Annotated in this window: 56 protein-coding genes (2 of these 56 only partly in view); 24 read left to right on the forward strand and 32 right to left on the reverse strand. The window is 40.1% G+C overall.

What is annotated here, in order from left to right:
- The 4 genes from glmM to rlmE form a co-directional block, all read right to left on the reverse strand.
- Window positions 1-1,101, reverse strand: the 5' portion of a protein-coding gene (gene glmM, locus QUE86_RS02065) for a phosphoglucosamine mutase (RefSeq protein ID WP_130051091.1). Its footprint begins 255 nt before the window's first position; 1,101 of the gene's 1,356 nt are visible here — the first part of the coding sequence; it begins with the start codon at window positions 1,099-1,101; its stop codon lies beyond the left edge, outside the window.
- A complete protein-coding gene (gene folP / locus QUE86_RS02070; protein ID WP_167658387.1) occupies window positions 1,094-1,942 on the reverse strand; it encodes a dihydropteroate synthase in 849 nt (282 codons plus the stop codon). Before folP ends, glmM begins: the two co-directional genes overlap by 8 nt.
- A gap of 105 nt (window positions 1,943-2,047) precedes the next feature.
- Window positions 2,048-3,985, reverse strand: a complete 1,938-nt coding sequence (gene ftsH / locus QUE86_RS02075; protein ID WP_286258888.1) for an ATP-dependent zinc metalloprotease FtsH — start codon at window positions 3,983-3,985, stop codon at window positions 2,048-2,050.
- Window positions 3,986-4,051: 66 nt separating this feature from the next.
- Window positions 4,052-4,681: a 23S rRNA (uridine(2552)-2'-O)-methyltransferase RlmE gene (gene rlmE, locus QUE86_RS02080; protein WP_130051089.1), complete on the reverse strand. Its 630-nt coding sequence runs from the start codon at window positions 4,679-4,681 to the stop codon at window positions 4,052-4,054.
- An 88-nt stretch (window positions 4,682-4,769) separates the two neighbouring features.
- Here rlmE and yhbY point away from each other — a divergent pair, with 88 nt between their 5' ends.
- Window positions 4,770-5,066 (forward strand): ribosome assembly RNA-binding protein YhbY, encoded by a 297-nt coding sequence (gene yhbY / locus QUE86_RS02085; protein ID WP_130052264.1) that lies wholly within the window; start codon window positions 4,770-4,772, stop codon window positions 5,064-5,066.
- A 106-nt stretch (window positions 5,067-5,172) separates the two neighbouring features.
- On the opposite strand, the gene QUE86_RS02090 is transcribed toward yhbY, so the two are convergent.
- Window positions 5,173-6,321, reverse strand: coding sequence for a serine hydrolase domain-containing protein (locus QUE86_RS02090; protein ID WP_130051088.1), 1,149 nt, complete (start codon window positions 6,319-6,321; stop codon window positions 5,173-5,175).
- 115 nt (window positions 6,322-6,436) lie between these two features.
- On the opposite strand from QUE86_RS02090, the gene QUE86_RS02095 reads away from it, so the two are divergent.
- From QUE86_RS02095 to QUE86_RS02120, 6 genes are all read left to right on the forward strand, one after another.
- Window positions 6,437-7,243, forward strand: coding sequence for a hypothetical protein (locus tag QUE86_RS02095; protein ID WP_286258892.1), 807 nt, complete (start codon window positions 6,437-6,439; stop codon window positions 7,241-7,243).
- A 165-nt stretch (window positions 7,244-7,408) separates the two neighbouring features.
- Entirely contained in the window at window positions 7,409-8,248 is an 840-nt protein-coding gene (locus QUE86_RS02100; protein WP_239976930.1) for a MipA/OmpV family protein, read from the forward strand.
- Entirely contained in the window at window positions 8,238-8,639 is a 402-nt protein-coding gene (locus QUE86_RS02105) for a DUF3019 domain-containing protein (protein ID WP_130051085.1), read from the forward strand. Before QUE86_RS02100 ends, QUE86_RS02105 begins: the two co-directional genes overlap by 11 nt.
- 13 nt (window positions 8,640-8,652) lie before the next feature.
- The gene (locus tag QUE86_RS02110) at window positions 8,653-9,357 is read left to right on the forward strand and encodes a response regulator (RefSeq protein ID WP_130051084.1); all 705 of its coding nucleotides are present in this window, start codon (window positions 8,653-8,655) and stop codon (window positions 9,355-9,357) included.
- 12 nt (window positions 9,358-9,369) lie between these two features.
- Window positions 9,370-10,659 carry a sensor histidine kinase gene (locus QUE86_RS02115; RefSeq protein ID WP_286258900.1) on the forward strand — a complete coding sequence of 430 codons (1,290 nt, stop codon included), beginning with the start codon at window positions 9,370-9,372 and terminating at the stop codon, window positions 10,657-10,659.
- Window positions 10,660-10,832: 173 nt separating this feature from the next.
- Window positions 10,833-12,185, forward strand: coding sequence for a sodium-dependent transporter (locus QUE86_RS02120; RefSeq protein WP_256854585.1), 1,353 nt, complete (start codon window positions 10,833-10,835; stop codon window positions 12,183-12,185).
- Between the two features lie 24 nt (window positions 12,186-12,209).
- Here QUE86_RS02120 and QUE86_RS02125 read toward each other — a convergent pair whose 3' ends face one another.
- Together QUE86_RS02125 and QUE86_RS02130 are read right to left on the reverse strand one after the other, a co-directional pair.
- On the reverse strand, window positions 12,210-12,647 hold the full coding sequence (locus tag QUE86_RS02125) for a GNAT family N-acetyltransferase (RefSeq protein WP_130051081.1): 438 nt from the start codon (window positions 12,645-12,647) through the stop codon (window positions 12,210-12,212).
- 69 nt (window positions 12,648-12,716) lie between these two features.
- Entirely contained in the window at window positions 12,717-13,460 is a 744-nt protein-coding gene (locus QUE86_RS02130; RefSeq protein ID WP_130051080.1) for a sporulation protein, read from the reverse strand.
- A gap of 221 nt (window positions 13,461-13,681) precedes the next feature.
- Between QUE86_RS02130 and QUE86_RS02135 the strand changes: the two genes are divergently transcribed.
- From QUE86_RS02135 to QUE86_RS02145, 3 genes are all read left to right on the forward strand, one after another.
- Window positions 13,682-15,253, forward strand: a complete 1,572-nt coding sequence (locus tag QUE86_RS02135) for a cation:proton antiporter family protein (protein ID WP_130051079.1) — start codon at window positions 13,682-13,684, stop codon at window positions 15,251-15,253.
- Window positions 15,254-15,539: 286 nt separating this feature from the next.
- Window positions 15,540-15,821 carry a hypothetical protein gene (locus tag QUE86_RS02140; protein WP_286258905.1) on the forward strand — a complete coding sequence of 94 codons (282 nt, stop codon included), beginning with the start codon at window positions 15,540-15,542 and terminating at the stop codon, window positions 15,819-15,821.
- A 138-nt stretch (window positions 15,822-15,959) separates the two neighbouring features.
- Window positions 15,960-16,175 carry a DUF3820 family protein gene (locus tag QUE86_RS02145; RefSeq protein WP_062564309.1) on the forward strand — a complete coding sequence of 72 codons (216 nt, stop codon included), beginning with the start codon at window positions 15,960-15,962 and terminating at the stop codon, window positions 16,173-16,175.
- A 131-nt stretch (window positions 16,176-16,306) separates the two neighbouring features.
- Here QUE86_RS02145 and QUE86_RS02150 read toward each other — a convergent pair whose 3' ends face one another.
- The 6 genes from QUE86_RS02150 to ilvY form a co-directional block, all read right to left on the reverse strand.
- A complete protein-coding gene (locus tag QUE86_RS02150; RefSeq protein WP_130051076.1) occupies window positions 16,307-17,548 on the reverse strand; it encodes an ATP-binding protein in 1,242 nt (413 codons plus the stop codon).
- 6 nt (window positions 17,549-17,554) lie between these two features.
- Window positions 17,555-18,247 carry a response regulator gene (locus tag QUE86_RS02155; RefSeq protein WP_054562019.1) on the reverse strand — a complete coding sequence of 231 codons (693 nt, stop codon included), beginning with the start codon at window positions 18,245-18,247 and terminating at the stop codon, window positions 17,555-17,557.
- Between the two features lie 14 nt (window positions 18,248-18,261).
- A complete protein-coding gene (locus tag QUE86_RS02160; protein ID WP_130051075.1) occupies window positions 18,262-18,648 on the reverse strand; it encodes a DUF3019 domain-containing protein in 387 nt (128 codons plus the stop codon).
- A gap of 1 nt (window position 18,649) precedes the next feature.
- Window positions 18,650-19,477, reverse strand: coding sequence for a MipA/OmpV family protein (locus tag QUE86_RS02165; protein WP_484581370.1), 828 nt, complete (start codon window positions 19,475-19,477; stop codon window positions 18,650-18,652).
- A 174-nt stretch (window positions 19,478-19,651) separates the two neighbouring features.
- Complete coding sequence (locus QUE86_RS02170) at window positions 19,652-20,629, reverse strand: GGDEF domain-containing protein (RefSeq protein WP_286258913.1); 978 nt, start codon at window positions 20,627-20,629, stop codon at window positions 19,652-19,654.
- Window positions 20,630-20,903: 274 nt separating this feature from the next.
- A complete protein-coding gene (gene ilvY, locus QUE86_RS02175; RefSeq protein WP_130051073.1) occupies window positions 20,904-21,806 on the reverse strand; it encodes an HTH-type transcriptional activator IlvY in 903 nt (300 codons plus the stop codon).
- A 146-nt stretch (window positions 21,807-21,952) separates the two neighbouring features.
- Between ilvY and ilvC the strand changes: the two genes are divergently transcribed.
- The 4 genes from ilvC (at window position 21,953) to QUE86_RS02195 (ending at window position 27,602) form a co-directional block, all read left to right on the forward strand.
- A complete protein-coding gene (ilvC, locus tag QUE86_RS02180) occupies window positions 21,953-23,425 on the forward strand; it encodes a ketol-acid reductoisomerase (protein ID WP_130051072.1) in 1,473 nt (490 codons plus the stop codon).
- A gap of 144 nt (window positions 23,426-23,569) precedes the next feature.
- Window positions 23,570-25,483, forward strand: coding sequence for a methyl-accepting chemotaxis protein (locus tag QUE86_RS02185; protein WP_130051071.1), 1,914 nt, complete (start codon window positions 23,570-23,572; stop codon window positions 25,481-25,483).
- Between the two features lie 84 nt (window positions 25,484-25,567).
- Window positions 25,568-26,752 carry a tetratricopeptide repeat protein gene (locus tag QUE86_RS02190; RefSeq protein WP_167658354.1) on the forward strand — a complete coding sequence of 395 codons (1,185 nt, stop codon included), beginning with the start codon at window positions 25,568-25,570 and terminating at the stop codon, window positions 26,750-26,752.
- On the forward strand, window positions 26,739-27,602 hold the full coding sequence (locus QUE86_RS02195; protein ID WP_286258920.1) for a M20/M25/M40 family metallo-hydrolase: 864 nt from the start codon (window positions 26,739-26,741) through the stop codon (window positions 27,600-27,602). The genes QUE86_RS02190 and QUE86_RS02195 overlap by 14 nt, the downstream gene beginning before the upstream one ends.
- Here QUE86_RS02195 and QUE86_RS02200 read toward each other — a convergent pair whose 3' ends face one another.
- Window positions 27,603-27,920 (reverse strand): GIY-YIG nuclease family protein, encoded by a 318-nt coding sequence (locus tag QUE86_RS02200; RefSeq protein ID WP_240701308.1) that lies wholly within the window; start codon window positions 27,918-27,920, stop codon window positions 27,603-27,605.
- Between the two features lie 117 nt (window positions 27,921-28,037).
- On the opposite strand from QUE86_RS02200, the gene QUE86_RS02205 reads away from it, so the two are divergent.
- On the forward strand, window positions 28,038-28,400 hold the full coding sequence (locus QUE86_RS02205) for an outer membrane protein assembly factor BamE (RefSeq protein ID WP_063528054.1): 363 nt from the start codon (window positions 28,038-28,040) through the stop codon (window positions 28,398-28,400).
- 42 nt (window positions 28,401-28,442) lie between these two features.
- Here the strand turns inward: QUE86_RS02205 and QUE86_RS02210 are convergent, their stop codons facing one another.
- Window positions 28,443-28,769, reverse strand: coding sequence for an RnfH family protein (locus QUE86_RS02210; protein ID WP_130051068.1), 327 nt, complete (start codon window positions 28,767-28,769; stop codon window positions 28,443-28,445).
- Window positions 28,766-29,206: a type II toxin-antitoxin system RatA family toxin gene (locus QUE86_RS02215; RefSeq protein ID WP_286258931.1), complete on the reverse strand. Its 441-nt coding sequence runs from the start codon at window positions 29,204-29,206 to the stop codon at window positions 28,766-28,768. The genes QUE86_RS02210 and QUE86_RS02215 overlap by 4 nt, the downstream gene beginning before the upstream one ends.
- A 133-nt stretch (window positions 29,207-29,339) precedes the next feature.
- Here QUE86_RS02215 and smpB point away from each other — a divergent pair, with 133 nt between their 5' ends.
- Window positions 29,340-29,819, forward strand: coding sequence for an SsrA-binding protein SmpB (smpB, locus tag QUE86_RS02220; RefSeq protein WP_063700124.1), 480 nt, complete (start codon window positions 29,340-29,342; stop codon window positions 29,817-29,819).
- Between the two features lie 265 nt (window positions 29,820-30,084).
- Complete coding sequence (locus QUE86_RS02225) at window positions 30,085-32,610, forward strand: TonB-dependent receptor (RefSeq protein ID WP_233786807.1); 2,526 nt, start codon at window positions 30,085-30,087, stop codon at window positions 32,608-32,610.
- Window positions 32,611-32,678: 68 nt separating this feature from the next.
- Here the strand turns inward: QUE86_RS02225 and QUE86_RS02230 are convergent, their stop codons facing one another.
- Together QUE86_RS02230 and fadR are read right to left on the reverse strand one after the other, a co-directional pair.
- Window positions 32,679-33,284, reverse strand: coding sequence for a peroxiredoxin C (locus tag QUE86_RS02230; RefSeq protein ID WP_054551729.1), 606 nt, complete (start codon window positions 33,282-33,284; stop codon window positions 32,679-32,681).
- A 430-nt stretch (window positions 33,285-33,714) separates the two neighbouring features.
- Window positions 33,715-34,428 carry a fatty acid metabolism transcriptional regulator FadR gene (gene fadR, locus QUE86_RS02235; RefSeq protein WP_130051065.1) on the reverse strand — a complete coding sequence of 238 codons (714 nt, stop codon included), beginning with the start codon at window positions 34,426-34,428 and terminating at the stop codon, window positions 33,715-33,717.
- A gap of 233 nt (window positions 34,429-34,661) precedes the next feature.
- On the opposite strand from fadR, the gene nhaB reads away from it, so the two are divergent.
- Complete coding sequence (gene nhaB / locus QUE86_RS02240; RefSeq protein WP_130051064.1) at window positions 34,662-36,242, forward strand: sodium/proton antiporter NhaB; 1,581 nt, start codon at window positions 34,662-34,664, stop codon at window positions 36,240-36,242.
- A gap of 55 nt (window positions 36,243-36,297) precedes the next feature.
- Here nhaB and tyrA read toward each other — a convergent pair whose 3' ends face one another.
- From tyrA to ffh, 6 genes are all read right to left on the reverse strand, one after another.
- Complete coding sequence (gene tyrA / locus QUE86_RS02245; RefSeq protein ID WP_178927193.1) at window positions 36,298-37,431, reverse strand: bifunctional chorismate mutase/prephenate dehydrogenase; 1,134 nt, start codon at window positions 37,429-37,431, stop codon at window positions 36,298-36,300.
- Window positions 37,432-37,709: 278 nt separating this feature from the next.
- Window positions 37,710-38,069 (reverse strand): 50S ribosomal protein L19, encoded by a 360-nt coding sequence (gene rplS, locus QUE86_RS02250; protein ID WP_130051062.1) that lies wholly within the window; start codon window positions 38,067-38,069, stop codon window positions 37,710-37,712.
- A 33-nt stretch (window positions 38,070-38,102) separates the two neighbouring features.
- Window positions 38,103-38,870: a tRNA (guanosine(37)-N1)-methyltransferase TrmD gene (trmD, locus tag QUE86_RS02255; RefSeq protein ID WP_130051061.1), complete on the reverse strand. Its 768-nt coding sequence runs from the start codon at window positions 38,868-38,870 to the stop codon at window positions 38,103-38,105.
- Window positions 38,870-39,403 carry a ribosome maturation factor RimM gene (gene rimM, locus QUE86_RS02260; protein ID WP_130051060.1) on the reverse strand — a complete coding sequence of 178 codons (534 nt, stop codon included), beginning with the start codon at window positions 39,401-39,403 and terminating at the stop codon, window positions 38,870-38,872. Before rimM ends, trmD begins: the two co-directional genes overlap by 1 nt.
- Before the next feature lie 17 nt (window positions 39,404-39,420).
- The gene (rpsP, locus tag QUE86_RS02265; protein ID WP_036967110.1) at window positions 39,421-39,669 is read right to left on the reverse strand and encodes a 30S ribosomal protein S16; all 249 of its coding nucleotides are present in this window, start codon (window positions 39,667-39,669) and stop codon (window positions 39,421-39,423) included.
- Window positions 39,670-39,909: 240 nt separating this feature from the next.
- Window positions 39,910-41,286: a signal recognition particle protein gene (ffh, locus tag QUE86_RS02270; RefSeq protein ID WP_130051059.1), complete on the reverse strand. Its 1,377-nt coding sequence runs from the start codon at window positions 41,284-41,286 to the stop codon at window positions 39,910-39,912.
- A gap of 243 nt (window positions 41,287-41,529) precedes the next feature.
- Between ffh and QUE86_RS02275 the strand changes: the two genes are divergently transcribed.
- From QUE86_RS02275 to QUE86_RS02285, 3 genes are all read left to right on the forward strand, one after another.
- Window positions 41,530-42,333, forward strand: coding sequence for a cytochrome C assembly family protein (locus QUE86_RS02275; protein WP_130051058.1), 804 nt, complete (start codon window positions 41,530-41,532; stop codon window positions 42,331-42,333).
- Between the two features lie 61 nt (window positions 42,334-42,394).
- Window positions 42,395-43,663, forward strand: coding sequence for an HlyC/CorC family transporter (locus QUE86_RS02280; protein WP_130051057.1), 1,269 nt, complete (start codon window positions 42,395-42,397; stop codon window positions 43,661-43,663).
- A gap of 163 nt (window positions 43,664-43,826) precedes the next feature.
- A complete protein-coding gene (locus QUE86_RS02285; RefSeq protein ID WP_130051056.1) occupies window positions 43,827-44,666 on the forward strand; it encodes a mechanosensitive ion channel family protein in 840 nt (279 codons plus the stop codon).
- A gap of 14 nt (window positions 44,667-44,680) precedes the next feature.
- Here the strand turns inward: QUE86_RS02285 and QUE86_RS02290 are convergent, their stop codons facing one another.
- From QUE86_RS02290 to QUE86_RS02305, 4 genes are all read right to left on the reverse strand, one after another.
- Window positions 44,681-46,855, reverse strand: coding sequence for an exonuclease domain-containing protein (locus QUE86_RS02290; RefSeq protein WP_286258951.1), 2,175 nt, complete (start codon window positions 46,853-46,855; stop codon window positions 44,681-44,683).
- Window positions 46,856-46,921: 66 nt separating this feature from the next.
- Window positions 46,922-47,110, reverse strand: coding sequence for a DUF3185 family protein (locus tag QUE86_RS02295; protein WP_054553751.1), 189 nt, complete (start codon window positions 47,108-47,110; stop codon window positions 46,922-46,924).
- A 77-nt stretch (window positions 47,111-47,187) separates the two neighbouring features.
- Entirely contained in the window at window positions 47,188-48,597 is a 1,410-nt protein-coding gene (locus QUE86_RS02300; protein WP_130051054.1) for a sensor histidine kinase, read from the reverse strand.
- Complete coding sequence (locus QUE86_RS02305) at window positions 48,597-49,271, reverse strand: response regulator transcription factor (protein WP_130051053.1); 675 nt, start codon at window positions 49,269-49,271, stop codon at window positions 48,597-48,599. The genes QUE86_RS02300 and QUE86_RS02305 overlap by 1 nt, the downstream gene beginning before the upstream one ends.
- Before the next feature lie 175 nt (window positions 49,272-49,446).
- On the opposite strand from QUE86_RS02305, the gene QUE86_RS02310 reads away from it, so the two are divergent.
- From QUE86_RS02310 to QUE86_RS02320, 3 genes are read left to right on the forward strand one after another with little or no spacing between them, the layout of a single operon-like run.
- Window positions 49,447-51,390, forward strand: coding sequence for an LTA synthase family protein (locus QUE86_RS02310; protein WP_130051052.1), 1,944 nt, complete (start codon window positions 49,447-49,449; stop codon window positions 51,388-51,390).
- A 15-nt stretch (window positions 51,391-51,405) separates the two neighbouring features.
- Complete coding sequence (locus tag QUE86_RS02315; protein ID WP_286258957.1) at window positions 51,406-53,031, forward strand: phosphoethanolamine transferase; 1,626 nt, start codon at window positions 51,406-51,408, stop codon at window positions 53,029-53,031.
- Window positions 53,032-53,051: 20 nt separating this feature from the next.
- Window positions 53,052-53,432, forward strand: a complete 381-nt coding sequence (locus QUE86_RS02320; RefSeq protein WP_130051050.1) for a diacylglycerol kinase — start codon at window positions 53,052-53,054, stop codon at window positions 53,430-53,432.
- Here QUE86_RS02320 and QUE86_RS02325 read toward each other — a convergent pair.
- From QUE86_RS02325 to QUE86_RS02340, 4 genes are all read right to left on the reverse strand, one after another.
- A complete protein-coding gene (locus QUE86_RS02325; RefSeq protein WP_130051049.1) occupies window positions 53,429-53,662 on the reverse strand; it encodes a hypothetical protein in 234 nt (77 codons plus the stop codon). The genes QUE86_RS02320 and QUE86_RS02325 overlap by 4 nt on opposite strands.
- Before the next feature lie 79 nt (window positions 53,663-53,741).
- Window positions 53,742-54,485 (reverse strand): hypothetical protein, encoded by a 744-nt coding sequence (locus QUE86_RS02330; RefSeq protein WP_167658360.1) that lies wholly within the window; start codon window positions 54,483-54,485, stop codon window positions 53,742-53,744.
- A 70-nt stretch (window positions 54,486-54,555) separates the two neighbouring features.
- Window positions 54,556-56,013 (reverse strand): glycoside hydrolase family 10-like protein, encoded by a 1,458-nt coding sequence (locus QUE86_RS02335; protein ID WP_286258960.1) that lies wholly within the window; start codon window positions 56,011-56,013, stop codon window positions 54,556-54,558.
- A gap of 129 nt (window positions 56,014-56,142) precedes the next feature.
- Window positions 56,143-57,671, reverse strand: partial view of a TonB-dependent receptor gene (locus QUE86_RS02340; protein ID WP_256854594.1) — the 3' portion only. It continues 1,090 nt past the right edge of the window; 1,529 of the gene's 2,619 nt are visible here — the last part of the coding sequence; the start codon falls outside the window, past its right edge — the gene reads right to left on this strand; its stop codon occupies window positions 56,143-56,145.

Raw genomic sequence — 57,671 nt, forward strand, 5'->3', positions numbered from 1 at the left:
AAAACCAGCCCCTAAGTCTTGCAATGTTTTATTCTGAGCAACCATCGCAGCCAACACTTGTAAGCTTGAAATAATGCCATCACCCGTGCTAATTAAATCAAGGTTTAATACGTGACCTGAGCTTTCACCACCGATTTTCCAACCATTTTCTTGCAATAACTCCATTACATAACGGTCACCTACTTTACTGCGAGCAAAACCAATGCCACGTGCTTTTAAGGCATTTTCAAGACCCATGTTTGACATAACAGTACCAACAACACCACCACCTAACATATCGTCGTTGGCTGCTTGACAAGCAATGATATAAACAATGTCATCACCATCAAAAATTCGCCCATTATGGTCAACCATCATTACACGGTCACCGTCACCATCGTAAGCAATACCTACATCAGCATTGTGCTCAAGAACTTTACGTTTTAGGGTTTCAACGTGAGTTGCACCACATTCAAGGTTAATATTTACACCATTTGGCTCACAAGCATGACAGATAACCTCAGCACCTAACTCACGCATTACTGAAGGAGCAATGTGATAGGTAGCACCATTTGCGCAATCAAGAACGATTTTTAAACCTTCAAGTGATAAGCCTTGCGGGAATTGGCTTTTACAAAACTCAATGTAACGGCCATCTGCCGTTTCTAAACGACGTGCTTTACCAAGTTTATCAGAGGCAACACAGGTCATTGGTTCGTCCATCATAGCTTCAATTTCAAGCTCAACTTCATCTGGTAGTTTTAAACCTCTGCTTGAAAAAAACTTAATACCATTATCGTGGTAAGGGTTATGAGATGCACTAATTACAATCCCCGCTTCGGCGCGGAAAGTTTGTGTAAGATACGCCACCGCGGGAGTCGGCATAGGGCCCAATAATACAACATCGATGCCAGCAGCTATTAAACCAGCTTCAAGTGATGTTTCGAGCATATAGCCAGAAATACGGGTATCTTTACCAATAATAACCTTTTTCGTCCCTATTTTTGATAATACGCGACCTGCTGCCCAGCCTAACTTCAATGCAAATTCAGGAGTGATTGGAAACTCACCAACCATACCGCGAACACCATCCGTGCCAAAATACTTTCTTGTTTTACTCATTTGTAATTCCTTTCGTGCATGCTTGCCAAACGCTAAGCACATCAACTGTTTCTTGTACGTCATGAACGCGGATAATTTTCGCACCATTTTGTGCTGCAATCAGCGCACCAGCTAAGCTTCCCGCTAAGCGTTCATGTGTTTCTCTATTTAATAAATTACCGATCATCGATTTACGAGATAACCCCGCGAGAACCGGTAACTTGAATTGATTAAATACATCAAACTTATTTAAGATTTCGTAATTATGAGCCAGAGTTTTACCAAAACCAAAACCTGGGTCTAAAATAATACGCTGTTGCTGAATACCCGCTTGCTCACATTTGGCTAAACGCTCTGCAAAGAACTCATTAATATCAGTAAACAAATCATCATAGTGTGGGTTACTTTGCATAGTGCGAGGCTGACCTTGCATGTGCATTAAGCAAATTGCCACCTCAGGGTATTGAGCTAAGACCTCAATAGCACCAGGTTCTTGCAATGCTCTAACATCATTAATGATGTCAGCACCAGCAATAATCGCTTGGCGCATGACTTCACTTTTACTGGTATCAATGGAAATGATGCAGTCGCTAGTTTTTCTAAGTGCTTTGACTAAAGGTATAACTCGCTCAAGCTCATCTTCAAGAGATACATCTGGAGCCCCTGGACGTGTTGACTCGCCGCCTATATCTATTATTTTTGCACCTTGGTTTAATAATATTTGAGCTTGCTTGACAGCGCTGTCTAGTTGGCAGTAGCTGCCACCATCAGAAAATGAATCAGGAGTGACATTTAAAATCCCCATCACGACAGGGGAATCGAGGTGTAAAATACGACCTCGGGGTAATTTAAGAGCGGTCATTTTTACCTTCAAATCTTCCATGCATTTGCTCTACTAACAAAGAGCCAATTTAATGCTAAAAAAAAACCCCGGCATCCGGGGTTTTTGCTGTGTATATTTTAACGATTATTCAGCTTTGTCATCAAGGCTTGTTTCATCCTTTTTTACTGAATCATCCTCTTTTGTCTCATTGGCTACAGGCTCTGCTTTTGCTCTAGGCTTTTTATCATCTGAACGACGGTCATGAACATCACGCGGCTCTCGTACAGGCTGACGTGCCATTAAGTCATCAATTTGACCGGCATCAATCGTTTCGTACTTCATTAGTGCATCTTTCATTGCATGTAAGATATCAATGTTATCTTTAAGGATTTGCTCTGCACGTTGATAGTTACGATCTGAGAATAAACGAACTTCTGTGTCGATCACTTTTGCTGTTTCATCAGACATGCTCATAGAACGGCTACCGCCGCCACCCATGTACATTTCGTTTTGATCTTCAGCATAAAGTAACGGACCAAGTTTCTCACTTAGACCCCATTGGGTAACCATTTTACGAGCAATATCTGTTGCACGTTCAATATCGTTACTTGCACCGGTTGTAACTTTGTCTTCACCATAAATTAGCGCTTCGGCGATACGACCACCATAAAGGCTAGAAATCATTGACTCTAATAGCTCTTTTGAGTGGCTCACACGATCTTGCTCTGGCAAGTACATAGTGACACCTAGCGCACGTCCACGAGGAATGATAGACACTTTATAAACCGGATCGTGTTCAGGTACCATGCGACCAACAATCGCGTGACCCGCTTCATGGTAAGCAGTCATTTCTTTTTCTTGCTCACTCATCACCATGGTCTTGCGCTCTGCACCCATCATGATTTTATCTTTTGCGGCATCAAATTCAGCCATGCTTACTACGCGCTTGTTCCCACGAGCTGCATATAATGCTGCTTCGTTAACTAAGTTTGCAAGGTCTGCACCAGAGAAACCTGGCGTACCACGTGCAATAACAGCGGCTTCTACGTTGTCACCTAAAGGCACTTTACGCATATGAACTTTAAGGATTTGTTCACGGCCACGAATGTCAGGAAGACCAACAACAACTTGGCGGTCAAAACGGCCAGGACGTAATAACGCAGGGTCTAATACATCAGGACGGTTCGTTGCAGCAATAACGATAATACCTTCGTTACCTTCAAAGCCGTCCATTTCAACCAGCATTTGGTTAAGTGTTTGCTCACGTTCATCGTGACCACCACCCATGCCAGCACCACGTTTACGGCCTACTGCATCGATTTCATCAATGAAGATGATACAAGGTGCTGCTTTTTTCGCTTGTTCGAACATATCACGTACACGTGATGCACCAACACCAACAAACATTTCTACGAAATCAGAACCTGAAATTGTGAAAAACGGCACTTTAGCTTCACCAGCTACTGCTTTAGCAAGTAACGTTTTACCCGTACCAGGAGGACCAACCATCAACACGCCTTTCGGGATGCTGCCACCAAGCTTTTGGAATTTTGATGGGTCACGTAAGAAGTCAACTAACTCAGTCACATCTTCTTTCGCTTCGTCACAACCCGCTACGTCAGCAAAAGTCGTTTTAACTTGGTCTTCGCTCATCAGGCGCGCTTTGCTCTTACCAAAAGACATCGCACCTTTACCGCCACCGCCTTGCATTTGACGCATGAAGAAAATCCATACACCAATAAGCAGTAACATTGGGAACCAAGAGATTAAAATGCTGGCGAGGAATGACTGCTCTTCAGGCTTAACGCCTTTAACATTAACATTGCTTTTTAAAAGATCATTCAAGATGTCTTTATCATACATAGGCATGATGGTTTGAAAGCGTTCACCGTTTGTTTTGGTACCTGTAATAGTACCCGTTGTGCTTTCAATAGAGACTTCTTGGATAGCGCCACTACGAGCGTCGCTAACAAATTGAGTGTAACTTGTTTGGCGATCAGCCTGATCACCACCATTAAAGCTCTGAAACACTGACATTAGCACTACTGCAATGACCAGCCAGAGTATTAGATTTTTCGCCATATCGCTCAAGGAGTTAACCTCTTGTATCCAATTAATTTAAATTCAACTTAACGCAGCACAACTGTACTACAGTTTGTAGCCTGTCGCCACTATATAAACTTCCCGAGAACGGGCGCGTGATGCATCAGGCTTTCTAATTTTCACCGCTTTAAAGCTATTACGTACTTCCTGCAAGTATTGATCAAATCCTTCGCCTTGGAAGACTTTGACACAAAATGCGCCATTTTTCTTTAAAACTTGGTGGCACATATCTAGTGCCAACTCAACTAAGTACATACTACCAGCTTGGTCAACAGATGTATTGCCGCTCATATTTGGCGCCATATCAGAAAAAACAACATCCACGTTTTTTCCATCAATGCGTGTCAATAGAGCATCAAGCACCGCTTCTTCACGAAAGTCACCTTGTAGAAAGTCAACACCTGCCAGCGAGTCCATAGGTAAAATATCACAAGCAATAACTTGGCCTTTGTCACCTACCTTTTCCGCTAAATATTGCGACCAACTACCTGGTGCAGCACCTAAATCAACCACAGCCATCGATGGTTTAATTAATTTATCTTTGTTCTGAATTTCGTCTAATTTGAAAACCGCACGAGAACGCCAGCCTTTCTTTTGCGCTTCGTGAACATAAGGATCGTCGAAATGTTCCTTCAGCCAACGCTTAGAACTGGCTGAATGTTTTTTATTTGCCATAAATTAATACGTAACTAATTAGTAATATTCTCTAGATGGCGTTAGAATACCCTTAATTCAAGCCATATTCAGCAAAATTTGTAACATGATGAAATTATCGAACAAACAAAAGCAGTTTTTAAAAGGCCAAGCGCACAGTTTAAAACCTGTTGTATTACTTGGTGCAAACGGGTTAACCGAAGGCGTTTTAGTTGAAATTGAAAGCGCTCTAGATATTCATGAGCTAATCAAAGTTAAAGTTCCTACTGACGAACGTGAAACTAAGACATTGATTTTTGATGCTATTGTTCGCGAGACAGGCGCAACAAAACTACAAACAATTGGCCACACAATTGTCTTGTATCGCCAAAGCGAAGAGAAAAAGATTCAATTACCACGCGGTTAATCTAACCCGAGGAAATCTTGAATCAAGGAAAAGCCAGCAAAAATGCTGGCTTTTTTGTAGGCAAAAAAATTTTGCATTAATTTGTAACTAAACTTTTTTACCTAGGTTATTTTTGCTCACGAGTGTATTTCAGTACCCGATTGATAAACTCAGTGGTTAACTCATTAATTAACCCGGTTTCAGCATTGAGAACTAAGCTAAACCCTATGTTCAGATGAGGAAACACAACAATATCGCTGCGATAACCTTGCACCCAGCCACTATGGTAATACAGCAGTTCATCATCATAGTTATATACACGCCAACCCAATCCATAATAAGCATCTTTGACATGACTACGCCAAACTCTACGACGAGTTTCCTTTTTAGTATGTGTATAAGGGCGTGTTTGCTTAATAAGTGCTTCTAGAGGTAACACATCAGGATACTGCCCTAACTGCGCATTCAACCAAATAGCCATATCATTTGCGCTGGCATTGACACCTGCAGCGGCAGGTACCTTGTAATAGTTTTTCTTTAACCGTGAAGTATACCAACGCTTTCTTCCACGAACATGAGGGTGAGCATAATTATCATCTCTTACCATCCCCTCAAAACCAACACTGGCATCCACCATTTTCAAGGGAGCAAATATATACTCTGAAATCCAGTGCGAGTAATCCATCTGTGTTGATTGATAAATTACAGAATCAATCAAGCTAAACATCACATTTTGATAACCGTAGCACTCGCTTGGTTTACAGATAGGTTCAACAGTCAATAACCGCTCAACAATGTCTGGGTAGCTCATACGCGACTCAATAAGGTTATCGTATGCATTAGGTACTAAGCCACTTGAGTGACTAAGGATGTGATAGATTTTTAAGTCATCTTTATAAGCTGTATTAGAAAAAGCAGGAATAAACTTACTTATTGGGTCGTCAATATTAAACTCACCTTGTGCTGCAAGTTTTGCGGTCAACGAGCCGGCAAAAGTTTTTGATACTGACGCTAATCTAAAACGTGTGTGTTTATCAACTTTGCGACCTTTTTCTATTTTTGTTCGCCCAATACCACGAATAAAATCTTCATTACCAATATTTACAATCGCCAATGAACCACCTGGGATCCCTTTGCTTTTTAGTTTTCGGGTTAGGTGTTTATTATAGTCAGCAACGAAACTTTGCCACTGTTTGTCACTCGAAGTAGCTTCACCACTCACCACAAGCAGTAATAAAGAAAAAAGAAAAAGAATTAAAGATGAGCTGTACTTCATTATTTATTTTTTTAAGTCTGTTTGGGAAGTTTCTCATAACATAATATCATGAACTTTTGCCTCGACTAACGTACAATACGCTTAATCTTAACTTTTTATGGGTAGACTATTTTTCATGCGCTTACTTGTGGTTTTGTTTTTTACTTTAATTTCAGTTGGTTGTGCTCTAAAACCTGAACCAGCTCCGTTACTTTCAATGCCTAAGAAACCAAGCTTACAAAGCCAACGCTTTCAAGTTGAGTACCAAACAGAGCATGCTGCGCCTAAAGTAAAGTCAGTACAATTACCTGCACATGTGGTTAGTACACATCAAACTGTTGTCATTGTTGCTGATAAAACCAGTGTAACAGATACGCTTTACGCGCAGCTGGCCGAAGCACTCACAGCAAAGCAATTAAAGGTTGTAGAAGAAGGTGCACAAGCAGACTATACCCTTTCAATTCACCAGCTTGATCTTGAATTGATTGAAGACACAGAATACCAATTGGTAAAACCTGAAAAGCTATTGCCTTTATTTGATGAAGTAGCAAAACAGTTCCCGGTTCAAAAGTGTGCAACTATTTTAGGCCAAGTGAGTATGCGTCTGACTCATAAAAAAACCGGTGATGTTGTTTGGTTCGCAAAATCATCGATTGATAGTGCAAGTTTTCATCGTGAGCCACTTATCTATAGTTTTGAACAGCAACAGTTAATAAAGAATGAACTTGAAGTAGCGAGTTTTGTGCACGAGCAAAACTCAGAACAAGCTCGGATGGAGCGTATTAATAAAGAAGTCACCATTCCTGCTTATCAGACCTTCACACAAGTGAACGCGTTTAAAAAAGAGCAAGGCCCGTGTAACCGTACAGAAATTAGTGCTCTAACACCTATGATGCAGTACTACTTGAGCAGTATTTTAATCGATAAAATTAAAGTTCAGTAAAACTCATTAGCTGTTTGCCTACCCATAGGCAAACAGCGCCCTCCTTGAATTTGCAACACTTTCTTACACTTCCAATTCCTACTAATACATTTTTTTACAGATTACAGGAACTCCTTAACAATATACTATAAGCTATTACCCTTTCTAACAGACAAGGAAGCAACGTTGCGAGCTCATAGTGCCCTATTATTGATATGTTTAACCCTGCTTAGTACCACAAGCCGAGCTAGTAATCGCTATTATGCAGACAATACTTTAGAACCAAGCCAAGGTTTTGCATGGGACTGGGGCATAGGTCTAGGTTACTACATTGAAGATTCTTACCTTGTTGGCATGGATTCATACAATGATGGTATAGAGCCAGATGTTCACCTCGCCGTTTCTTACGACCGTTTTTATCTTGATTACGATCAGAGCCAACTCAGTGGTGGTTTAACACTCGGTTACAGTGTTATCGATAAATTTGAATGGGGCTTAGATATTGTTGGCACGAACATTCAATCTGGATTTGATGAAACAGGCTTAAATATTTATGGTAACGAAGTAATTAAAGAGCTTGAAGGGATCAGAACACGCGACTACGACTTTGATGTAGGTCTTCGCCTATCACGTCGCTTTGAAAACTCGCAAATTTCATTTGAATACCTGCATGATATTTCAGGTGCGCATAATGGTTGGGTAATGAATTCATTTTTTAGTCAAATTATCCCTTGGCGAAATTGGGAATTTCGCTCAGGCGTTGGCTTGAGTGCCTATTCAAATGACTTTACAGATTATTACTTTGGCATTTCAGACGCAGAAGCATTGGATACACGCCCAGCATATAACCCAGATACCTCTTACAGCCTTATTTTTGAATTTCACGCAGAATACCCCATCAATAGGCACTGGGTATTTTTAACTGGCTGGCTATCAACTTGGTTTTCAAATGATATCCACCAAAGCCCTATTATCTCTCAAGAATATCAGCATAAAGCCAAGGTAGGCGTGCGTTATGTTTTCTAAGTATTACTTGTGCTTTATCTTCTTGGTGTCAGGGCCCTTATTCGCCAAGCAGCAGTTAGAAACTGATCAGACAACCGAAAGTGCACTAGTTGCACTACCAGATACCTGTGTAGCGCTGCGTGAAGGCAGAAATTGTTATGCCGAAGTTGATATTACATGGCACCAGCAGCAAGTTGGTAATTACTGCTTACGTAACGCACAAAGCAAGCACATAATGCAATGCTGGTTAATGCAACAAAAGGGCTTATTTAGATACCAATTTGATTCAGCAGAAACCATAGGTTTTGAACTTATAAGTAGTGATAACGGTAAGGTTGTTGCAAGCACTGAAATACAATTACAGTGGGTCTATCAAAATCGTCAGAAGAAACGTCGTTGGCGACTGTTCTAAGCAGGAGTAAAAAATGGAACATTACGGAACTATCTTATTAGTAGAAGATGATATCTCGCTCGCCAACTGGGTTGCGGAATACTTAATTGAGCAAGGCTATCAAACGACTATATGCCAACGCGGTGACCTAGTAGTTGAGCAAGTACGTAAAACAAATCCAGACTTAGTGTTGTTAGATATTATGCTACCAGGTCAAGATGGTATTAGTGTGTGTCGCGATTTAAGGCATTTTTATCAAGCTCCGATTATTATGCTAACTGCACGTGATGATGAAATGGATGAAGTTATAGGCCTCGAAGTGGGTGCCAGCGACTATATGATGAAACCAGTTCGCCCTCGCGCTTTATTAGCACGTATTAAAGCTGCACTTCGTTCTAAAACCGACACGCATGAAGCTGCAAACTCTGAACTTATAAGTGTTGGTAAATTATCAATTAACACTGAATCACGCACTGTTTACTTGGCTAACGACGAGGTACATATTTCAAGCGCTGAATATTTACTGCTAAACTATTTAGCAAGCAATGCAGGTCAGGTGGTATCTCGTGATGCGGTATTTAAGGCAACGAAAGGCCGAGAGTATGATGGCTTGGACAGAAGTGTAGATGTACTCATTTCCTCATTAAGAAAAAAATTTAATGATGACCCACAGCACCCTGAAAAAATTAAAACCATTTGGGGCAAAGGCTATTTACTTGTTGCCACTGCTTGGCAATAACGACTAGCGCCTGTGAAAAAGTTTTATATTTCGCTACTTGGTAGCGCTTTGCTTTCAATCATTGTTTTGGGCTGGCTAATTGATGCTTTTAGCCAACAAACCCAGGCACCTCAGGATGTGTTTTCTAGCGAAACGAAAATGATCAAAGGTTTTGCAAAGCAACTGGCTAAACTTGACGCGAAGCAACGAGAGCACGCTATTGCAGAGTTTAATCAAGACTTTTCTGTACAACTTGAGTATCGACCAACCCAATCCCTTGCGCTGCCTTACTCATTATTAGCTCAAATAACTCAGCCAAGTGGTCTCATTCTAGAAGATCAGCAAGGCTATTATTTGCTTTACAGTGAAGCAGCCCTTGATACTCATCATATAAAAATGCGACTAGACAAAGACTTAACTCATGAACAAGGTAACGATGTATTACTTACCTTGTTATTCTACACTGGGTTATGTGTATTTATGGGCTTCATTATTGCACCACTTGCAAAGCGTTTAAGCGTATTAAACGAGGCGGCACAACGCTTTGCAAAAGGTGATTTAAAAAGTCGCATTCAATTATCACACTTTACTTATATCAAAGATGTTGAACTGACATTTAACCGCATGGCAAACCAAATAGAAAAACTCCTTGATGAGAATAAGTTAATGGCATCGAGCTTATCTCATGATATTCGCACACCTATAGCTTGTTTACGATTTGGTTTAGAAGCGGCACAAGACTGTCCAAGTGAAGAAAAGCGCCTTGAATATCTTGCACGCATGGAAAACGACTTAGATCAAATGGAGTCTATGTTAAAAAGTTATCTGGCATTTGCAACACTTGAGCAAAAATCTAATCAGCTAACGTTTAACCACTCTGATCTGCAAACTTATATTCTAACTTTAATTCATCAAATAGAACCTAAGCTTGAGCAACGCGGTTTACGAATCAGTCACCGAGTTAAAGTTGGTGATATTTGTGCTGATTTACACTGGTTAGCACGCGCCATTGTTAATCTATTAAGTAATGCCTGTGACTTTGCAGAGTCTGAAATTTCAATCAGTGCAACCAGTACTAATGAGTGCATCACTATAAGTATTGAAGATGACGGCCCTGGTGTGAGCGAACAAAATTGGCAAAAAGTATTTAGCCCATTCTTTCAAGAACAAACGCACCGTAATCGCGATGGAGAAAGCTACGGGCTAGGTCTTGCTATCGTGGCTAAAGTCGCTGATTGGCACCACGGCACGGTCGAAGTATCAAAAAGTAAGCAGCTAAGTGGCGCCTGTTTTAGCATAACAATCCAAAATAAAAGCCAATAAACATGTTTCATTTGTGTTAATTGTTTCGTATTGTAATGCGCAATTGCACGAATTCTACGCTGACAACTCGCACACAACGAAGAACAACCAAAATGCGGATGATTAACCCTTTTTATTTAGTGTTAATTCGAGTAGATTGTCAGCGCCGTCACAAATAGAGAAGTAACAATAATATGAGCGCATCACGTGGGGAGTTCAGCTCCCGCTTTGGATTTATTATGGCTGCAGCAGGCTCTGCTGTTGGCTTAGGAAATATTTGGGGTTTCCCAACACAAACTGCAAGTAATGGCGGTGCCGCGTTTTTAGTGGCTTATTTAGTGTTAGCATTTTGTCTTGCTTATCCTGCTTTAATGGCTGAGTTAGTAATTGGTCGTCATGGTCAAGCTAATGCCGTCACTTCACTTCGAAAAGTAACGAATCAAGCATGGCAAAAGAAGTTCGCCTTCGTGGTGGGTTTTGGCGGTATTATTTGTGCGGGTCTCATCTTAAGCTTCTATGCGATCGTGGCAGGCTGGATGTTGAGCGCAACCCTCGAACCCGTTGCACAATTAGCCGGTCAAGAACAAGCTGGCACTTGGCTAAGTGAGCAGTCACTATCAAGAAACCTTATATTTACTGCTGGATTTATTATTCTAACCGTCTCTATTATCTCTAAGGGTGTAGAAAACGGCATCGAAAAATGGTCTAAACGCTTAATGCCTGCCCTTTTAGGTATTTTGTTTATGCTAATCATCTATGTAATGACGCAAGAAGGCGCGATGGAAGGCCTAAAAGCGTATTTAGTGCCAGACTTTTCATCGATTTTAAACCCAGAGTTATTAGTGAATGCGTTAGGACAGGCGTTTTTCTCATTGTCGCTTGGTACCAGCGTAATGATTATCTACGGCTCATACATAAGCAAAAAAGAGAATTTAGTATCGCTAGGTGCGTATGTTACTTTAATCGATGTGTTCATTGCCTTTGTAGCTGGTTTATTGATTATTCCAGCTATGTATGTTGCACAAGCGCAAGGCGTACAAATTTTTTCTGCTGAAGGTGCCCTACTTTCTGAAGATACCTTGGTATTCCAAGTGCTACCAGCATTATTCACTAGCATGGGTGATGTAGGTATTTTTGTTGGCTTTGCTTTTTTTGCTTTAATGAGTATTGCCGCATTAACGTCATCAATTTCGATGCTAGAAGCACCTGTTTCTTATGCTGTTGAGCGCTTTGCTTTGAAACGTGTTCAAGCTACTTGGATCATCGGTGGTATCATTGCACTCGTTAGTTTCACAATCGTATTTAACCTAAGCACGTTATTTGGTTTTGTAATTACTTTAACCACTAAGATTGGGCAGCCTATTCTAGGCTTAATGTGTTGTATTTTTGTCGGTTGGATTTGGCATCGTGCGTCTTTACTAAAAGAAATTCAACAAGGATGCCCAGAAGCTGCAAACAGCTTCTTCTGGAAAGTATGGCCATGGTACATTAAGTTCATTTGTCCACTTGCCATTGCATTGGTATTTGCTAACTCATTATTAAATTAACAAATTACGGAGGTAGCCATTTGGCTACCTCAAACACATATCCTGGTGTGGAATGCCATCTTCTAAATAATCATCCCCCACATTTACAAAGTCAAATTGCTGATAAAACCCGGTTAAATAGCACTGAGCACCAATCATGATCGCTTTATCTGGCCAATGTTTTTTACAAGTATCTATCGCGGTTTGCACTAGTTTAGTTGCCAACCCATCACCACGAAATTGCTCTGCAACCAGCACTCGACCAAATGCGCTAAATTGCTCATTCTTTTTATAGCAACGTGCATAGGCAGCTACCTGCTGAGCTTTAAACAAAAATATATGCTGAGTAAGCTCATTGTTATCAACTTCGTCAATTTCTGGGTAAGGACAGGTTTGCTCTACAACAAATACATCAACCCGCGCCCGTAAAATGGCGAATAACTCATCTTTACTGAGTTCGCTATAACTTTTAATAGAAAACATAACGCTCCTTTATGAAGACAAAAAACCCAGCCGTAGCTGGGTTTTAACTAACTAGCCAATAGTTAGTCTTTAAGCAAATAATCGTTCTAGCTGATCACAAAGCTGTGACAGATTTACATGATCATGTTCAATGGTTAAATCTACATAACCATCCCCTCTGAAGGCGCGATCAAGTTCGATTAATACATGTGTTTTATGCGCTTCAGGCACAAACGACAACTCAACCTCTTGTAAACCAAAGAGGCTACGGCTATTTGGGCGATATTCTAATTCTTGATAACAACCAGAGTGTGATTGAAAAGTGGGAGCCCTTAAGAAGCCTTTTTCTACATCCGCTTTTACTAGACTGAAGCCCAGTCGATCCATCGCTTCCATAAACGTGCTTACAGCGTCATTAGGATAAATATGCAATGCATCACGGTCTGTTGGATCAAGCGCTAAATCAATGTCTAAGCCAGTTTCAAGCCAAACATGCGATTGGTTATAACCAGCATTAATTTCGGTGATCGGTGTTTCAGAATGAAGGCGAGCTTCAAATGGAATATGTTTTTCAACACCCGCTGCAATTGTGCCTATATCTGTAATACGCCATTTTTCAATAACATGGTTTGTGAAATACTCACCATCTTCGCCATCGACTTTTACACGTGTCATAAGTGCTAGGTCTAAACCCGATATTTCTTGGTCCACATCGCCACCTTTGATGACAATAACGGCATTAAATTTTTGACCCGGTTGTAAATGCTCTGTCTCGAGTACAGTGTCAACTTTTGCTGCACCAATGCCTACTGATGCAAGGATTTTCTTAAACATCTATTCTCCTTAAGCCAGCTTCTAACCTATGGCTTAAATTCCTTTGTTAATGCATCTTAACCACAATTAAAAGCTAATGTCAGCGAAAAAATGATGCTTTTGCCGGATTAATCAATAAATCATGTATAAGTGCTTATTTTTTGAACTCCTATTACTCGTTGTTGTTTTCCAACTACGAATATTTCGCTACACTTCAAACAAATGAAGTTAAAAGAACAATTATGGAACTAATCTACTTTGCTACCGCGTTCGTTTGTGGCTTTGCTGTTTACCAGTTAAAGTTGCCTCCTCTTATCGGCTTTTTATTAGCGGGTTTTGCACTCAACCTATATGGATATAAGACAACCGAGCTGCTAAATACCTTGGCAAGTCTTGGTGTTACTTTGTTATTGTTTAGCATTGGTCTTAAACTCAAAGTATCTAACCTAATGAAGCCACAAGTATGGGCGCCAGCCTCAATGCATATTGTTTTGAGTAGCACGCTGTTTAGTGGTTTTATGTTGTTATTAGGTGCCTTAGCACTACCTTTATTTAATGAGCTGACTTGGCAAAGTGCATTATTAGTCGGCTTTGCCTTTAGCTTCTCAAGCACCGTATTTGCAGTAAAAGTACTTGAAGAGCGCGGTGAAATGGCAAGCCTTCATGGTAAAATTGCTATTGGTATCTTAGTTATGCAAGATATCTTTGCAGTTATCTTCTTAGCCATCAGTACAGGTAAAGCCCCAAATATTTGGGCACTGGCATTATTAGTCGGCTTACCAGTTTTAAGACCTGTGATGTTTTGGGTATTAAACCGCTCAAAGCACGGTGAATTATTGCCGCTGTTTGGTTTTTTCTTTGCACTTATTATTGGCTATCAGGCTTTTGAGTTCGCGGGCCTTAAGGGTGATTTAGGCGCTTTGATCATTGGTATGATGTTCGCTTCACATAAAAAAGCTGGTGAGTTATCAAAGTCGTTACTTAATTTAAAAGACATATTATTAGTCGGCTTTTTCTTAAATATTGGCTTGAATGCAGAACTGACAACTCATGCAGTAATCGTTGCAATCATCATTATATTAGTCTTACCATTAAAAGTTGCTCTTTATTATGTGCTAACAAACACATTCAAATTACGTGCTCGTACTTCTTTGTTAAGTGCCTTCAGCTTAGCTAATTATAGTGAGTTTGGCTTAATTGTGTGTGCTGTTGCCGCCACCAGTAATATGATCACCTCTGAGTGGTTGGCAGTGATGGCTATTGCTGTGTCGATCACCTTTATTTTAGCTTCGCCATTAAATAAGCGCTCAAATGAAGTTTATGTGAAAATTGAACATTGGCTGCTTAAATTTGAAAGTGATAGTCGTCTTGCTGAAGAGCTGCCCGTAAACCTTAATGATACAAAAATTGTTATATTTGGCATGGGTCGCATTGGTACAGGTGCTTATGAAACAATCAGCCAAACCCATCCAAATCTTGTCGCAGGTATTGATATAAAGCCTGATGTTGTTGATAAACACATCAAACGCGGTCGCCGTGTATTGCTTGCAGACGCCACTGACCCTGATTTTTGGCAGCGTGTAAATCACTCACATGTAGGGATGGTGATGCTTGCGATGCCGAAGCATATGCAAAATATTTTTGCTTTAGAGCAACTTCGTGCTTCTGGCTATGAAGGTCAGGTTACTGCTATTGCAAACTACCCAGATCAGCAAAAAGAACTAGAAGATATGGGGGTTGACTCAACATATAACTTCTATTTAGAAGCTGGTAGTGGCTTCGCTGAGCATGTAAAACAAAAACTTTTCTCTTAATGTAAAAAAAAAATTATCAGTACCTTCAGATGGTACTGATAATTATTTTCACTGTATTCAGTTAGTTGGCTAACTAGTTTTCTTAGCAAATCAAATCAGTCCCCCCTATTGGGTCAAGCTTATTTACAAAGCTTTACATCCAGATTAGCAATCAGGCTAAAAAAAAGAGTAGAATTAATTTCAAGATGCTTAGCTAAGTATCTATTTTTAACACAAAAAAGTTTAACAGTGTTGTTGTACCGCTGTTTATTTCACAGCACTTGTTAGATGGATTGAGGTTGTTTAAATGAAAAATAAGTTTACCAACGAGTTTTTAGCAAACACGGATGATGCACGTACCGGGAAACTTTCAGATATTCAGCAGCAACTTGATGAGTTACAAAATAACGGCATGACTGCTTTGGATATTAGAACCGTGCTATTCAACAAGATGCTCGATGTATATCAAGTACCTAGTGATCATTTTCTTCGTGACTGTGAAACACCTGAACGAATCGACGACCCAGCTATTGCCCTCAAGCTAAATAAGCTTGGCTTTACGAAAAAGCGTCGCAACCAACTACACTAATACGCCGTAATTAATTTAGTGGCTGTTATTCTGAGGGCCTACATCCCTCACTAAATAGGCTGTTTCTTGCCCGTCACAGCCTATTTTCTCTCCCCTTTTTACCGTATCATCTAGCTTTAAAATTTCTTTGAGATAAAGATGGATACAGCTCAACTCAAACGCGCCATAAATACTAAGATGCCATTTGGAAAGTATGCTGGTCGCCCTTTATTATTGCTGCCAGAGCCTTATTTGGTGTGGTTTAAACAACAAGGATTTCCTGATTCCCAGTTAGGTGCACAACTAGCGATGATGTATGAAGTGAAGCTCAATGGCCTAGAAAAAATGCTAATGCCATTATTAGATGAAAAATAATTAACCTTTTTTCGAACTTTTATAATTAAGTGTGGTCTATTACTTTGCTACTTGTTTATTTTTGGTTTTAATCTTTAAAAAGCGCCTTAGGCGCTTTTTTTATGCCTGCAAAAATACCTGTAATCTAAGGCTTAATTAGTCTTGAACAAGCGAATCACAAATTTTGCTCCACCTAATGGTGAATCACACACTTCAGACTGCCCTTGATGCCAACTGACAATTTTAGCGACAATTGCAAGACCTAACCCAAAGCCACCTGTTTTCTTATCACGGCTTTTATCTAAACGAGTAAATGGCTTAAAAATACTTTGCCACTCAGATTTAGCGATCCCTGGACCATCGTCTTCAACACTAATTTGTATCGAATCACCTAACTCTTCAAGGCTCACATGAATTTTGTGGTTTGCGTATTTTTGTGCATTGCCTAATAGGTTTTGAATACAACGCGCCATAAAATGCTCGTCACACTCGTAGTAAAGCTGCTTAGGTGCACTCACTGCTACCTCAATGTCAGTAGCAAATTCGAGCTTATTCACCACACTGTTGATAAGCGCAGTAAGGTCACAAGAACGTGGTTTTAAACTCGGTTGATGTGAATCAAGCCGCGCATATTCCAGCATTTCGGAAACTAACGCCTCAAGCTCTGCAATATCAGCCTGCATGTTATCAATGTAAGTATAAGATTTTTCATTCTCAACTTGCTCTTCAAGCATAGCAATTGCAAACTTTAAACGAGCAAGTGGCGTTCTAAACTCATGAGAAACAGAAGAAGTAAGCTCTTGCTGTGCTGCTAGAAGGTATTGGATACGCTCTTGCATCGCATTGAGTGTATCTGTGATTGGCAGGAAAAAGGATTTGGAAGCGTCTTGTAGTTCGAAGTCTTGCGCTCCTCCTACAGCTTCACAGGCAAGTGTGAGTTTATTAAAATCTCGCCATAGTAATAAGCTCCATAGCCCAATAGGCAAACCAATTACTGTTAATAATAAAAAGTAAGGCCAAACTGAGCTAAAATTTGGGTTTTCAACAGAAAGTGGACCTACTTGCAAAAGCTGTGTGTCGTTGATAGCAATATACCAAACCACCTTTTGCTCTTTATTAAACAAATACAGATGATGATCATTTTTGAGCTGTGATTTTAAATCATCTGGTAAAGCAAGGTCTGAGAGATTAATCAATTCGCTTTCATACTCTCGTTGTAGCGAAGCTAAACCATTATCCGTTTGGCTTAATAGCCATAGAGATTTACCAAATTCTTGGTCGAGGGCGATTTGTTGTTGAGTTTCTTCGTAGGGCCATAACTGTTCTATGACCCCACTAACAAGAAACAGAGAAACTATTATATAAAGATATAAGCTTGCAAATAGTTTCCCCATTAATGTTTACATATCCCATGCATCAGATACAAAGAGGTAACCTTGTCCCCAAACTGTTTTAATTCGGTATGGTTTATCACTATTATCACCTAGCTTCTTGCGGATACGTGATACGCGTACATCAACTGTACGGTCTAAGCCATCATACTGACGGCCAATCATATGCTGGTGCACATGTTCACGGCTTAACACTTCACCTGCATTTGATGCGAGTAACCAAAGTAGCTCAAACTCATGGGAAGTCAGTGTAATTTCACTGCCTTTTAGTGTAACGATGCGGCTAGTTTTATCAATAGTTAAATCACCAAAACTAAGCTCTTCAGGTGCCTTGTTAGTAGCTTGTCCACGACGTAATAACGCATTAATACGCGCTAATAATACACGAGGCTCAGCAGGCTTGATTACATAATCATCTGCGCCGAGCTCCAAACCAATCACTTGGTCAAAGTCTTCACCTTTTGCTGTTAACATTAAAATAGGTAAGCTGAATTTATCACGAACCTGACGACACACACTAAAGCCGTCTTTACCCGGTAACATGACATCTAAAATCATTAGATCAACAGGGTTGTTTTCAAGGTATTCAAATACTTCATCGCCGCGTTCAAGGACCGCAACATCCAACCCATTATGCTGAAGGTAATCACGTGTTAACTGCTGTAAGCCGAGATCATCTTCAACAAGTAAAATCTTTGCCATTGGTTGCTCCTAAATTAAAAAAAGCTCCACGGTGAGCGTAACCTACGCCTCGTTGTTTTTGCTTCGGTGCTTTGCACTTCGACTTTTGCTGTCGCAATTTTACTCCCCGTGTGCGGATTGACTAAGGAGTATATTGTTTCAATCTGAACCCGCGCTTTATGGCTGAAAACCCCTGAACTAGTGTCGTTCCAGCATTGAATTTTCTGATTATTTTGGTACAAACACAAATCTTGAGGCTGTTGACTTTGCCAACTCATTTTTAACTCAAGATCACAAAATTCGTGCTGTTGTAATACAACGCACACTTTTGGTGTGATATCAAACTGAGTCGCTTGTGCATAGCTTGGGGAAGCCCAAATAACAGCAACAAACACACACAGACTAAAAGCAAAATACTTCATATTAAAAAATATGATTGAATCCTATAAATGCAGTCATCGAGTACGTGTGTTCAAAAAGCGGACTGTCATCCACGGCTGAGTAGTCATAATATGCTAAATGAAAACGAAGAGAGTTAGCCTCACTCAGGGGCCAACGGGCGTCGATTTTAGCATAAGGTTGCCAGCTACTGCCAACATCAATTTCCCCATATGAGGACTCTTCTGCCGATAAACCATAAAAATAATCATTTAGTCTGGCTGATTTGTACCAGATCCCTAGGCTAGGTGCGACCGATAAGTTTCCTATACGGTGATGTGATTGCCATTGTAAAGCACTACGCAAACCGTTATAAACTCCGGAAACATCGGTCAACGCTTGTACAGAGATAACATGATTATTTCGAATATAGTGATAACTTAAGCCAGCATCTAAAGCCCAGCGTCTTTTTTTAATATCGCTTGTAGATACAGACTTTTCTGCCAGTTCATTACTGGTGGTCGATTCAACAATAAAACTATTTGATGTTTGCAGTGCAAATATATTACTTGGATGGAAATCTATAAAGAAACGCGTCTCAGGGTTGAACTCAGTAACAAAGTTAACGACGTGACTATCACTCTCTTGTAATGAATAACCTAAACGGCCATTATCAAAGAACCATTTTTCACCATAAAAAGCGATTTCAGGCAGCACGAGCAAAGGTAAGTTATCACCTCCATGAAGTGGATTCGTGATCACCCCCGCACCTGTATTAATACTTAGATGCCATTGCTGGGTATCAATCTGTTGATTTGCCACACGGCTTTCACGTTCAGTGCGCGTTGAGTCATCAGCGCTTGCTTGACTCACTAGCATGCCAAATGTGGCATAAACCAGTGCGCACATCCTGATCGTTTGAGATTTCATTGTTATTTTACGACCAAAGAAATTTATGCAATAAAAGCATAATATCAAGATGTGAACAAACTGTCGTTGCAAGGTTACAACTATTCACAAATTTGATACATATATCGATTAAGTTTGTTACTCTTCGACGATTTCTATGCGATTGCGACCATGCTCTTTTGCTAAATAAAGCGCTTTATCAGCTTTAGCAATCAGTTGTTCCGGTTTACTATTTTTAGCTTTAATAGCAATACCAAAGCTTGCTGTCACTTGGCTTAACACCTTGTCAAATTTAGGATTTTTAATTTGTAGTTTAGTAACAGCCTGACGTAGTTGCTGGGTAAAGTTAGTCATATCACTAATGCTGGCAAACTGAGCCGTGAAACAAAACTCTTCGCCACCATAACGATAAGCTTGGCCAACACTTGAAACATGCTTAAGTAGTTTTGCTGAAACAGCTCGTAAAACTTGATCTCCTTTTTGGTGACCAAAGGTGTCGTTAAACTGTTTAAAGTGATCGATATCGACCATTGTAAGCACGGCGACTTCAGCTAAATTATTAGTTTGGCAAAATCGCGTTATATCTTCATCAAACTTACCACGATTATAAAGCCCAGTCAGAGGGTCTTTTTCAGCTTTACTTCTTGACCTAACAAGCTCTTGCTTTAGCTCTGTAATTTCGGAGTACGCCATAGCGAGTTGGTTTTGAAAATCTTGCGCACGGCTTTGCAAAGCTGCCGACTCATCACTTAAACGCTCTACACAATCAAGTACATCATCAAAGCCACTTTCTTGGCTTATATCAGCACTCGTTAGTGTTTCACGACACTCTTGCAGCGCCTGATTAAATTCAGTTGAGTAATTTAGTGCTTCGTTAATATCTTGATGTACCTTGCCAACAACATCGTTAAAGCCGCTAGAGAGCTGATAAAATAGTGCCAAGTCATCCCGAGATAAGTACTTATCGAAAAGCCGTTTTGCCTGCTCATGACTACAAGTATTGTGTTGTTTAATAATACTATCGAGCTCTTTACTTAACTTTTGATTTTTATCACTCACATAGCAATACCAAAGCGCATAATTAAGCGGCGTAATTGGCATCTTGTATTTTACCATTAGAGGAATTGCTAGCTTCAGACAATGGCTCGAGTAGCTTAAAGAGTGGTCGGCTTGCGCTGAGAGTATCATGAGTCTAGGCCATGAAAATTTTTATTATTTCAATTAAGTTAACAACAACCAAAGAAAAATCAATGAAAAAGGATTTTGACAGACTAAAACCAGTAAAAACCACGAAAAAATTTTACAAAAACCAATACTAAATAACTAATTAAAGTGTGCGGTTGTATCTATGTAAAAGTTTAAATTAAAGTCAAAGCCACTAGTTATTAAGTTAAATTGCTTGCTGGGTAAGCGATTGAGCAATACTCCAAATCGCGTTGAGTGCAGGATCATGACGCTCTTTATTTAGTACGGCTAGACCAATTTCGAAACCTGCAATAGTTTGTTCTGCATCACTAACAATTTGCACTTTATCTTTGAGCGGGCTGTTATCCAGTACTATTTTTGGCACCATAGCAATACCTAAACCTAGACTCACCATAGAGACCATAGCTTCATGACCTGCAACCTGCGCATATATACGGCCATGAATATTTTTTTTACGCCACCACTGCTCAAGACGCTGTCTTGATAAACCTTGCTCAGCAACAATAAATTCTAAATCTGACCAATCAATTTGCTCATTTGCTGACAGTTTTTCGCTGATCGGGCACACGATTTTTGGCGCAATCAATACTAGTGGCGAATAACCAACACTAGTAAAGGCAATTTGTCCCGGTAGTTTTGTTGGTTTAGCAGCAATTGCCATATCTTCATGACCATCTAAAACACGATTTATTGCTAATGCAGGGTCACCAGTATTCAAAGTAATTTCAATATATGGGTGCTGCATACGCAGTTGTTCAAGTATTTGATGTAAAAAACTATATGAGGCAGTTACAGAGCAATAAATACTGACATTGCCATAAACATGCTGTTGCGGCTCTTGTACATTAGCTTTAAAACGATGCCAGTTAGCAAGCGTCGCATTAGCGTACTCAATAAATGACTCACCCTCGCGGGTTAATTTTACGGTGCGATTATCCCTATTAAATAACACCACCCCAACCTCTTCTTCGAGTTGCTTGATGTTCCGACTCAAGGTTGGCGCACTGATATGGCAAAGCTCACTGGCTCTTGCAAAGTGTAGCGTCTTTGCTAACGCCAAAAAGTAATTAAGATGTTTATGATCCATACCACCACCATTTCATTTTATGAAATACTTTAATTCAAATATATCATTTTACGCAAGGTAAAAAATTGCATAGTGTTAAGACATACAAAGAACACTACGTCGGTTCTTTGATTTTCTAACAAAATTGTATTTATAGGACACTAACAATGGCGAATTATTTTAATACTCTTCCTTTAAGAGAGCAGTTAGCGCAATTAGCGCAGTGTGAATTTATGGACCCAGCAGAGTTTGCTGATGGTGTAGACGCTTTAAAAGGGAAAAAACTCGTTATTGTCGGTTGTGGCGCACAAGGCCTTAACCAAGGTTTAAATTTACGTGACTCAGGTTTAGATGTTTCTTATACATTGCGTGAATCAGCTATTGCTGAGCGTCGTCAATCTTTCTTAAACGCATCTGAAAATGGTTTTACTGTAGGCACATATGAAGAGCTTATCCCAACAGCAGATGTAGTATTAAACCTAACACCTGATAAACAACATACCGCTGTTGTAAATGCTATTATGCCTTTAATGAAGCAAGGCGCAACGCTTGCTTACTCACATGGTTTCAATATTGTTGAAGAAGGCATGCAAATCCGTGAAGACTTAACGGTTATCATGGTTGCACCTAAGTGCCCTGGATCGGAAGTACGTGAAGAATATAAGCGTGGCTTTGGTGTACCAACATTGATTGCGGTTCACCCAGAAAATGATCCTCAAGGCCATGGCCTAGCTCAAGCTAAAGCTTATGCAGCTGGTACAGGTGGTCATCGTGCTGGCGTATTAAAATCATCATTCATTGCGGAAGTTAAATCTGACTTGATGGGTGAGCAAACGATTCTATGCGGTATGCTACAAACCGGTTCATTACTATGCTTCGACAAAATGGTTGAAAAAGGTATTGATGCAAGCTACGCGTCTAAACTAATCCAATACGGTTGGGAAGTGATCACTGAAGCACTTAAGTATGGCGGTGTTACTAACATGCTTGACCGTTTATCAAATCCAGCAAAAGTAAAAGCATTTGAATTAAGTGAAGAGCTTAAAACAATTATGCGTCCACTTTACAATAAGCATATGGATGACATCATTAGCGGTGAATTTTCTCGTGGCATGATGGCTGATTGGGCTGAAGATGACGCAAAATTACTAGCTTGGCGCGCCGAAACAGCAGAAACCGCATTCGAGAAACAACAAAATACAGATCAAGAAATCAGCGAGCAAGCATTCTTCGATCAAGGTATTTTAATGGTTGCCATGGTTAAAGCAGGTGTTGAGTTGGCCTTCGAAACCATGACTGCGGCAGGTATCATCGCTGAATCTGCTTACTATGAATCACTACACGAAACGCCACTTATCGCGAATACCATTGCTCGTAAGAAGCTTTTCGAAATGAACCGAACTATTTCAGATACTGCAGAGTATGGCTGTTACTTATATAACCACGCGTGTTTACCGTTGCTGCAAGATTTTATGAAAAATATCGATACAGATGTAATTGGTAAAGGTCTTGATAGTGCTAGCAACCAAGTTGATAACCAAACCTTGATTGCCGTGAATAAAGCACTGCGCGAGCACCCGGTTGAAATTATTGGTAGCAAGCTACGTGGTTACATGTCAGCAATGAAGAAAATTGTTTAACCCTGGAAAGTAAGTTTCGCTTGTTAGAAACCAAGCCCAATTGCTTATATGCTTTGGGCTTTTTTTTTGTCCCTACATTGATTCGTCATTTATAAAGTGTATGCTAAAATTACTGACTTAAATGTTGTAAACTAAGACACTTTCATGGCGTTAAATCAACTCACCATTACTAAAAAAATTACACTGCTTGGCAGTTCTATCGCCCTAATTGTTGCTGCGTTAATCGGCGCAACGGCTATATATAGTGCAAAACAAATCATTGAACAACGAATGATAGAATCTGAACTACCTAGCAAATTGCAAGCAATTGATAATTATATTACTCATGATATAAATCAAATGATCAGTGCGGCAGAGCAGCTATCTAGTAACGAATTTGTATTAGAATGGGCTCGCTCAGGTAATACTGATGACAAGACTTTGCTTAAAGAGCTCAACCGCCTTGTTAAGCAATACGACTTAGCAACTGCTTCGTGGGCTAATCGAGAAACTGCACAATATTGGAACCAAGATGGCTTTTTGCGAGTTTTAACCAAAGAGCAGGATGGCTGGTTTTATGCGTTTACCAACACTACACAGCCTTTTTCAATCAGTATCTATCAAGAATCACCCACTGATGTAAAAATGTTTGTAAATCACCAGCAAACCAATGGGATTGGTTTAGCAGGCCTTGCAAAAAGTATTGACGATATGCAAGCAATGTTACAGCGTTTTAAAATTGAAGAGACTGGTTTTGTTTACATTGCCGATAAAAACGGCCTAATTCAGCTTCATAAAGACGAGAGCAAAGTCGCCAAAGCTAAATTAGATGACGTTTATAAAACTGCTATCACTCGTTCTCTGTTAACTCAAAGTGAATTCAATTTACAGGAAATCGATCTTGATGGTGAAGCGACATTAGTAGCCGCAAGCCCAATCCAAAACACAGATTTATTTGTCATTGCCCAAGTACCTAAGCACGAAGTATTTTCTAGCATCCAAGTTTTACAATGGCAAATTATCAGCTTTGCAATTGTTATTGCCCTCATTGCAAGTTTTGCTGGTTTAGTGCTTGCACGTACACTATCATCGCCGCTGTCTAAAATGGCAGAGTTGTTTACTCGTTTAGGCTCAGGTGATGCAAATTTAGCTTATCGTTTGCCAGCTTCCGAACAACCTGAACTCGCTAACTTGTCAGCAGGCTTTAACCAATTCATCTCTAAGATTGAGACTGCTATCAGCCAAGTTGCCCAAGAAAGTAGTGAAATAAGACAAAGCGCTGATCATGTGTTTAAGCAAGCACAGAAGAACTCTGAAGCGCTAGATAATCAAAAAGAACAAACAATTTCGGTCGCAGCAGCGATTAATGAAATGGGTGCGACAGTGCAAGAAATTGCCTCAAGCGCAGCTAATACGGCTAAACTCACTGAAAACAGTAAACAAAATACCGAACAAAGTCATACTCAGGTAACACAAAGCAAAGAAGCAATTATAGAACTTGCATGCGATATCGATAACATCACTGAGCAAGTAAACGAGCTTGCAAATAAAACGCAAGCTATCGCCAGTATTGTTGACTCTATCAGAGGTATTTCTGAGCAAACTAACCTATTAGCACTTAATGCGGCGATTGAGTCAGCTCGTGCTGGTGAGCATGGTCGCGGTTTTGCAGTTGTAGCCGATGAAGTAAGAGCATTAGCAAACCGTACTTCACAATCAACAACTGAAATTCAAACGATGATCAGTGAACTAACGAATACGTCTGATCTAGTGGTTAATCATATCAATCACTCGAAATCACAAGCACAGTTAAGCGTTGATGCAATGCAAAGTTCAGTTGAATTGCTCAATGCCATTAACGATGCTGCTAATGAAATAAACGATATGGCAACCTTAATAGCAACTGCGACCGAAGAGCAAAGTAATGTAGTCGCAGATGTCGGTCGTAATATTGAGCAAATAAGCGATATTAGTGACAACGTCATGCGTGAACAAATTGACAGTGAACAAGCAATCAAAGACTTAGCGAACAGTGCACAAACCCTTGATGATCTTGTTGCAACGTTTGATAAACGCTGACACGTTTTGTAACAGTTAACCCTGACCCTTTTTCATTCACGGCCTATACTTAAATGGTATTAGGCCAAGAATTAAGAGGGTCAGATGAAATTACCTAGCATTGTTTTAGCCTCAAGCTTTTGCTTATTAACAGCGTGTAGTAGTACAGAAAATAACACCGCTCCCCCACCACTTGCTTTGACGCAAAGTAATACGTTTACTCAAACCTCAGTTGAAACTCAACAAGAGATTTTTGCATTAAATGAACATGTAAAAGAGCAACTTGATAGTACCTTTCCAAAAGACAGCCGTTCATTGCAAAGCACTAAACGTTTGCTCAAGTTCCTTTTGCAAAATGGTGATGCGTCTTTATCTTATCAATCTGGTGCTACCTTAACGGCTAATCAAGCCTACTCAAATTTAAACGCAAATTGTTTATCGTTATCGATTTTAGCCTACAGTCTTGCTGAGTATCTCGGCCTTGAAGGACAATTTCAAAAAGTACATATTCCAGAATATTGGGCACTTGATAATGGCTTTAATTTACTAACGGGCCATATCAACTTAAAAGTAAGTGAGGCCCAAAAGCTCGTGGTAAATAGAAAAGTCATTTACCCAGAAGAGCGCTCTTTAGTGATAGATTTTGACCCAAACAGCCGCCAAGAAGCGTTTAAAACCAGCAACATCAATAAAGCACGTATTACAGCAATGTTTTATAACAATAAAGGCGCAGCTGCGATGCTAAAACATGATTATGATACTGCTTTTAGCTATTACAAAGCAGCTGTTAATATTGATAGCAACTACTCAGGTGCTTGGGGTAACCTTGGGGTATTGTTCAGATTAACAGATGACTATCCAAGAGCTGAAACAGCCTACCAATACGCGATTAGTTTAGATCCAGATAACAACACCGCATTAGGCAATTTAGCCAGACTCTATAATCTGACCAATCGCGAAGAGCAAGGCCAGGCGATATTAGCCAAGCTTGATAATAAGCGCCAAGCAAACCCCTATTATCACATTTCTTTAGGTAATGATGCTTACACGACCGCCCGTTATCAAGATGCAATAAAGCACTACAAAAAAGCCCGTGACTTAAACCCAACCCTGCATGATACTGATTTTGGTTTAGCGAGAACCTATTATCAATTAGGTGACCTAAAGCTCGCTAAAAAGTACTTAACTATGGCAAACAATAAAGCAGACTTTGATCATGATAAACAGCGTTACGAAAGTAAGTTACAAGCGCTTCGCTCGCATACTGCAAAGCTTATTGATTACCGCTAGTGCTACACTAAGCACTGCGCAAGCTTTTGCCAGTACAGATTTAGAACAAGACGTCATAACGCTAACATCGGCTCAATTTGCTGGGCGAAAAACGGCGACTCAAGGCGCTCAGTTAGCCGCCCACTTTATAAAAGAGCGCTTTATTGCTCATGGCTATTCTGTTGATGATCAAGTATTTACTTATCAGTCAGGGTTATTTAGCGAGGCTTCAGGACGCAATATTATCGCCACAAAAAATAGCCACTGTGAGAAGTGTAAAAAAGTAATTTTTACCGCTCATTACGATCATTTAGGGCAAAAAGGTAATCGGCTCTACCCAGGTGCGAACGACAATGCCAGCGGCGTTGCCGCTTTACTTTATTTAGCTGAGCACTTTGCGCAAAGCCCTCTGCCCTATCAATTAGTTTTTGTTGCAACCGATGCAGAAGAAAATGGCCTACATGGTAGCGAGTACTTGGTATCGACACTTAATAAAGACGAAATCAAACTTAATATTAATTTAGATATGCTCGTTGTGAACCCCAGAAAACCGCGTATCTATGCATTTTTAGATAATCAATCATTAGCACATTATCAAGCTGACATTAAAATTCTATCTGATGAACAGTTAACCTTTATGGTAACTAGCTCGTCAGCGAGGCTAAATCGGTTATTTGATCTCAAAGTTGATTGGCGTAGAGCAAGCGACCATTATTCATTCGCTAAAGCGGGGATCCCTTATATTTACTTTGGTATAGGACATGACAAACACCACCACCAAAGCACAGACACGGCGGCGCACATCGACTTTACACTATTCGAATATGCCATAGCGAAAATAGCCCTATTTATTGAAAAGCTTCCAAGTTAGTTATTTAGGTAGCTCAGACGTTAAAACAAACTGTCTTTTTTGTGCTTTGCTGAGCTTTTTTACGCTTATTTCTAGTTTAGTTGCTTCACTACGGTTACCCACCTGCTGTTGATAGATAAGCGTTAGAGGCCCTTTTCCCTTAAGATTTTTAGCACCTTTTCCCGCTTGATGCTGAGCGAACCTTTTTTCAACATTGGTACTGATCCCTGTATACCAATGACCTAAACGTGTTTGCACTATATACAAACACCACATGACATCTGAGTTATCGCTGTTTTTTAAAGGCTGATGTAAACTTTTTGGGTTTGCAGTGGTCAAATTTGTGCCTCGTGGTTTTTAATCGCATTTCAGTAAAAACAATTACTGAAAAGGGTTTTACCTTCTGTGACTAATCGGTATCATGCAGTGTATAAAAAATAAGGATTCAAACAAATAATGCAGTCGTTTAAAACTTTTTCTTTTTGGTTAGTACTTACCCTTACTTTAAGTGCTACAGCAGGGTGTTCAAGCTGGGTTTACCGTATCAATATTCCTCAAGGTAACTTTTTAGAACAATCAGATGTAGATAAGCTACGTGTTAATATGACTCGCGAGCAAGTACTGTATGTTCTAGGCAAGCCAGTAGCAGAAGACTCTTTTGATAAAAATACGTGGCATTACCTGTATGTATTTAACATTGGCCGTAGCAACGAGCAACGTAAGTCACTCACTATTAACTTCGAAAATGATAAGCTTGTTTCGTTATCAGGTGACTACGAGCAACCTAGCGAATTTAATACGCCGCTTGAACAAGAGTAATCTTAATTCTAATTAATTAAGGGTAGCCTGAGCTACCCTTTTTTATGCCTTGTTTAGTGGCCTTCCGCCAGTCACTTTATTGGCACGTCCTTCTTCTTTGGCCTTTTCAGCTCGACGTCTGCGCGCATCCTTTGGATCAGCAATAAGAGGTCGATAAATCTCAATACGATCCCCTTCCTTTACTTCTTGATTAAGCTTACAGGTACGGTTCCAAATACCCAGTGTTAAGTTATTTGCGTCTATTTCAGGACACTTATTGATAATACCCGACTTAATCACCGCTTGCTCAGCTGTCGTGCCTATCGGCACTTCTACTAATAAACTGGTTGCCGTTGTTGGTAAAGCAAAAACTACTTCGACAGTTATCATGAACGAACTCCGTACACAGTTTTAGCACGCTGCGTAAATGCATTAACCATATTTTTAGCTACTTCGTTAAATACTTTTCCAAAAGCCAGTTCGATAAGTTTACTCGCAAATTCAAACTCAAGATGAAGCTGTACTTTGCACGCTTTATCGTCCAGCGGTAAAAATTGCCATTTACCTTGTAACTTTTTAAATGGGCCATCAACTAAGCGAAGTGCAACAGTTTGCTCATCAATAAACGTATTTTCGGTAGTAAACCACTTTTTTAAACCCGCTTTTGAGATCTCCAAACTGGCCGTCATGCCACTAGCTTGTTGCGTGATGATTTTAGCATCTGAGCAATTTGGCAAAAACTCTGGATAAGCATCAACATCATTCACTAAATCAAACATTTCTTTGCTGCTGTACATTACAAGCGCACTTTTTTCTATTTGCGGCATATTCACTCCCAACTTTGTCGGCGAATTTTAGCAAGCTTTGGCTATTTCCCCAAATTTTAGTAACACGAAAATATCCGCAAAGCCTTAAAAAAGCGATGTAAAAACGCTGTTTTTACGTATAATATGGGCCACTATGGCTAAGAAAAAATCATCTAAATCGACAAGTAATACCATCGCGCTTAACAAAAAAGCGCGCCATGAGTATTTTTTACACGATAAGTTCGAAGCAGGGGTTGAACTACAGGGCTGGGAAGTAAAAAGTATCCGAGCTGGTAAAGTAAACATCTCTGAGACTTATATTCATATTAAAAACGGCGAAGCATTTTTACTTGGCAGTCAAATTCAGCCTCTCAACAGTGCTTCTACTCACGTAATTTGCGATCCACTTCGTTATCGTAAGTTACTTTTAAATAAACGTGAAATCGATCGTCTTATCGGTGCAACAGAACGCGACGGGTTTTCACTAATCGCAACTGCAATGTACTGGAAAAAATGCTGGGTGAAGTTGGAGTTCCACCTTGCTAAAGGTAAAAAGATGCACGATAAACGTGAAGACGGAAAGAATAAAGATTGGGCACGAGAAAAAGAGCGCCTAATGAAGCATAAAGCTTAATTTATGAAATGAGCCTAACTTTCGTGTTAGGCTCGTACCCCTTACAAACACTCACTTTTTACAAAAATATCAATACCCTCTCTAAAAAACCCATCCTTTTTTGCTATTTCAAACCAGTACGTTTACATGATATCAATCTTTACCGTGATAACTTCACAACTCTTTCACAATTACACAAGGATTGAAATTTATGAAGAACACCCACCGCTTTCTACAGCGACCTCTCTACGCATTTACTATTGCAGCACTAAGTGGCACAAGTTTTATGTCTATTGCTGCTGAGTCAGATGGAGCTGAAAAGGTCGAGCGTATTGAAGTTACAGGTTCTCGTATTAAACGTTCAGACATTGAAGGGCCATCACCGGTACAGTCAATAAGTCGTGCAGACATAGACAATATGGGCTACGACAACCTACAACAATTATTAGAACGTATGCCAGTTGCAGGTAATGGTACTTTCTCTACTCGCGGCAATAACCAAGACTCTACAGCTAATGGGGCTGCTGCGGTAAGTCTCAGAGGCTTAGGCTCTGATGCAACATTAGTACTTATTAATGGCCGTCGTGTTTCAATAAGTGCTTTTGCGGAAAGCATCACCAATTCATTTGTAGATATCAACTCGATTCCTGTTTCAGCGATTGAGCGTATCGATATTTTAAAAGATGGTGCATCGGCAATATATGGTTCTGATGCGGTTGCAGGTGTAGTTAATATCATCTTAAAAAAGGATATTAATGGTCTAGAAGTAAACCTTGGATATGGTGGTACTGATGGTCCTAACTACGAAGAAAAAACAGCAAGCCTCGTTTGGGGTACCAGTACAGAAAAAAGCAGCGCATCAATTATTATTGATTACTTTAACAACTCAGCACTCTCCTCTGATGAAATGGGCCGTCTAGGTACAGCAAACCAAGAACCATATGGTGGTATGGATTTCCGTTCATCGCGTGGTTTCCCTGGCTACTTTTATGTAGATGGTGAAAAAACCATTGATCCAGCATGCCCTGCAGAAAATGCGACAGCAAGTGGTAGTTGTTTATTTGACTATGGCCCGTATGGTTACGTAACCCCTGCATCTGAACGTGTTGGTGCTATTTCGCAGTTTGAATATAACTTTGATAATGGTATATCGGCATTTTTAGAAGTTGCAGTACAACACAATAGTTCGCAAGCAGCTGGTGCACCGACTCCGCTTGATGAAGATGCCGGCCTTACAGTGCCAGCAAACCACCCTAACAACCCGTTTGGCCAAGATATCGAAATTGGTCGCTACAGAACAGTAGATGCGGGCCCCCGTCAATGGGATATTGAATCAGATACACTTCGCTTTGTTGCGGGCCTAAAAGGCGAGATCAGTGACTGGAGCTGGGAAGCAGCCGTTCAAAAAGGTCGAAGTAAATCAATGCAAACAGGCGATAGAAGCCAAGGCTGGGTGCGTACTGATTTCTTACAACAAGAAATCGATGCGGGTAACTATAACCCTTTCGGTGGCACCTATAATGACCAAGCAGTTATTGACCGTATTACGACAAGCTTAGTTCGTCGTGGTGAGTCTCATATGACATCATTTGATGCAAATATCAGTGGTGAAGCATTTAGCTTTGGCGATGATGTGGTGATGATGGCTGCCGGTATTGAATACCGTGAAGAAGATGTGAGCGATATTCCAGACGATCAATTCCAGCGTGGTTTAATCTTTGGCACTGAGTCAGTATCAGCCGCTGCAGAACGCGACCAATATGCAGCTTATATTGAGTTTTCAATTCCTCTTGCTGAAAATTTAGAGCTACAATTAGCAGGTCGTTACGATGATTACAGTGACTTTGGTTCAACAACAAACCCTAAAGTAGCTGTACGCTGGGCGCCAACAGACTCAATTACTGTTCGTGGTTCATGGGCACAAGGTTTCCGAGCACCTTCACTAGCACAGATTGGTTTAGGCCCTTCTGAAGAAAGCCAATTCTTCGTTGATACATACCGCTGTCAAGCGACAGGACTTGACTGTAATGCCCTTGATTACAATATCCAATTTGCGGGTAACCCTAACCTTGAAGCTGAAGAATCAGAGTCATGGAATGTTGGTTTCATATGGGCACCAACCGCTGAATTTGGTTTCGGTGTCGATGTATGGAGCATTACGCAAGATAACAAGATAGATGAACAAGAATTCGGCCCTATCTATGATAATAACTGTAACGATCAAAACAGCACTGTGTGTGTGCGTTTAGCACCACAAAATGGTCAAAGTTTAGGTGTAATCCAAAAAGTTTACAGCACCTTTGAAAACGTTTCATCGCAAGAAGTATCGGGTGTTGATGTGTCGGCAAACTACACTCATGCTATGAACGATTACGGCTTCTTAAAATTCAATTTAGAATGGGCATACCAAAACGAATTTAAAAAAGATGGTCGCGATTACACAGGCGAGTACCGTTATCCTGAAAACCGTTGGATTTTCTCTACAAACTGGGAGATGGGTGATTTCAATACCAATGTAAATGTGAGCTACACTGGTGAGTTTGAAGATACACCAGACATCGACTTTGATGGAAACTTAGACTTTGATAGCAACACATCACGTATGGTTGATTCGCAAACACTGGTTGATTTACAAACTGCGTATAACTTCTCAGATAAAATCAAACTATCTGTGGGTGTGAATAACGTGTTTGATGAAGATCCTCCGTTTGCAATCGGTGATGGTGATGGCGACTTATATGGCTATGTGTCGAGCGTACATAACCCACGTGGTCGTTATTTCTATACTAAACTAACAATGCGCTTTAATTAATCGCGTTGAGCTTAAAAACAAAAACCCGCCAATTGGCGGGTTTTTTAATTCGCTAACAAAGGCCTAAATTATAGGTCGCCTTCGTTTTCAGAAAGGAATTTAGCAACACCTTCAGGGCTTGCATCCATACCTTTTTTACCTTCAGTCCAACCTGCTGGACATACTTCACCGTGCTCGCTATGGAACGCTAGCGCGTCAACCATGCGGATCATTTCGTCGATGTTACGGCCTAGTGGAAGGTCGTTAACTACTTGGTGACGTACGTTACCTTCTTCATCGATTAGGAAAGAACCACGGAAAGCAACACCTGCTTCTGGGTGCTCAACGTCGTATGCTTGACAGATTTCGTGTTTAACGTCTGCAACTAGTGCATATTTAACTTGACCAATACCACCGTCAGCAACGGCAGTGTTACGCCATGCATTGTGTGAGAATTGTGAATCGATAGAAACACCGATTACTTCAACGCCACGCTTTTGGAACTCTTCAAAACGCTTGTCGAAAGCGATTAACTCTGAAGGACAAACGAAAGTGAAGTCTAACGGGTAAAAGAAGATAACTGCTTTTTTACCTTTGATAGTTTCTTTTAGGTTGAAGTTTTCAACGATTTCACCGTTACCAAGAACAGCTGCTGCAGTAAAGTCTGGTGCCTGACGGCCAACTAATACACCCATTTTTATCTCCAAATATTTGAGTTTATTTCCAATTGCCTATGCAATACTCACTTATATATGGTTACTAAAAAGCAAAAACCAAGAGTAAGTATTGATAATTTGCAAGATAGTTTAATGAGGTTACAGACAAATGAACAATCGAAAAAAGCGATATGCCTAATCGGAAAAATTGATTCACGTTAAATACTGACGATTCTTATCAATTCGTGAAATAAGTGAGGACCTTTTTATAGTGGTAGCGACAGGTCTAATCCCTCAAAATGATTAAGTATTATTAGTATTAATCTTGGTCAGAACAAAGCAGTGACGATAGAAAAGAATGTCGTGCACACTTGCTCGTAAGTCTAACTTTCTGCTGTAAAAAGTTTACGAACACAAAAAACCCAGCATCAAGCTGGGCTCTTAAAAATAGAAAATCAATTAGTGCTACCTAGTCCATGATATCTTCTGGCATATCACCACGGATTTGCTGCCAGATTTCACCTGTTTGATGACCGTATTTACGCATCATAGAAATCGCTCCATCGTGTTCACGACGCTCTGCCAGCACAGTTAAATCTTTATAAAACTGACGCGCTAATTCACGGGTACGTGAATCAGAGAAGTAATGGCAACCAATTTTTGAGTAGAAGCCTTTAAAGCCATTTAAGATAAGCACGTAAATGCGGTTATTACCAGCAACGGCTAGTTCATGGTGAACTTTATAATCGTAATCAGCAAATGCTTGAGCACTGTCTTCAAGTTCTTCACTTTGCGCTAAGATTTCAATTACACGCTCAGGGGCAAGCTTAATTGCCGCACGAGTGTAAATTGCGCTGATATTAGTACGAGCAGAAAGTAATTGATCTGTAAGCTCTGGCATTTTATCTTCATCTAGACGCGCAAGTGTTTCTAAAATATTTAGACCTGAGGTTTCCCAGAAGTTATTTACACGAGTAGGTTTACCGTGTTGAATTGTTAACCAACCATCACGAGCTAAACGCTGCAGTACTTCACGTAACGTTGTGCGTGTTACACCAATAAGTTCTGACAATTCACGTTCGGCAGGAAGAATTGAGCCAGGCGGAAAGTCACCATTCCAAATAGATTCTACAATGTATTCTTCAGCAAAACCTGCTGGGCTTTTCGCTTTAAAAATTCTCATTCAATTTCCACTTGAGTTAGCAACTACTTTTACCGCATTTGGCATTCAACTCACTGATTGTACCAGATGATCAGCAACTAACAAGTAAACTAACTCTGCTGTGCATAAAAATCTTTAAGATCTCGTTAAATAAGTGACCTTTTGGATTAAAAGCACACCAAACGACAATACTTTCGATATACTCAACTTCTAATTATTTACAATAACAACCAGCACTAATAAAAGGTACGGCCATGCAACAGCGCGTTTTACCAGCAATATTTAAAAACTTTTTGGGGACTTCGCCACAGTGGTATAAATACACCATTATTGCGTTTTTACTAATCAACCCAGTTTTATTTCAACTTAACCCTTATCTGGCAGGATGGGTATTAGTGCTCGAGTTTATCTTCACACTCGCAATGGCGCTAAAGTGTTACCCGCTTCAACCAGGTGGCTTATTAGCCATAGAGGCGTTGTTTATTGGAATGACAACAGCCGGCCAAGTTGAGCATGAAATAGTACAGAATATTGATGTAATTCTGTTACTTATCTTTATGGTTGCAGGCATATACTTTATGAAAGACTTGCTTTTGTATATTTTCACAAAGCTTGTTGTTTCGGTGCGTAGCAAGACCGTGTTATCGCTGTCGTTTACAATTGCAGCTGCCTTCTTATCCGCTTTCTTAGATGCGTTAACGGTTATGGCTGTGGTTATTGCCGTCGCTATGGGTTTCTATAGCATTTATCATAAAGTGGCATCTGGCAAAGATTCTAACAGTGAGCACGATATTAACGATGATAACCAGGTACGTCCTGTCAATCGCCAAGAGCTTGAAGAGTTTCGCGCTTTCTTACGTAACTTGTTGATGCATGCATCAATTGGTACTGCCTTAGGTGGTGTGTGTACTATGGTAGGAGAGCCACAAAATTTAATTATTGCGGAACGAGCTGGCTGGTTCTTTGGCGAGTTTTTCTTTCGTATGCTGCCTATTACTTTGCCTGTAATGATTGCAGGTATTGCCACGACTTTCTTCCTCGAGAAAACCAAAGCATTTGGCTATGGTGCCAAACTCCCAGCACCCATTCACACTATATTATCGGACCACGCTAAAAAGCTTGAGAAAAAACGTACTACACGCGATAAAGTGAACTTAGCTATTCAAGCATTTATCGCTGTTTGGTTGATTATAGGTCTAGCACTTCATTTAGCCACTGTTGGTTTAATTGGCTTATCGGTAATTATTTTTGCGACAGCCAGTGCCGGCATCATTGAAGAACACCAACTAGGTAAAGCATTTGAAGAAGCCCTGCCATTCACTGCATTACTTTGCGTATTTTTCTCAATTGTTGCCGTTATTATCGACCAGCATTTATTTACACCCGTGATCGCATGGGTACTTACTTTTGAAGGCCAGCTGCAATTAGTCATGTTCTTCATAGCTAACGGTATTCTGTCGATGGTCAGTGACAATGTTTTCGTAGGTACTGTGTATATAAACGAAGTTGCTGCTGCACTACAAGCAGGTCAAATTACTCGTGATCAGTTCGATTTACTGGCTGTGGCTATTAACACAGGTACTAACTTGCCAAGTGTTGCTACCCCTAATGGCCAAGCTGCGTTCTTGTTCTTGTTAACATCAACATTAGCACCTGTACTAAGGCTGTCTTACGGGCGCATGGTTTATATGGCCCTACCATATACCATAGTGTTAACGATTGTTGGTTTGAGTATGACCTTATTTAGCCTATCTGATATGACAGATTTACTCTATCAATGGGGCTTAATCAACCACCATACGGGTGTGTTACCAGGCTCACTTGGTGGTCATTAATCTAAACAAAAAAGCCCGCGAAATGCGGGCTTTTGGTTTTATTGAGTATGAGTATTTAATCTAACACTTTTGCATCGTTCGCTTTGTTTAGTAAGCTTCGGCTTTGCGTTAAGAAATGCGCTGTCGCATCAGAGAAATACTCTTTCGCATCTGCAAACGCGGCAATCAATGCAGCTTTATCACCTGCTTTGAGTTTTTCGAGGGTTTCCGCAAAAGTATCTTGGTAATTTGCAAGTAATGATTCTACATCGTCGAATTGCGCTAACATGATATCAGAATATAGTTCAGGTGACTGAGCAAACAATCTCCCAACCATCATTAACTCTAACTGATAAATTGGTGATGAACAGCTGCGAAGCTCTGCCAACGTATGACTTTGCTTGGCAAGAAACTGACCATATACAAAGGTTGTTAAGTGACGCATTACCTGAATGATTTGCATCGCTTCATCATGTTTTTTAGCATCCATTTCAACCACTTGACATCCCCAAACTTGGAGTTGCGCCATTAGCCCTTTAGCTACTTCATGATCTCGCCCTTCACACACAACAACGGTTTGTTTTACCCAGTGTGAAATATCTGGACCAAACATGGGATGCAACCCGACTACTGGGCCGCTATGAGCCGCCATTAGGGCTTTTAAAGGCTTTTGCTTAACTGATGTAATATCAACTAATAAACAGTCATCATCGAGTGTTGGTAATGCCGAAACTACGTGTTCAAGTGCATTAATTGGTACACTCACCAGGACTAATTTTGCCCCTTTTAATATCGCTTCACTCTGTGCTTGCTGTGCTTTATCTAAAATACGGACTTCATAACCTGAACGAGCAAATTGTTGAGCAAATAGCTGACCCATGGCACCTTCACCACCAACAATTACAATGGGTGATAACTGAGGTGCAACACAAGCGAGGCTACCTTGCTGGTTTTGATACGCTTCACGCATCATACGGCGCAGGATATCTTCAACTAACTCAGGGTTAACCCCTTGTGCGACTGCTTCTTTGCGGCGAGCTGCAAGTAAATCAGCCTCGCGATCTGGGGCATGTAATGGCGCACCGATTTGTTGCTTAATTGCGCCTATTTTTTCTGTAATCCCATTACGCTTTGCCAGTAATGCCACCAATTGCGCATCACATTCATCTATTCCTGCTCTTAAATCAGCTAGATCATTCACTGTTACCACGTTACTACACCTCAAACCCTAAAAACGTAAATAATTATATACAAAAAAGTAAAGCTTTTAATACAAATTATAGTAACAGGATAACAGCCAAAGCACAAAGCCCTAACGTGCATGTCGCATAGCTTATAAAGGGATAAATAGAGGTCAGTCGATCAGTTTGAAGGGAGTACTTAGGTGTCTCACAAAGGGGGGAAAATTATTTTTGTGGTATAAAAACCAAAACGGGCTGCAACCTAAGGCTGCAACCCGTTTTATTTTGCGTTGTAAAACAGCGCGTATTAGTTAAGTTTTTCTCTAATACGTGCAGATTTACCAGAACGCTCACGTAGATAGTAAAGTTTCGCACGGCGAACAGCACCGCGACGTTTAACTGAGATACTATCGATAAGAGGGCTGTGCGTTTGGAATACACGCTCAACACCTTCACCGCTCGAAATTTTACGAACTGTGAATGCTGAGTGAAGACCACGATTACGCTTAGCGATTACAACACCTTCAAAGGCCTGTAGACGCTCTTTGTTACCTTCTTTTACACGTACCTGTACAACAACTGTATCACCAGCGCCGAATGCTGGTACGTCTGATTTAAGCTGCTCTTCTTCAAGCGCTTTAATAATATTTTGGTTTACTTTTGCCATTATATTTCTCACTTTCCTAGGTGTAACTGTCTTCTAGCCACAAGCTTGTTGGTACTCTTGCTGAAACTCAGCAAGGAGTGCCGCTTGCTCCTCAGTCAGAGCTAGGTTATGCAACAAGTCAGGACGACGAAGCCAAGTTCTACCAAGTGATTGCTTTGTGCGCCACTTAGCGATTTCTTGGTGGTTTCCGCTGAGCAATACAGCAGGCACCTGTTTATCATCCAATGTCTCTGGCCGTGTATAGTGAGGACAATCAAGCAAGCCATTCGAAAATGAATCTTGCTCAGCTGACTGGTTATGACCTAACACCCCTGGTACTAATCGTGCTACTGCATCAATTAGCGTCATTGCGGGTAGTTCACCACCACTTAAAATAAAATCACCAATTGACCATTCTTCGTCAACGTATGATTCTATAATTCGCTCATCTATACCTTCATAGCGACCGGCAATTAAAATCAGCTTTTCTGAATGCGCAAGTTCACTTGCACCTTGCTGATCTAATTTGCGCCCTTGCGGTGACATATAAATTACTTTTGCACCATCACCTGCCGCTTTTTTAGCGTCAAGGATAGCTTGTTTCAATGGTTCAACCATCATTAACATGCCAGGACCACCCCCGTAAGGACGGTCATCTACAGTTCTATGCTTATCAGTAGCATAGTCACGCGGATTCCAGCAGTTAAAGTCAATTAGACCATTTTTAACTGCGCGACCTGTAACCCCTTGAGTGGTAATCGCATCAAACATGTCCGGGAAAAGGCTAATCACCCCTACCCATAGCGAACTCGTTTGTGACATTAAAACCCTGGGTCCCAGTCAACGGTAATTTCTCTTGCATCATATTTAACTTCTTTAATAACAGAGTCTGTTAAGAAAGGAATTAAACGTTCTGCTTGGCCAAATGCATCTTTTTTGTTTGCTTTCACAACCAAAACATCATTTGAGCCTGTCTCCATAAGGTCATCGACTGTGCCTAAGTTATAACCTTTATCAGTTATAACAGACATGCCGATCAGATCTCGCCAATAGAATTCACCTTGCGGTAATTCTGGTAGCTGCGCTGCGTCTACTGAGATTTCTACATTGGTTAAAGCCATTGCTTCGTCTCGGTCGTTTACTTGCGCAACTTTAGCGATAAAGCCTTTGTTGTGGCGACGCCAGTCGACCACTTCTAAGGTCTGCCATTTACCTTGCTGCCCTATCAACCATGGGCTGAAATCGAAGATCCCTTCGGGATCATCAGTAAATGAATGCACCTTAAGCCAGCCCTTTATACCATACGGGGCACCGAGCTTTCCTACTGTAATATACGAGGTGTTCTCTTGACTCATGGTTACTCTTACGCCTATTAAGCCGCTTTACGAGCGTCTTTAACTAACTTAGCTACGCGATCTGAAAGAGATGCGCCTTGACCTACCCAGTGTTCAACACGAGATAAATCTAAACGTACTTTTTCTTCCTGACCAGAAGCAATTGGGTTAAAGAAACCTACTTTCTCGATGAAGCGACCGTCACGCGAGAAACGGCTATCCGCAACCACAATTTGATAGAAAGGGCGTTTTTTAGCGCCACCACGTTGCAAACGAATAGTTACCATACCGTCCTCTACATTAGATTGACTGTTTTCATTAATAAGATTTACTCCCCAGTACGGGAAGCTGGGGAATTGTACGAGTTTTTTGCAACATTGCAAGTAAGAACTGCTGCAAAATGTAAGTTTAGTTGATTAAACACTGATCTGGCCTTTAAATCTTACATGCAGCTAACAACTATGCATAAATTATCTACAAAAAAAGGAGCTATACGCTCCTTTTTATACACTTAATAAAAAGCGCTATTAAAATTTAGGACCACCACCCATCATGCCAGGTGGTAACATGCCTTTCATACCGCGCATCATTTTCTTCATACCCCCCTTGCCTTTCATCTTTTTCATCATCTTCTGCATTTGCGTAAATTGCTTAAGCAGTTTGTTGATTTCTTGCACTTGGGTACCAGAGCCTGCGGCAATACGTTTTTTACGAGAGCCCTTGATGATTTCAGGACGCGCGCGCTCTTTTGGTGTCATTGAGTTAATGATGGCTTCCATTTGTACGAAAGTCTTATCGCCCATCTGCCCTTTTACGGCGTCTGGTAAGTTTTGCATGCCCGGTAGCTTATCAAGCATCGACATCATACCGCCCATGTTCTTCATTTGACGAAGTTGCTCAGCAAAGTCATCTAATGTAAAGCCGTCACCTTTAAATACTTTCTCAGCAACTTTAGCCGCTTTCTCTTTATCTACTTTCATTTCGACTTCTTCGATTAATGAAAGTACATCACCCATACCTAGGATACGAGAAGCAATACGGTCAGGGTGGAAAGGTTCAAGTGCATCAGTGCGCTCACCTACACCCATAAACTTGATCGGCTTACCGGTAATATGACGGATTGATAATGCAGCACCACCACGAGCATCACCATCAGTCTTTGTTAAGATCACACCACTCAAAGGTAGCGCTTCATCAAATGCTTTTGCGGTGTTTGCTGCATCTTGACCTGTCATCGCGTCAACGACGAATAAGGTTTCGATTGGATTAATCGCACTGTGCAGTGCTTTGATCTCGTCCATCATGTCGTTATCGACATGTAAACGACCTGCAGTATCGACTAATACTACATCGATGAACTTTTTCTTCGCGTGTGAAATCGCATTATTCGCAATATCTACTGGCTTTTGTGAGATATCGCTTGGGAAGAACTCAACACCCACTTCATCAGCAAGTGTTTCTAGCTGTTTGATTGCTGCCGGACGATAAACGTCAGCACTAACAACTAACACAGACTTTTTCTTACGCTCTTTTAAGAATTTAGCTAGTTTACCAACACTGGTTGTTTTACCAGCACCTTGTAGGCCCGCCATCATCACAACCGCAGGCGGCTGCGCATTAAGGCTTAACTCTTCATTTGCTTCACCCATTGCCTTTTCAAGTTCTTCACGAACAATCTTAATAAAGACTTGGCCTGGACTTAAGCTTTTCGTTACTTCAACACCAACGGCGCGTTCTTTAACTTGCTTAACGAACTCACGAACAACAGGTAATGCAACGTCCGCTTCCAAAAATGCCATGCGGACTTCACGTAATGTATCTTTTATATTTTCTTCAGTTAGGCGTCCGCGGCCACTGATATTTTTTAAGGTTTTACCTAAGCGTTCTTGGAGATTCTCAAACATGTAAAGGTTCCGATAAAACGTGTTTCACCTGTAGTGTACATAAAACAGACAAGTTTGAAGACAATACAGGCAATATTAAAATTTAATTACTAGCAGTATACCGTAAATGGTGGTCGACAATACAGTGTTCAAGTGTGTAGTTTGAGTTTCTTTTTACAAACTCTATGCTTTTTCCTTGCTATAAAATACAATGGCATCAAAGAGACAAGGATTTATCTATATAAATTAAGTGGCCAAAACACGATGATTATTAGTTTAACTATTATTGCTAGTTTGTTTTATGTGTTAGCAACGTCACATGTGCTATCACGCCTTTTCCACAAACAAGGTCCGAGCCAAAAACTCACAGTGATACTAAGCACTGTGGCTATCCTTGCCCATATGCTATTACTGGTTAATTCAGTTTTTCGTGCTGACGGTCAAGATTTGAGTATCGTCAACGTTGCTTTATTGACCTGTTGGGTCATCGTAGTATCCGTTACAGCTGTGTCGCTCAAGTTCCCTGCTACCTTATTACTACCAGTTGTGTATGGTTTTGCAGCCTTACTTACACTTGCCAGCTTATTTATTCCGCATCATGTGATTTTACAATCAATAGATGTTGAACTTGGCTTAGTCACTCATATATCGTTATCACTTTTGGCATATTGTGTGCTGATAATCTCAACACTCTATGCGGTACAGTTTTACTTTATTGATAAGCGTTTAAAGCGCAAAGACTTAGCAATCGTACACAGTCATCTTCCACCTTTAATGGTCGTTGAGCGTCAGCTTTATCAATTACTCACGCTTGGTACAATTCTACTTACCTTTGCACTACTTTCTGGGTTTATCTTCTTAGAAGGTATGTTTGCCAGTGAATTTATCCATAAAACGGTTTTATCGTTAATTGCTTGGCTTATTTTCACTGTTGTAACAGTGGGTCACTTACGTCAAGGCTGGCGTGGTAAACCCGTGGTGTTTTCGATCATGATAGCCGCTTTTATCTTGTCACTTGCTTATTTTGGCAGCCGTTTCATCCAAGAAGTGATTCTAAATAAGTTTTAACTTGACTCAGCAAGCTGTCTCTAGCTTAATATGCACTGATTTATAAAAAAAGGATCCATCGTTGGACGACATATCGACTAGTACCCTGTTTATTATATTGGGATTATTGATACTTATTTCTGCTTATTTTTCTGGTTCTGAAACTGGAATTATGTCAATTAACCGTATCCGCTTGCGCCATCTTGCTAAAGAAGATCATCGTGCAGCGAAACGCGTCAGCAAACTGTTAAGTCGCCCTGACAGACTCATTGGTCTGATCTTGATTGGTAACAACCTAGTTAATATCGCTGCAGCACAGGTTGCAACGATTATTGGTATTCGCCTATATGGTGACCTCGGTATCGCAATTGCAACTGGTGCACTGACCTTAGTGGTTTTAATCTTTGCCGAAGTAACGCCAAAGACACTTGCAGCGCTTTACCCAGAAAAGGTCGCTTTCCCAAGCTCGATTGTCCTTAAGGGGCTTTTGAAAATACTTTTCCCATTTGTGGTTATCGTAAACTGGATGACCAATGGCATGCTGCGCTTGTTTGGTATCACAACAGCACAAATTGAAGAGCACAGTTTAAGTAAAGAAGAATTAAAAACCGTGGTGAACGAATCTGGTGCTCTATTACCAGCTCGCCACCAAAGCATGCTGACTTCAATTTTAGATTTAGAGCAAGTAACTGTTGAAGATATCATGATCCCACGCAACGAAATTGTTGCTATCGATATCAATGATGACTGGAAACTTATTAGCCGTCAGCTAACTCATGCTCAGCATACTCGCGTTTTATTATATCGTGACCAAATTGATGATGCTGTTGGCTTTATTCACTCACGTGATGCACTGCGCCTATTAACTAAAGAGCAGTTTGATAAGCCATCACTATTACGTGCGGTTCGTGAAATCTACTTTATTCCTGAAGGCACATCACTAAACACACAATTGCTTAAGTTCCAGCAATCAAAAGAACGTATCGGTTTAGTTGTTGATGAATATGGCGATATCCAAGGCCTAGTAACACTTGAAGATATTCTCGAAGAAGTTGTTGGTGACTTCACAACAACGCAAACTCGCACGCCAAGTGAGGAAGTTACAGAGCAAGACGATGGCTCAGTACTTGTAGATGGCGGTGCTAATATTCGCGATTTAAATAAAGAAATGGGTTGGGAGCTCCCGATTGATGGCCCGAAAACGCTAAGTGGTTTAATCGTTGAATACTTAGAGGATATCCCAGACTCAAACCTAAGTTTACGTATTGCCGGATACCCTATTGAAGTGATCGAGATAAAAGAAAACATGGTGAAGTTAGTTAAAGTTATTCCAAGCAAACGCACGGAGTAACGTTCGACTCACCCCAAAAAAGGAGTAGCTTGCTACTCCTTTTTTGTTAGTTATAACTGAAAAGCCTCAGAAAATTCACATTTTCCCAGCAGACCCCACACCGAAAAGCAATTCCTCTACTATTATTTTCTTTAAATACTCTGTTGTATAACAAGGAAAAATAATGGACGAAATATCAATCGAGAAAATCTACAACCAAGCTATAGAGTTGCTAATGCTCTACGGGCCAAAGTTTATTCTAGCAATACTGGTTTTAATCATTGGTTGGTGGTTAATTGGTAGAGTTGCCAACATGGCTGAAAAATCAATGAATAGGGTCAAATTCGAAGTTGGTTTGACGCACTTTTTAGTCTCCTTCATTTCTGTCATTTTAAAGGTACTACTGCTGATATCTGTTGCCTCGATGATTGGTATCGAAACAACCTCATTTATTGCAATGCTCGGAGCAGCCGGTTTAGCCGTAGGTATGGCACTGCAAGGCAGTCTAGCGAATTTTGCAGGTGGAGTGCTTATCCTATTCTTCAAGCCTTTTAAAGTAGGTGATGTTATTGAAGCCCAAGGCTACATGGGGAAAGTAGTAGAAATTCAAATTTTTGTCACTGTTTTACTTACCTACGATAATGAAAAAATCATTATTCCAAATGGCACGCTATCAAATGGCTGTGTTAAGAATAAGTTTGCAGAGCCAACACACCGCGTTGCAATCGAGTTTGGTATTAGCTATGGCGATGACGTTCATAAAGCCCGTGACGTGCTTATGAGCGTACTGGATGACTATGATCTGGTATTAAAAGATATAGAAGATAAAAAACCAACAGTGCATGTTAGCCAGCACGGTGAAAGTCATATCGGCATGTTAGTGTGGGCTTGGGTTGAATCGGATAACTATTGGCCTGTGTACTTTGGTTTGTATGAACGAGTCAAAATTGCCTTTGATGCTGCTGATATCACTATTCCATTCCCACAGCGAGATGTTCATATTCACCAATTCCCTGGTAAATAATTTACAAGGCGAGGTCAACTCGCCTTATTTGATTGTGCTTGTTGAATTCGTATCAATAACTCTGCCGTAGCAGTTGCATCGGCTAATGCTCTATGATGATTCGTTAAGTTCAATTCAAAGTGTGTCGCTAAGTTACCAAGTGAATAAGACTTTAGCTTTGGAAATGTCTTTCGTGATTCAACTACTGTACATAGCTTAGGCATTTTAAAACCTTGCCCGAGTGCAGCGTATTCCTTACGAATAAATCCGTAATCAAAATTCACATTGTGAGCAACAAATACACTGCCTTTTAACAGGGCACGCAACGAGTCGGCTATGTCCTCAAAGCGAGGAGCATCACGTACCATTGCCGCGTTAATTCCTGTTAATTTGGTAATAAAGGCAGGAATACTTCGTTCGGGATTGATTAAACTCGCCCACTGCTTAATAACTTCGCCAGCTTGTAACTGCACAACCGCAATTTCAGTGATTTTATTATTCCCTTGTACGCCGCCAGTAGTTTCTATATCGACCACACTATAAATGCGATTTGGATCATTAAACCAGCTCACCTTAACGATATTTACTTCAAAGCCGTGTTGTTTTAAGACATCAATACTGACAAGTTGGTTGCGTCTTAGTTTGTCGCCCGGAGCTTTAACTTCTTCAAATGTGAGCTTATGCTCTTTTAAAACCATTAAATCTGGGTAACCATCTTTAAGCTGCTTAAAGGTTTTTGTCATTTGCAATAAATGCGCTTTTAAACTAGCTAGACTGCTGTGTTTTATCAACATTTTTAGTGGCTCTAAAATATCGCTATGCCACATAAAAACACCATTGGCTATTTCGTAGTACTGTCCTGCATTTTTACAAACATATTTATACAACGCTTCATTACTAGTGAAATTTGCAAGCTTTTGCTCAATTTGCGTATGCTGCGCTGTGTAAAAGCAATCAGCAAGTAGTACTTGTGGATAAAGATCAAATTCATTACACGGCGGGTACGGTGTCTCGATAAAGAGCTCTTGCCAAAATGTTAGGGTAAAAAGACTTAACCAAAGATTATTCTCGGTAAAAAACACAGTGTTACCGAACTGTTGATAATACTCGCATACTCCTTGCTCTACATCACCACGGTAAATGTCATCAACGTCTATTTGATGCTCTGTATCAATTAACATTTGTGTTAAGCGTGAACGTTGCTGCTTATTATATTTACGCTGTAGAAAGTCTTCGGCGAAATACAAAATGCTATCATCAAGCGGATTTTGGATAATATTTTCAAGCTTATGCTCAACCCAGCTTTTGTCTCCTAGCTTGTAACGCTGGCGAATTGCCAGCTCTTGCGCTTCACTACTGCCCTCACAATGCTCTAGTAACTCAAATGCAAAACCTAAGTCATGATCTTTAAGCTGCTTATATAAGCGGATCAGTAACTTGTTTTTGATGCTCTGGGCTAATTCATCTTCACAGTTAATAGTTAAAAGTGCTTGAGCTAAGGTTTGGTACTGTGCTTCTGATTGGCTTTGCTTAAGCTGCATACGCAACTGGTTTAATTGATAATGCGATTGTGCCTCGGCTAAGGTTTTAAAACGCGATAAGCTGTCGCTGACATCACCACGTACTTTTGCAATTCCTAAGTCACGCATTACAAAGCGATTTTGATGGTTTATATCGCCTTGACTTAGTCGGCCGCTATGTAAAAACTCAAAGTATTCATAATACTGGCTTCGGCTATTGACCACGAACTGACTAAATAAAGCGTCTAAATCACTGTGGTTGCGGTCAATATACTGTTTACAAAGTTGAATTAAGCTATGTTTGCTGGCTGATTTTTTATAATCAGGTTGTGTCGTCATTAACTCATCGTTTGCTAATAAGGTTAATAAAGTTGGCTTTGTTAAATGCTCAAGCAGCAAATCTAATTCATCATGACTTGGATGTGCCACCAGCCCCTGTTGCTTTAGCTTAAAAATAGCCCCATGTAGATTAGGGATTTCTTCATAATTTAACGATGACAGTGCCATGATTTTTGGTTTACGGGAATAAATACGCAGCAAAGTACACAAACTTTGCTCATCAAGTAGGGTGAGTTTTTCAAGAAATTGCATTTGCTCAGCTAAGAGTAAATGCGTGCACTGAGATTGAATAAACTCAGCGAGCTCAAAGAAATGACTTAAATAATATTTTGCTGGTAATTGTGTTTTCATAGCCAAACCTGATACTGTATATAAATACAGTATCAGGTATTAGTAAACTGATTTCAATGTTTGAGGCTATTTAACTTTTAAAATACCTACAATCGCGCAAATTGCACCGCCTACCATACCGAGCCAAGCCTCAATCGGTGTATCACCACTAAAAGTTCGGCTAATTTGTGCACTTGCAGAGTCATAAACGTTATATCCCCATACTGCGAGCGCTACACCAATAACGATTAAAGCAATACCTATAATTTTTCCCATCGTGTTGTTCCTTTTTGTTGTTTTGATTTCGTGCTGCTATGTTTAGTTTTGCACATATAATAATTAGCTGCAAAACCTTAAGAAATAATCAAACTAAAGGTTATGTTTTGCTCACTTAACGAAACCTGAAGTTCAGCATCAATTGCTTTACTTAACGCTTTGGCAATGGATAAGCCTAAGCCAAAGTTATCTTCAGACGTTCTGGCACTATCTTTTTGCCAAAGCGGATCAAATAACTGGCTAATGTCTTCATCTGTTAATGGTACTTTTAATTCGTTAGTAACAGAAAATTGCAACTTCCCCTTTTTATTAAGCAGCGAACTTACAGTCACTATGCTCTTTTCTGGACTGTATTGTTTAGCGTTATTTACAAGGTTGGTGATGATTGATTCAAGGGCAAATAAGTTACTTACAATGGCTGGGATATCATCTTGAAACTCAAACTTAACCCATTCTAAATCGCACTTTTCTAAGGTGCGTAAAATAACCTGATTTAAATCACATGCATCTTGCTTTGGTAGGGCTTCATCACTGTACTTATGCAGTAGCAATAAGTTCGACACAATGCTCTTTAAACGCTGGCTAATTTTTAGCACTTCAGGTTTAAAGTCTGCCTCAAACTCTTTTTCATTTGGAAAACGAATCGCCACTTCAGCCATATTTATAAGCTCAGCAATCGGCGTTTTTAACTCATGGGCAATATCTGAGGTCAAGCGCTTTTCACGAAAATAGAGCTGGCGGTTTTCTTGAATAAAGGCATTTAAGCTATCAACAATGGGTTGCAGCTCTTTCACAGGTTCTTTTATTGTTATCACGGCACTTTTATCTGCGATACTAAGCCGACTTATATCACGGTTTAGTTTATTAAGTGGCGCTAGAGAACTGTCGACCGATTTACGCACAAATAATCGAATGAATACGATTACTGACACGGTAGAAACAACAAAAATAACGTCAATTAACCATAAAATAAAATCAACTTTTTCTGATGAAGCTGCATAAGCCAAAGTAAGCGTGGTGTGATGCGTTTTGCTCACGCCATCAAAAAAATTTCTATGTGAGTGAGAGTCGATTTGCGGCTGGAAACGAGTATAAATAATTCGCCCGTCACGACCATCCGGCAGCTCAGTGGTCATTATTTTCGCTTCACCTAGTTTTAATTTTTCAAACTTGAGGTTCTTCAAAGCGAATAAATTAAGGCTCTGTGAGCGGGTAAACACCCCATCATCAGTCCACATTTGAAAATATTCAGGCTCAACTTGACCATCAAATTCTGGCATAAAGTCACTAGAAAAATTAAAAGTTAACCCCTCTTCATCTTCATGAACCAAAGTCATCAGCATACCGGCTTTTGATTTCATGCCACGGTTAAATTCATTATCAATCCAACTATCAACGGCTATATCAGTGGCGACTAAAATACTTAAAACTAGCCCAGTTATAGTAATCGATAATGTAGTTACCAACTTACTGCGAATTGACTTCATTATTTTCCTTGAATGATATAACCAAAGCCACGCTTAGTTTGAATAGGTAATTCACCGCCTGCCACCCTAACCTTTTTGCGGGCCGATGATAAATGCGCTTCAATGGAATTTTTTGAGACCAAGTCATACTGCCCAGCTATGTAGCTACTCAACTTTTCTGCAGTGATCACTTTATTTTGATTGCTAAATAAACACTCAACTATTTTATATTCGTTAGGTGTTAAGTCGACTGAAGTACCGCCGACTTGTAAGAGTTTTAATTGTAAATTTAAAGCCAAGTTATCAATGCGGATCACATCACTGATTGTTTTCAGACCACCGCGACGCATTAAATTTAATAACCTTGCATGCAGCTCATCAAACGAAAATGGTTTGGTCAAATAATCATCGGCCCCAGTCAGCAGCCCCATTACTCTGTCTGCAGGTTCTTGCTTGGCAGATAAAATAAGCACACGCACATCGAGCTGCTTTGCTCTTATGGTTTGTAATAACGTAATGCCATCAAGGCTGGGTAACATAATGTCGAGTATTACTAATTCGTACTCACCAGACATGGCCATACTCAAACCTTCAGCACCATCGCCGGTTTCATCAATGGTAAAACCTAAGTTTTCAAGGCCAATTCGTAGACTACGTCTTAATGACACCGAATCTTCTATTATCAACAATTTCATATGTTACTCATTTAGATAAAAACCACTTTGGTGTCATTAGGTTACGCTCAAAATCTTAAGATTCCCTTAAGATTTACTTAAGTTTTTCTAGTTTAGAAAATATTAAGATTACCATAAGGGTTTCTTAAGTTTCACTGCCTAGTATTGCCATAGTTTCGATTAAGTAAGTACGACTATGACAGCAAAACTCTCTGTTTTAAAACCTTTGTTCCGTTTTTCATTAATATTAATGGCAGTTTTTATACTGTCGAGAATAAGCTTGCTAATATGGCAACAGCAAAGGTTAGCTGATGGCGATAGCCTAGCGGTTTTATTTGGCGGCTTAAGGGTAGACTTAAGTAGTTTAGGGTACTTATTAGCCCTTGCCGTTTTAATGTTGATAGCTCATGTTCTTTTGCGTAGCAAAACCTCTTTATTGCAACTTATTTTTACTCTTTATAGCAGCATAGTCGTTACTTTAATCGTGGTTATTGAAGCTTCTACTCCCGCGTTTATTACCCAGTACGATGTACGACCAAATCGCTTATTCGTCGAATATCTTGATTACCCCCAAGAAGTATTTTCCATGCTATTACATGGCCACCTGTTCGCTATGATAAGCACCTTAATTATTGCAACGCTAAGCTGTGTGTTTGCGTATCGTTATATAAATGCAGCATTTAGCAAACAACAAAACGCTAAAACTGTTAGCCAAGTTGTAATACTCGTTACCACTTTATTAGTCTGCTTAATTAGCGCACGAGGCACTGTAAGCCACCGCCCTTTAAATCCTGCTTTAGTGTACTTTTCAAGTGACTCGCTGGTTAACTCGCTGGCTTTGAATTCAACGTACAGTGTGGCATTTGCTATTAAAAATATGGGCAATGAGAAAAATGCCAGTAGTTTATACGGCAACATGCCACGTAATGAGATTTTACAAACAGTAAAGCAAGCAGCCTATAAACAAAAGTTTATAACTGAGAATATTCCTACACTTTCAAGCAACACGCCTTTTAACACGGGTAAGAAAAAGAATTTAGTTATCATTTTAGAAGAAAGCTTAGGTGCACGTTTTGTTGGTGAACTAGGTGGCATTGGTGTGACTCCTGAGCTTGATAAGCTATACAAGCAAGGCTGGGGCTTTAATAACTTATACGCAACTGGCACTCGTTCTGTTCGAGGCATTGAAGCGGTAACAACTGGGTTTACTCCGTCTCCTTCACGCTCAGTGGTAAAACTATCAAAATCACAGCGTAATTTTTTCTCACTAGCTGATGTATTAGCCCGCACAGGCTACACCACTCAGTTTATTTACGGCGGTGAAAGTCATTTCGATAATATGAAAAGCTTTTTCTTAGGCAATGGCTTTAGCGATATTGTAGATATCAATGACATGCAAAACCCTGAGTTTATTTCGTCATGGGGTGCAAGCGACGAAGACTTGTTCAATCAAGCTGATAAAGAGCTAAGCGCATTAAATAAAGCAGGCAATCCTTTTTTTAGCCTTGTGTTTACTTCAAGTAACCACGATCCATTCGATATTCCAGAAGGTAAAGTAACACTACCTGAAGGCCATGACCCAGAAAACCTCAAACGTGATCTAGCAATCAAATATGCAGACTATGCACTAGGTAAATTCATAGCAAAGGCAAAAACGCAAGATTACTGGCAAGACACAGTATTTTTAGTGGTTGCAGATCATGATGTGCGAGTGTTTGGCTCAGAGCCTGTGCCGCTTAAATCTTTCCATATTCCTGCCGTGATCCTAAATAGTGGTATGGACGCAAAGCAGGATACTCGCTTAGTCAGTCAAATAGACTTACCTGTCACTTTGTTGTCGCTATTAGGCGTAGACCAAGCGACACCTATGCTTGGTTATGATTTAACTAAACAATACCCAGTTGAGCGCGCCATGATGCAGTACTACGACAACTTTGCTTACGTTGAAAATGGTGAGGCAGTGATACTCATGCCAAACCAAAAGGTTAGCTATTGGCACTACGACCCAGCCACTAAAACCCAAGTAGCTATTGATAAGGCTGGCAGCAGCGTTGAACTTGCCAAAAAAGCTCTGGCTCACGTCTTATTTAGCAATTTAGCTTATACCGAACAGTTGTATCGCTTACCAAATAAATCGTAGCGATGAGGAATAATCATGAGCATGAAAATTAAACAACTCCTTACTAAAAAATGGCAAGTTAGCTACAGTCAGTTTGTGTGGCTGGTGTCGTTGTACTTGGTTATCGCATTTAATGGTCTATTTTTATTTAACATGGCTGAAGCAGCAAGCAAGCCAGAACATATCAATTGGTTATTTATAGCAAGCGTACCGTTTTTATTATTAGCACTGACGGCAATGGTGTTAAGTTGGTTATCGTTAATCACCTTTGTAAAACCAGTGCTTTTAACAAGCATCGTAGTTTCGTCACTGTTGTTTTATGCAACCTTAAACTACGGTGTTATCTTCGATAAAAGCATGCTACAAAATATCTTAGAGACAAACTCAGGTGAAGCATTTTCATACTTAAATATACAAGTTGTCGTCTTTATTTTTGTACTTGGCGTGCTCCCCGCTTACTTGTTTTCACGTTTTAAAATTGTTGGTAACTTTCGTGTTCGTCTAAAAAACTTTGCGCTTCTCAACGTCACAGCATTTATTGCTATAGCAGCTATTGCAGTACCATTTTATAAAGATTATGCCTCTGTTGGGCGTAATAACCGTCAATTAACTAGCTATATTACCCCTTTTGCATTTTACACTGCGGGCTATAAGTATCTGCGCGATAATTATTTTTATCCGCCTTTACCATTTAAAGTACTGGATAAAACGCCGCATTTACTAGAACAGCAACAAAGTTCGCTGACAATTATGGTAGTAGGTGAAACAGCTCGTGCAGCAAACTTTTCACTGCAAGGATATAACAAGCCAACTAATCAATATACACCTAAGCTTGGCGTTAAATATTTCAGTGACGTTAGTTCATGTGGCACGGCTACGGCTATATCTGTACCTTGCATGTTCTCGCGTTTAGACCGTAATCACTATGATTCGCGCATAGCGCAAAGCCAAGAAAATGCGCTTGATATCATTCAACGAAGTGGTGTCGAAGTAACGTGGATTGATAACAATAGCAGCTGTAAAGGGGTTTGTGTGCGGGTAAACTCACAAACGGTAGAACCAACAAAGAGCAACCCACTTTGTGATGGACGCTATTGTTTTGATGAAGTACTCGTGGAAGAGTTAGCTACAAAACTTGCAAAGAGTAATGCTAAACATCAACTTGTTGTGTTACATATGATTGGTTCACATGGTCCAACTTACTATCGTCGATACCCAAAAAAAGACAGTGTATTTATGCCTGATTGTCCGCGTAGTGATATTCAAAATTGTAGCAGCGAGCAACTAACAAACACCTATGACAATACTATTGCTTATACAGACTTAGTACTCAGTAAACTTATTAATTTAATGCAAAACAGTCAGGCGGATGATAAAGCCCTGCTGTATGTTTCTGACCATGGTGAATCACTTGGAGAAAAAGGCTTGTACTTGCATGGCTTCCCATACGCATTAGCACCTAAAGAGCAAACCCAAGTGCCTATGTTGTTTTGGAGTAATAAACTAGCCGATACCCGTTTTAATCAATGTATCGAACAACAGCGTAACAACGCTTTTTCTCACGATAATATTTTTGACACCCTACTTGGTTTAACCCATGTAGACAGCACTGAATATCATCCAGAGCAAGATATCTTCAATGCTTGCTCAAAACAAAGCTAACGAAATAGAGATTTCATACTATGCAATTTGATAGCACTAACAAACCCATTGGCATTAAACGTATTCGCCTAGCATTTAAAAACTCCCAACGTGCATTCACTTGGTTAGCAAAGCATGAGTCTGCTTTTAAACAAGAGCTGATACTGTTGGTCCTTGCCATAGCAGTGGTTTTTGTATGGCAAATTAACCTGTATGAGAAAATCATGCTGCTTGTATCTGTACTATTTGTGATGTTTGCTGAAGTCGTAAATACGGCAATTGAAGCCACAATAGACCGTGTAGGCCTTGAAATTCATCCATTATCAGGCCTAGCTAAAGACTTAGGATCAGCAGCCGTACTTATTGCCCTAACAATTTGTGCGCTGGTATGGGGCGGTGTGTTTGTAAACAATCTAAGTTAACTCGCTTTTTTATCATCAGGGGTGTCATTACAAAGTGCACAGTGGCGCCCTTTTGATGAATGATATAAACGGGTTGCGATAAAAATTGCCGTGGCAATAAAAGACCAAAGTAACGCAAAGCCTAATGCGCTGAGTGTCTCGTGACCTTTCAGTATTTCCACCATAAATAATAAAATAGCCACCAGCGTGAAAACTCTAGTGGCTCTTAAAACCCAAAATTTAATACCCATAACTTACTCCTTTAAATGAGACCCCTTTAAACGAGCCTCCTTTGAAAGAATGAGTGTAGTTCAAAATAAGAAAAACACCTTATAAATCCAGAACAGGCTCAGACAATATTTGTACGTTATTTTTAAATACCTCTAACAGCCCCGGCGGTGAGTGTTCAGTACCAAGTACGGTAACATGACATACATAACGATAACCGTTATTAGTAAAGGTATAAAAATGATTTCCGCCACTGCCATCAAAGCTTAGAGTGCCCCCTGTGATCACAAGGCTTGGCTCATCTTGCATAGATTGATCTATTTCCCATGCTGCATAGCGGTACTGATTATCAGCAAGCTCATCGATACGAATTAAGTGCTTTTTTGTTTGCCACGTTAATATCGGTTTTGTAAATTCACGAAGGCTTTTATGTAATGCTTGTTTTTGCTCGTCAATCAGTGCTTCGCGTCGTGCTTTTTCTGCCTCTGATTCATAAGGCACAGCCCAAATAGAGCCATCAAAGTCTAACCAAAATTTGCCTGAATCAAACATAATGCCGCGCCACCCCATCATTTCCCAGTCGTGGCGAATATTTGAATTCACGATTTTTTCGACAAACTCTTTATCAAAAATTTGCTCAAACTTTTCTATAAGCATTTGCTCATTTTCAATTGCTTGCAGAGGCGCTTTGCGCTGCAGAGGATAATGCACTCGCTTGGCGATTGCAGCTCTATCACCCGCTTTAAACGCCGCAACCACAGGTTTTACAATTTTTATATGTTTTGTTGCGGCTGTTGTTGAAAAAGAGATAAGGCAACCGAACAAAATTACCGCGAAAGACTTCATATGCCTACTTTAAAATTTAAAAACCAGATTATTCAAAGCGTAACAAATTTTTGTATATACAGTACAGGTGCTATTTCATTAACAACTCAATCTCAGCGCTTTGATTACCAAGCCTATCAATTGCAATTATCTTCATTGCCTCTAATGGTCGTTGTCCATAAGAAGCTGCAACAGAGAACGTACTCTCATCACTTGAGTAAATATGATAGTGCCACTGCTGCGCATATTTTAGATAGACAAGTAACTCAGACACTTGATCTGAATCTGGGTGTGTCCAAGTCAAATGAACATCGTCACCATCATATTTAACATCAACTTTAACAGCTGCTATTACTGACGCATCTAGCCAAGGAGTTTCTGGAATTAAGGCTTGATGTTGAAATACGCCTTTAGTAATCACATCACTCATCAATTGACTGCCTTCAAGCGCTGTAACATTCCAAAAAACTGTACCGGGTGAAGTTGATAAAAACCCACGATTTATCATAATTTGATTGACGACCTCATCAACACCAGCCTCATCAAATGAACGCAATGCATTAATGCCAGGCCATAAATGTCGCCCATGAGTGTTTTGTGATTGCCACCAGCTTAATAAGAGCGGGTAGCTTTGTGCATATTGATTAATTGGCCAATAAAGTTGCGGTGAAAAATAATCAAGCCAGCCTTCGTTAAGCCACAGCTTTGCATCAGCAAACAAGGTGTCATATTGATCCATACCACGAATAGTTTCAGGTTCATCAGGCCTATATATACCAAATGGGCTTATCCCAACAAGAACATGAGGCTTTGTTTGTTTAACTAATTTGTATAAGCTTTTCACAAAATGATTTACTGCTTCACGGCGCCAATCACCGATAGATAACTCACCACCTGCTTCTAAATACTGACTGTATTGTTTAGCATCAGGAAAACCTTCATCGTTATTGTAAGAAGGATATGGGTAAAAGTAGTCATCATAGTGAATACCATCTAAATCATAGTTTTCTACAAGTTCCGTTAATACACTTAAAGTATGCGACACTACAGCTTGATCTGTAGGCAAAAACCAATAGGTCTCATTTTTTAGTTTCACTACTTTATCCGTCATTTTTTCAACAACTGAAAGCTCTGAAACGGGGCCTCCAATGTGGTGATGAGCGCGGTATGGGTTTATCCATGCATGTAACTTTAAGCCTCGTTTATGTGCTTGTTCTATCCAAAATTTTAAAGGATCATAAAACGGTTCAGGTGCTTTTCCCTGCTTTCCAGTAAGATAATAAGACCATGGTTCATTCGTACTTTGATATAAACTGTCTGCTTGCGGTCTAACCTGAAAAATAACGGTATTGAAGTTATGTTGTTTTAGTAAATTAAGGATTTTAATTGCTTGTTGTTTTTGCTCAGCAACAGATAATCCAGGCTCTGATGGCCAATTAATGTTTGCAACGGTTGCTACCCATGCAGCACGAAACTCTCTTGCAACCTGAGGTTGCTGGATAGTGCCAAAAAACTGCTTTTCAATGTTCGTAGCCTCTTGTTTTTGCATAAAAACACACGCATTCAAAGCAAAGCAGATGAACAATAATAATAAATGTTTAAAATACACTGTATACCTCACAAAAAAGGCACAACAAAAACTTGTTGTGCCTACATGAATCTAATTCAAATAAGAAAATTAGAACTTCATTTGCGCGCCGACCAAGAAACGACGACCATAATCATGAATAGCTAAAGGGCGATTAGCATCTGGCATACCGGTGCTATTACCTGAAGTCGCTTTTTGCTCTTCATTTGTTAAGTTAATAGCTTGGAAAATAAGATTAAAATCTTCAGAAACATTGTAGCTTATATTCAAATCATACTGACCAAAACCATCTTTATACTGATTTAAACCAAGGTAATTTGTATAAAAATATTCTGAACGATAGGTATAAGAAACACGCGCACTGAAAGCTGTATTTTCGTAGTAAACAGTCGCGTTGAAGGTATCTTCTGAATTGTTAGGTAACACAGCCTCTTCACCCGCAGCTTTTTGCTCTGCAGTTTGCTCTAGCTCAGCATCTGAATAAGTGTAGTTCGTTTGAATGCCGAACCCATACATTAGCTTTTGCGTGTAGTTCACTTCAAAGCCGGAATTCTCACCACCTAGCCCGTTTTGCGGTTGAGTCACTAAGAAATCACGAACCTCTTCAACGCCAGTATCAGGGTCTGTCCATGTCCACTGCTTTTCAATAGTGGTATTGGTAATATACGAATCAATGTCTTTATAAAAATAAGCTAATGACAATATTGATGACTCATTAAAGTACCACTCAGCTGATAAATCATATTGAGTTGAACGATAAGGTTTTAAATCTGGATTGCCTTGTGAGCCTTTACAACCTGTTGCCGCTGCACAGTAGCCACTTTTACGCGCTGATAAAAAATCGTAGTCAGGACGAGACATTACTTTAGCTGCAGCAAAGCGAAGCACAACATCATCCGTAAAGTCATAGTTAATATTTACACTTGGTAAAAAGTCATCGTAGCTATTTGAACTATACACATCTTGAATATTTTCAGGCGCAAAACTACGTCCTGTGTATTCAACTGAACGAGAGTCAAGCTCTGTTTTAACTGCACGTACGCCCATATTACCGCGCCACTTATTGTGCTCGAACACAGCTTTGAGGTATCCAGCCGTAACGGTTTCTTCTAGATCGAAGGTGTAGTCAAGGTGCTCATAAGGACCTGAAGTAGGACTTGTTGATGAAATCCAGTCTGCATATTGGTTATTATCAAACTGCCATAAAATGCCGTCACTAGCAGAATCACTTGCAAACATACCCAAATTAAAATTTTCACCTGCTGCTGAGACTTTTGGATAATTGGCTTTCATTAAACTGGCGGCTTTTGTATGCTCACGGTATTTTACACCCGCTTTAATTGCAGTGAAAAAACCAGTATCTAATAAATATTCAACATCAAATTGTGCATAAAGCTCATCAGAATCGTTGAATATATCATTTTTATGGTTGTAATCTAATCGATAATCTTCAGGGCTTAAATCTGCAGATAAAGTTACATCAGGCGTGCCGTTTTCTAATGTAAATGATGCATTTGTATTGGCGTAATACTCAGAATACACATCACTCACCTCACCATCCGCTTTACTATAACCAAATTGACCTGTAAGAGTGTAATCATCGGCTTTAAAAGTCACTT

It is taken from the genome of Pseudoalteromonas apostichopi (genome assembly GCF_030297135.1).
GTDB classification, from domain to species: domain Bacteria; phylum Pseudomonadota; class Gammaproteobacteria; order Enterobacterales; family Alteromonadaceae; genus Pseudoalteromonas; species Pseudoalteromonas apostichopi.

Excerpts from the sequence above, each read along its gene's own strand:
- rplS (WP_130051062.1), bottom strand. The coding sequence starts at position 38,069 with ATGGCAAAAGTAAACCAAAATATTATTAAAGCGCTTGAAGAAGAGCAG.
- QUE86_RS02300 (WP_130051054.1), bottom strand. The coding sequence starts at position 48,597 with ATGAAGTCAATTCGCAGTAAGTTGGTAACTACATTATCGATTACTATA.
- QUE86_RS02150 (WP_130051076.1), bottom strand. The coding sequence starts at position 17,548 with ATGGGGAAACTATTTGCAAGCTTATATCTTTATATAATAGTTTCTCTG.
- QUE86_RS02330 (WP_167658360.1), bottom strand. The coding sequence starts at position 54,485 with ATGAAGTCTTTCGCGGTAATTTTGTTCGGTTGCCTTATCTCTTTTTCA.
- QUE86_RS02215 (WP_286258931.1), bottom strand. The coding sequence starts at position 29,206 with ATGCCGCAAATAGAAAAAAGTGCGCTTGTAATGTACAGCAGCAAAGAA.
- QUE86_RS02160 (WP_130051075.1), bottom strand. The coding sequence starts at position 18,648 with ATGAAGTATTTTGCTTTTAGTCTGTGTGTGTTTGTTGCTGTTATTTGG.
- rlmE (WP_130051089.1), bottom strand. The coding sequence starts at position 4,681 with ATGGCAAATAAAAAACATTCAGCCAGTTCTAAGCGTTGGCTGAAGGAA.
- QUE86_RS02205 (WP_063528054.1), top strand. The coding sequence starts at position 28,038 with ATGCAGTCGTTTAAAACTTTTTCTTTTTGGTTAGTACTTACCCTTACT.
- QUE86_RS02305 (WP_130051053.1), bottom strand. The coding sequence starts at position 49,271 with ATGAAATTGTTGATAATAGAAGATTCGGTGTCATTAAGACGTAGTCTA.
- QUE86_RS02140 (WP_286258905.1), top strand. The coding sequence starts at position 15,540 with ATGAAAAATAAGTTTACCAACGAGTTTTTAGCAAACACGGATGATGCA.
- QUE86_RS02225 (WP_233786807.1), top strand. The coding sequence starts at position 30,085 with ATGTCTATTGCTGCTGAGTCAGATGGAGCTGAAAAGGTCGAGCGTATT.
- QUE86_RS02275 (WP_130051058.1), top strand. The coding sequence starts at position 41,530 with ATGATTATTAGTTTAACTATTATTGCTAGTTTGTTTTATGTGTTAGCA.
- QUE86_RS02130 (WP_130051080.1), bottom strand. The coding sequence starts at position 13,460 with ATGTTTAAGAAAATCCTTGCATCAGTAGGCATTGGTGCAGCAAAAGTT.
- yhbY (WP_130052264.1), top strand. The coding sequence starts at position 4,770 with ATGAAATTATCGAACAAACAAAAGCAGTTTTTAAAAGGCCAAGCGCAC.
- QUE86_RS02170 (WP_286258913.1), bottom strand. The coding sequence starts at position 20,629 with ATGGTAAAATACAAGATGCCAATTACGCCGCTTAATTATGCGCTTTGG.
- QUE86_RS02135 (WP_130051079.1), top strand. The coding sequence starts at position 13,682 with ATGGAACTAATCTACTTTGCTACCGCGTTCGTTTGTGGCTTTGCTGTT.
- QUE86_RS02295 (WP_054553751.1), bottom strand. The coding sequence starts at position 47,110 with ATGGGAAAAATTATAGGTATTGCTTTAATCGTTATTGGTGTAGCGCTC.
- fadR (WP_130051065.1), bottom strand. The coding sequence starts at position 34,428 with ATGAGAATTTTTAAAGCGAAAAGCCCAGCAGGTTTTGCTGAAGAATAC.
- QUE86_RS02105 (WP_130051085.1), top strand. The coding sequence starts at position 8,238 with ATGTTTTCTAAGTATTACTTGTGCTTTATCTTCTTGGTGTCAGGGCCC.
- ilvY (WP_130051073.1), bottom strand. The coding sequence starts at position 21,806 with ATGGATCATAAACATCTTAATTACTTTTTGGCGTTAGCAAAGACGCTA.
- QUE86_RS02335 (WP_286258960.1), bottom strand. The coding sequence starts at position 56,013 with ATGCAAAAACAAGAGGCTACGAACATTGAAAAGCAGTTTTTTGGCACT.
- ilvC (WP_130051072.1), top strand. The coding sequence starts at position 21,953 with ATGGCGAATTATTTTAATACTCTTCCTTTAAGAGAGCAGTTAGCGCAA.
- folP (WP_167658387.1), bottom strand. The coding sequence starts at position 1,942 with ATGACCGCTCTTAAATTACCCCGAGGTCGTATTTTACACCTCGATTCC.
- nhaB (WP_130051064.1), top strand. The coding sequence starts at position 34,662 with ATGCAACAGCGCGTTTTACCAGCAATATTTAAAAACTTTTTGGGGACT.
- QUE86_RS02210 (WP_130051068.1), bottom strand. The coding sequence starts at position 28,769 with ATGATAACTGTCGAAGTAGTTTTTGCTTTACCAACAACGGCAACCAGT.
- QUE86_RS02125 (WP_130051081.1), bottom strand. The coding sequence starts at position 12,647 with ATGTTTTCTATTAAAAGTTATAGCGAACTCAGTAAAGATGAGTTATTC.
- QUE86_RS02325 (WP_130051049.1), bottom strand. The coding sequence starts at position 53,662 with ATGGGTATTAAATTTTGGGTTTTAAGAGCCACTAGAGTTTTCACGCTG.
- QUE86_RS02230 (WP_054551729.1), bottom strand. The coding sequence starts at position 33,284 with ATGGGTGTATTAGTTGGCCGTCAGGCACCAGACTTTACTGCAGCAGCT.
- QUE86_RS02315 (WP_286258957.1), top strand. The coding sequence starts at position 51,406 with ATGAGCATGAAAATTAAACAACTCCTTACTAAAAAATGGCAAGTTAGC.
- QUE86_RS02290 (WP_286258951.1), bottom strand. The coding sequence starts at position 46,855 with ATGAAAACACAATTACCAGCAAAATATTATTTAAGTCATTTCTTTGAG.
- trmD (WP_130051061.1), bottom strand. The coding sequence starts at position 38,870 with ATGTCACAAACGAGTTCGCTATGGGTAGGGGTGATTAGCCTTTTCCCG.
- ftsH (WP_286258888.1), bottom strand. The coding sequence starts at position 3,985 with ATGGCGAAAAATCTAATACTCTGGCTGGTCATTGCAGTAGTGCTAATG.
- QUE86_RS02285 (WP_130051056.1), top strand. The coding sequence starts at position 43,827 with ATGGACGAAATATCAATCGAGAAAATCTACAACCAAGCTATAGAGTTG.
- smpB (WP_063700124.1), top strand. The coding sequence starts at position 29,340 with ATGGCTAAGAAAAAATCATCTAAATCGACAAGTAATACCATCGCGCTT.
- QUE86_RS02095 (WP_286258892.1), top strand. The coding sequence starts at position 6,437 with ATGCGCTTACTTGTGGTTTTGTTTTTTACTTTAATTTCAGTTGGTTGT.
- rpsP (WP_036967110.1), bottom strand. The coding sequence starts at position 39,669 with ATGGTAACTATTCGTTTGCAACGTGGTGGCGCTAAAAAACGCCCTTTC.
- ffh (WP_130051059.1), bottom strand. The coding sequence starts at position 41,286 with ATGTTTGAGAATCTCCAAGAACGCTTAGGTAAAACCTTAAAAAATATC.
- QUE86_RS02120 (WP_256854585.1), top strand. The coding sequence starts at position 10,833 with ATGAGCGCATCACGTGGGGAGTTCAGCTCCCGCTTTGGATTTATTATG.
- QUE86_RS02110 (WP_130051084.1), top strand. The coding sequence starts at position 8,653 with ATGGAACATTACGGAACTATCTTATTAGTAGAAGATGATATCTCGCTC.
- QUE86_RS02320 (WP_130051050.1), top strand. The coding sequence starts at position 53,052 with ATGCAATTTGATAGCACTAACAAACCCATTGGCATTAAACGTATTCGC.
- rimM (WP_130051060.1), bottom strand. The coding sequence starts at position 39,403 with ATGAGTCAAGAGAACACCTCGTATATTACAGTAGGAAAGCTCGGTGCC.
- QUE86_RS02145 (WP_062564309.1), top strand. The coding sequence starts at position 15,960 with ATGGATACAGCTCAACTCAAACGCGCCATAAATACTAAGATGCCATTT.
- QUE86_RS02090 (WP_130051088.1), bottom strand. The coding sequence starts at position 6,321 with ATGAAGTACAGCTCATCTTTAATTCTTTTTCTTTTTTCTTTATTACTG.
- QUE86_RS02185 (WP_130051071.1), top strand. The coding sequence starts at position 23,570 with ATGGCGTTAAATCAACTCACCATTACTAAAAAAATTACACTGCTTGGC.
- QUE86_RS02155 (WP_054562019.1), bottom strand. The coding sequence starts at position 18,247 with ATGGCAAAGATTTTACTTGTTGAAGATGATCTCGGCTTACAGCAGTTA.
- QUE86_RS02190 (WP_167658354.1), top strand. The coding sequence starts at position 25,568 with ATGAAATTACCTAGCATTGTTTTAGCCTCAAGCTTTTGCTTATTAACA.
- QUE86_RS02310 (WP_130051052.1), top strand. The coding sequence starts at position 49,447 with ATGACAGCAAAACTCTCTGTTTTAAAACCTTTGTTCCGTTTTTCATTA.